Consider the following 42,234-nt stretch of genomic DNA (forward strand, 5'->3'; position numbering starts at 1 on the left):
CGGGCACCCGCCGCAAACGCAAATCACCGCTGATCGCGCCGTGTTCACTGAAGCGTATGCGCTGATCCCCAAAGGCGTGATGCGCGACATCGTCACCAGCAATCTTCCCTTTTGGGAAGGCACCCGGCTGTGGGTGCTGGCGCGGCCGCTGTCGGGGTTCGCCGAGACGTTCTCCCAGTACATTATGGAAGTCCAGCCCCAAGGGGGCAGCGATAAGCCTGAGCCAGACTCCCAGGCGGAAGGCGTACTGTTTATTGTGGAAGGTGAGTTAACGCTTACTTTGTCGGGTGAGCGCCACACCCTGCAGCCCGGCGGCTATGCGTTTATTCCCCCTGGCAGCTCGTGGCAGGTGCGCAACGAATCCAACGCGCCGGTACGTTTCCACTGGGTACGCAAGGCCTATGAGTTTGTGGAAGGGCTCGAGGTGCCAACGGCGTTTGTCACCAACGAGCAGGACATTGCGCCTATCGAAATGCCGGGCACCGAAGGACGCTGGGCCACCACACGCTTTGTCGGCCCTGCGGACGTTCGCCACGATATGCATGTGAATATCGTTACCTTTCAGCCCGGCGGCGTAATTCCTTTCGATGAAACCCATGTCATGGAACACGGCCTTTACGTGCTCGAAGGCAAAGCGGTTTATCACCTGAATCAAAACTGGGTAGAAGTGGAAGCGGGCGATTTCATGTGGTTACGCGCCTTCTGCCCCCAGGCTTGCTACGCCGCTGGCCCAGGGCCGTTCCGATATCTGCTGTATAAAGATGTTAATCGCCATCCTGCTCTTCGTCTGGGGGCTCGTTAAAACTGGTTGCTCCAGCTTTTCAAGCAGGCAGCTTTAAAGGGTCGCGAGCTAAAGCTGCCTCCCACTAGTGCATTTATCAGGCTGGAAGTAGCCATGCCACGCTGAGTAACAAAGAACTTTAGAAGGATACAACAATGCTAGAGCTAAAAGCCGAGCCGTTGACCGCAGAGGCCTTCGCCCCTTTTGGCGATGTGATTGATGCGCGCACCTCAGCGTCGTTTCCCATCAACGCCGGGCGCACGCAGCGCCACCATGATCTTGCCAAGGTGGAAACACTGGGTGAAAACGCTCACACGCTGATTAATATCTTCGTGAGCCAGCCGATTACACTGCCGTTGGAGCTAACGTTTTTAGAGCGTCACCCCCAGGGCAGTCAGGCGTTTATGCCGCTGCACCAGGAGCGCTTTATTGTGGTGGTAGCCCCACCGGGGGAACATATTAACCCTGCAGACGTGCGAGCTTTTGTCACCGATGGCCGCCAAGGGGTGAACTACCGAGCAGGCACTTGGCACGCCATTCAATCGGTGCTGGAGCGTGAAGGCGAGTTTTTGGTAGTGGATCGGGGCGGTGATGGCAATAACTGCGATGAGTTTCCTCTCACGATCACCGTGACGTTGACTTAAACCAACCTCCTGCGTTGCACTGCTGTCATATAGAGCGCGTTAAACTGGTAAGCTAGGCTTTGTCTGAAAAGTCGGCGAGCGAAGGCCAGACAAGGCAAAAATTGGCGAAAAGACGGAGTTTACGTGTTGTAAATGAGTACTTTGAGCCGATTTTTAACGCCGTATGGTCGAGCGCAGCCAGTTTTCAGACAGAGCCTAGGGTTACTGAGTAGAATTACTTAATAAAAGTCACTACACGCTAAATTGCATGGTTGGAACATTATGAACGCACTGCACTTCTCCTCGATCCGTCGTACCAAAATTGTCGCCACCCTTGGGCCTGCCAGCGACCGGGAAGGCGTATTGGAAGCCATGCTCAAGGCGGGTGTCGATGTGGTGCGTCTTAACTTCTCCCATGGCACAGCGGATGATCACCGCCGCCGACTAACCGAGGTACGTGAAATAGCCGCCAAGCTAGGCCGCAGCGTCGCGGTGTTGGGCGATCTACAGGGGCCCAAGATTCGTATTGCGCGGTTTAGAGATGGGGCCGTGGTGCTTAAAGAGGGCCAGCCGTTTATTCTTGATATGGCGCTGGATGGCGATGCGGGCGATGTGCATCAAGTCGGCTGCGACTATAAGACCTTGTCCCAAGACGTGACCGCCGGTGACCGCCTGCTGTTAGATGACGGACGTTTGGTGCTGGACGTGGCCCGTGTTGACGGCCAACAGGTGCATACCACCGTGGTAGTGGGTGGCAAGCTCTCTAACCATAAAGGCATCAACAAGCAGGGCGGCGGACTCTCCGCTCCGGCATTGACTGAAAAAGATAAAGAAGACCTTAAGACCGCCGTTGAGATTGGCGTCGATTACCTGGCCATTTCTTTCCCCCGCCATGCTGAAGATATGCTCGAAGCACGCCGCTTATTAGGTGAGGCGGGTAAAGAGATTGGCCTGGTGGCCAAAGTCGAACGTGCCGAAGCCGTAGCGGATGATGCCACCCTGGATGGCATTATCGAAGCTTCTGAGGCGGTCATGGTGGCGCGCGGTGATCTAGGCGTAGAAATTGGCGATGCCAAGTTGGTCGGCGTGCAAAAGCGCATGATCAAACGAGCACGTTCGCTAAATCGTGCGGTCATTACCGCCACGCAAATGATGGAGAGCATGATTTCAGCGCCACTTCCCACCCGCGCTGAGGTGTTTGACGTGGCCAACGCGGTGCTGGATGGCAGCGATGCGGTCATGCTCTCGGCGGAAACCGCGGCGGGCGACTACCCGCTGGAAACCGTAGAAGCCATGTCACGTGTTTGCCTGGGAGCTGAGCGGGAAAAAACCGCCCAGGAGTCCGGTCACCGTATTCATGAAGGCTTTTCCCGCCCTGACGAGACCATTGCGCTCTCCGCCATGTACGCGGCCAACCATATGACCGGCATTACCGCGATTGCCTGTATGACCTCATCGGGCTATACACCGCTGATCGCTTCGCGCATTCGTTCGGGCCTGCCGATTGTCGGCTTGGCGCATAATCCCATTGCCCAACGCCGCATGGCGCTCTACCGCGGTGTTGTTTCGCTACCGTTCGATACCTCCGAAATGAGCGCCACCGAGCTAAACGACCGGGCCCTCGAGATGCTTGTCAAGACCGGTATCTCCAAACCTGGCGACCATGTAATCCTAACTCGCGGCGACCATATGAACGCCCATGGCGGCACCAATACCATGAAGGTAATGGAGATTACTGACGAGCATGCTAAAAGCTAAATTAGCCCATGGGTTGCTGCTCGCCTGCTTGCTTCTGATAGGTTCCCCTGCGCAGGCGGAGGCGCCTATCGTGGCGGCGGCCTCTGATCTACAGTTTGCGCTGACAGAAGCCGCCGAGCAGTTTCAGCAGGAAACCGGCCACGCCCTACGGCTAAACTTTGGCTCGTCAGGCAACTTCCGGCGTCAAATTGCCCAGGGCGCGCCCTTTGAGCTCTATCTCTCTGCTGACGAGCGCTACGTTCAAGCGCTTTATGAGGAGGGCTACACTCAAGATGAGGGCGTGATTTACGCCATTGGTCGTTTAGTGTGGCTGCAGCGCGCAGGGCGTGGTGATTTACCTAACGAGGAGACGCCGCTTGAAGCGGTTAAAACCGCGTTAGAGGCGGGGACTACTGAGCGCATCGCCCTGGCCAACCCTGAACACGCCCCCTATGGCGTGGCGGCGCGGCAGGCGCTTGAGTACGCCGGGCTTTGGGAGCAAACAGAGCCGCTGCGGATACTGGGCGAAAACGTCTCCCAGGCGGCGCAGTTTGCGCTCTCCGACGATGCGCGCGGTGGGCTGGTGGCTTACTCCTTGGCGCTGGCTCCCACACTAGGTGAGCGAAGTGAGTACATACTCATTCCTGAGGCTTGGCATAGTCCATTACGCCAGCGCATGGTACTGACCAACCAGGCTGGGGAGATTGCCACGGCCTTCTATCAATGGTTGCAAGAGGACGAGGGACAATCCATTTTGCGTACCTATGGTTTTAACGCTGAATAAGGGTTTTAACGCCGAATAATGGCTTTAGCGTCGAATGATGAGCGCTTCTTAATGGATGACATTTAATGGATTGGTCGGCGCTTTCGGTCTCGTTACGTCTCGCGGCATTTACCTGTCTCATCTTACTGCCCATTGCCATTTGGCTAGGTCGCTCTCTGGCCTATGCGCGTTTCCGCGGCAAAGGGCTATGCGAAGCGCTGATCGCACTACCGCTGGTATTGCCGCCTACCGTACTGGGCTTTTATCTGCTGTTGAGCTTTGGCCGCGACGCGCCAGTGGGCTCGTTTTGGGCAGCAATGACCGGTAGCGGGCTGAATTTCACTTTCACTGGCATACTATTGGCCTCCCTGATCGCCAATTTGCCGTTTGCCGTGCAGCCCATTCAGCGTGCCTTTGAACATGTGCCCCACAACCTGCGTGAAGCGGCTTGGTGCAGTGGGCTAAGCCCTTGGCAGACGCTGCTGCGCATCGAGCTGCCCTTGATGTGGCCAGGCATTATGTCAGCGGCAGCGCTTACCTTTGCCCATACGCTGGGCGAATTTGGCGTCATCTTGATGGTGGGTGGCGCCATTGATGGTGAAACCCGCACTCTCGCCATTGCCATCTATGATCGCGTCCAGGCCTTCGATGAACAGGGCGCTGCACAGATGTCGGCGCTGTTGCTGTTGGTATCGTTTATTACCTTGGGGCTCGTCTATGGTCTGGCCGGGCGCAGGCGGTGGGTACGTGGCTGATTCGCGCATCACAGAGCCGGTCTCTGGGCCGATTGCAGGGTTGAGCGTGGCGGTCAATCAAACGGGGCCGATTCCACTGGCCGCCGAGTTTGTTTGCCAACCCGGTGAACTGCTTGCGCTGGTAGGGCCATCGGGCAGCGGCAAAACCACGCTGCTGCGCACCATTGCCGGGCTTTATCGCCCCCAGGGCGGGCGAGTGGAGTGCGCTGGAGAGGTTTGGTTTGACGCCGAGCGTAAGCATTCACTCTCGCCCCAGCGTAGACAGGTCGGCATAGTGTTTCAGGACTATGCGCTATTTCCGCACCTAACCGCCTCACGAAATATTCAGCTCCCTCTGCGCCACCTGCCCCAACCGCAACGCCGTGAACAGGCCGAGCAGTGGCTAGCCAAGGTGCGTTTAGACGGGCTGGGCAAGCGCTACCCCAACGCGCTTTCGGGGGGCCAGCGCCAGCGTGTGGCGCTGGCCCGTGCCTTGGCCCGCGACCCCAAAGTGCTGTTACTCGATGAGCCGTTTTCGGCGGTGGATCAAGTGACCCGGCGGCGGTTGCAGCGCGAGCTGGCGCTGCTGCGTCAGCAGATCGACATCCCTATTGTACTGGTGACCCACGACCTGGAAGAAGCCGCCGCGCTGGCCGACCAAATCTGCGTGTTGCATAACGGCGTCAGCCTGCAGCAAGATGCTCCTGATGTGCTTTTTCGTCGGCCGTTGTCGCCGCTGGTGGCGCGCTTGTTAGACCGCCATAATCTGTTTGAAGGGATAGTGGTGGATGAGGGCGGCAAGCGTCGGCTGCGGTGGGGCGAAAATTATCTAGAGGTAGCCGAGGGGCTAGATAATCTGACGCTGGGTGAAACAGTCACCTGGTACTTGCCGCCCTCCGATATTGTGCTTCACCGTCGCGGCCGTCCTTCACACGGCGAGCGGGAGAACCCGGTCGTTGCCACCGTTAGCGAACTGGTCGTACTGGGCGGCATCACTTCAGTTTCGCTAAGCGTCGATCACGGCGATATGTTACGTTTTGATATTGCCACCCATGCCGCCCGGCGTAATCAGTTAACCAGCGGCGCCGTGGTGAAGGTTTCGCTGCTGGCAGCAGGCATTTACCTTTTGCCAGGCCACCAAGTTCGCGCAGATGCGCATGACAAAAGGAAGTAAGCATGGATCCCACGCGTCGCACGCTGCTTAAGGCGTCTTTACTGTTACCGATGGCGGCGCTGTTGCCGATGTCGCTACTCAGCTCGTTTGCTTGGGGGCAGGCGTCTGCACAAGAGATGCAGACGCTGGCGCTGGCTATTCACAGCGAGGGCGGCCCACATCGTCTAGAGGTTGAAGTGGCGGAAACGGCTTCTCAGCGTCAGCGCGGGTTAATGGGGCGTGAGAGCTTGCCCGAAAAAAGTGGCATGCTGTTTCGCTTTGAGAACGAGCAGTCGGCCAACAATGCCTTTTGGATGTATCGCACGCTAATCCCTCTGGATATTGCCTTTATCGATAGCGATGGGCGGATTGTGGCGATTAATACCATGCAGCCCTGTGAATCCTCGTCGCCGAGCGACTGCCCCTCTTATCCTGCAGGTGCGGCTTATCATTCAGCGCTAGAGGTTAATGGCGGCTATTTTGCTGAGCGCGGTATCAAAGTAGGGGACTGTGTTTCTATTCCTGAAGAAGTCGGTTTCTGCCAGCCTGGAGATTAAACTGGGCGGCGGCGAAACCTGACCACGATCAGGGCTATACCCTCGACCACTAAGCCGCCGCCGACTCGTTTATGCACGCCTAGGCTGTCGTCCATTAACAGCGCGCCGGTACCTCTTCCGCCTGCTGCAAGCCAATTAACAGCAGAGCGAAGCTCAGAAGGTCATTGTATACGCTGCGCGATCTCTCGCCACAGCGCGGTGTAGGCGCGACTGCCCCGACTGCTGCGGGCGAAATGCCCGACCGGAGCGCGTTCGATACCCATACGCTCGACCTCACTGGCGTTGGGCACGGTCGTCGATAAGCGCCTCGGCCAGCGTTCGCTGAGACTCTCCATCACCTGGCGGTGCAGGGTCTTGCGACGGTCGGCGAGGGTCACGAATGGCCAGATCGGGCAGGCATGGTCGACCGCGTCGAGATGACCGTCCAGTTGCTCAAGAGTGCGCAACGACAGGGTGGTCGGTACCATCGGCACCAGCAGGGCATCGACGCTGGAAAAGATCTGCTCGGCGAGTGCCGACAGGCTCGGCGGGCAGTCGAGTATCACCAGGTCGTAACTGCCCATCACCGGCTTGAGGATCTTGCGCAGCCGACTGGGCTTGCGGGTTTCCATCGACGCTTCCAGGTCGCGCGAGCCCAGCGCCGCTGGCAGCAGGTCGAGCCCTTCGATGTCGGTCTCGCGGATCGCCCGGTCGAGATCGGCCTTGCCCTTGACCAGTTTGTCGACGCCACCACGCACTTTGGGTTTGCTGCGTAGATAGAAGGTGGTGGCGGCCTGCGGATCGAGATCCCACAGCAATACTCGCCTGCCGTCGCGTGCCGCTTCGGCGGCGAGGTTGACGGCGGAGGCGGTCTTGCCCACGCCCCCCTTGATACTGTAAAGCGCCAGCATCTGCATAGGGAACTCCCGGCTTGGTGACTGTTCAGTCTAACTGATTGGCCTGAGTGGATATGTGACGTTTCGATGACGGTGCTGCTGCCGATGTCGCTACGCTGATTTCCCTCGATATGACCTTTATCGGCGGCGGCGAAATCTGATCACAATCAGGGCTATACCCGCGACCACTAAGCCGCCGCCCACTAGTTTATGCACGCCTAGGCTGTCGCCCATTAACAGCGCGCCTAGGCCGACTGCCAATACCGGTACGAGTAGCGTCATGGGTACCACGCGATTAACCGGGTGACGGCGTAAAAGCGCATACCAAATCCCGTAAGCGACAATCGACGACATTACGGCGGTGTAAATCATCGCCCCCCAGCCTAACCAAGTTGCTTGCTGCATCGCCTGCCACTGACCGCTCTCAAATAGCCATGACCCCAACCCTACCTGAGGCACCGCGAACAGCGCCACCCAGCCTGCCAACGCCATCGGCGCAATGGGCGGGCCACGCTTGATCAACAGCTGCGACACCGCCCAGCCCATGGCACTGCACAACAGAATCGCCAGTGGTAAAGGAGAGGGCAGCGTTGGCCCACCGGCCAGTACGACTACCCCAGCAAAAGAGAGTAGCAGCCCGACAATCCGTTTGGGGCCTAGCTTCTCTTTTAGAAAGATGACCGCTAGCAATGTGGCAAAGGGCGTGCCCATCTGTACTAAAAGCGCGCCGGTACCTGCTTCTGCATGCTCCAAACCAATAAACAGAAGAGCGAAGTGGAGGCTGCCGAAGGTGATGGATAACAGTAGCAAAAACGGCAATTGCACTCGCGCCACCGGGTAGAAGGGCACCAGCAGAACTGCGACCAGCATAAAACGTAGGGTGGTCATCAATAGCGGCGGTAGCTCCGCTACACCGACCTTGATAACAATGATATTCAGCGCCCAAATGGCGATAACAAAGAGGCCGAGCAGCAGGTCGCGTAGTGGCACGTTGATGTCCGTTGGTGGATGGAAACGATAGCCATTGTATCAGCTTGGGAGACGGCAAAAATAATAGTGAAATGAGCCGTTGGTAAGCGCCGCTACTGCTTGATACCAAAGTATTAGTATTTTCTTTAATAGTCTATATGTTGTTGATAATAAATTGGTTATGAATTGACTTGTGTGAGTATTAAGTCCTTTTTGTCCCCTTAAAAGCGGTAAACAAAGCGGCTGACTTGCACATTTTACTGAGACGTTCTAAAAAAATGTAACCGATTACATTTTTGCGTCGGCGCTTTCACAATATATAACAATCCAACAACAATGAGGTGGATATGGATACCCCGCTACGCCCAAAGCGTTTGAGTTCACAGGCTCTGCTGGCTGCTAGTGCAGTGGCGCTGTCGGTGCTGAGTGTACCTGGCGTTGTTCAGGCTCAACAAAGTAGCACAGCAGAATTACCCATTGCTGTTCAAATGTATACGCTGCGTGATTTTGGCAATTTGGAGGAGCAGTTAGCCGCCGTAAATCGGGCGGGAATCTCTGCCATTGAGACGGTGGGCACCCAGGACGTGACAGCCGAAGAACTCAACGCTTTGTTAGAAGAGCACGCGCTTGAGGTGATCTCAAGCCATGTGCAACTAGATGACCTGCGCAATCGCTTGGACGAAACGGTGGCTTTCAATCAGGCGGTGAGTAACGACACCTTAACAATGCCTTATCTAGCCGAGGACGCACGCCCTAGCGATGCCGAAGGCTGGCAGGCGCTGGGTAAAGAGCTAGGTGATATTGCCGCTGAGCTAGATGCTGAAGGTGTCCGCTTGGCGTACCACAACCATGATTTCGAGATGGAAGTGTATGACGGTAAAACCGCGTTAGAGCATCTGTTTGATGCTGCTGGATCTGATCTGCTGGCGGAATTGGATATCGCCTGGGTGGCACGTGGCGGGTTTGACCCGGTTGAGTATGTCTCGCGTTTCGATGGCCAACTGTTTGCTGTTCACGCCAAAGATAATGCTCCAGAAGGCACCGCCGAAGAAGAGGGCGGTTTCGCCACACTCGGGGAAGGTGTACTGGATTGGGATGCAATCTTGCCTGCCATCGAGGCCGCTGGTGTTGAGTGGTACATCATCGAACACGATATGCCACTAGACGCAGAAGCGGTGATTACCGAGGGAAACAGCTTCTTACAGGAAAAACTGACAGCGCTTCGAGAAGAGTAATGCACGCCTAGGCCATCTCATTTAGATGACGAACGCGAGGATGTTTTATGAAGCGCTACCTTATTGATCGGCGTAGCCTGCTGCGCCACAGCGTTACCGGTGCTATTGGGCTGGCGGCGCTACCTCAGCTTGGATCTCAAGCCCTAGCTGACGATATGCCTTCTCAGCGAGCACTAAAAGGCAATATCCACCATTCAGTCGCTCGTTGGACATTCGATTTTCTGTCTCTGGAAGAGCTTTGCCAGCTTTCAACTGAGTTGGGTATTACGGCGATTGATCTGGTGGGGCCAGAAGAGTGGCCTGTGCTTCAGCGGTATGGGCTCGACTCTTCCATGTGTAATGGCGCTGAGTTGAGCCTTGAGGATGGCTGGGGCGATACCCGCTTTCACTCAGAGCTGATTGAGCGATACCTTCAGCATATCGATCTGGTCAGCCAGGCGGGCTACACCAATCTCATTTGTTTTAGCGGCAATGCCCGGGGTATGAGCCCTGAGCAGGGTTTGCAAAATGCCGAAACGGGACTGAAGCAGATTCTTACCCAGGCAGAGGCAAAAGGCGTGGTGCTACAGATGGAGCTGTTCAACAGCAAAATCGACCACCCCGATTACCTTTGTGACAACTCTGCATGGGGGATCGAGCTTAGTCGACGGCTTGATTCGCCCAACTTCAAGCTGCTCTATGACATCTATCACATGCAGATTAGTGAGGGCGATGTCATTCGCACTATCCGCGAAAATCATCACTTTTTCGGCCATTACCATACTGCCGGGGTGCCTGGGCGCCATGAAATAGACGACACCCAAGAGCTTAACTACCCCGCAATTTGCCGCGCTATTCGAGATACCGGCTTTCAGGGCTATATCGCCCAAGAATTTCTCCCTGACCGTACTAGCCAACAGGCAAAAATAGAATCACTCCAGGCAGCTATTCAGCGCTGCGATGTGTGATTCGACGCGAACAACAACACAATAAGGAAGATGACCATGCCAGATAATCACTACGATGCCATCGTGGTTGGCTCAGGCATTAGCGGCGGCTGGGCCGCTAAAGAACTTACAGAGAAAGGCTTGAAGGTTTTACTGCTTGAGCGTGGGCGCAACATTGAACACGTGAAGGATTACCACAATGCCCATAAAGAGGCGTGGGATTATCCCCACCGCAATGAGCCGACCCAGGAGATGATCGCTAAACACCCCGTGCTCAGGCGCGACTACCCCCTTAACGAAGCCACCATGGGCATGTGGGCGGATGAACAGGCCAATCCCTACGTGGAAGAGAAGCGCTTTGACTGGTTTCGCGGCTATCACGTAGGGGGGCGCTCACTGCTTTGGGGGCGGCAAAGCTATCGGCTCAGCCCTATGGACTTCGAGGCCAACCAGCGTGAAGGCATCGCCATTGATTGGCCGATTCGCTATGAAGATATCGCCCCGTGGTATGACTATGTGGAGCGCTTTGCCGGTATTGCAGGTACTCAGGAAGGGCTAGATATTCTTCCCGATGGCGAGTTTCTGCCGCCAATACCGCTTAACTGCGTGGAAAAAGATGCCGCCAAGCGTATTAAAGCGGCCTTTGGTGGGCAGCGCCATCTTATCCACAGCCGAGTCGCCAATATTACCCAGCCAAAGCCGGAACAAAATCGCGTCAACTGCCAATACCGCAATAAATGCTGGCTGGGTTGCCCTTATGGTGCCTATTTCAGCACCCAGTCCGCCACGCTTCCCGCGGCGGTGGCCACAGGTAATCTAACGTTACGGCCATTCTCGATTGTCAGCCAGGTGCTGTACGACAAAGACCGTCAGCGGGCGCGGGGCGTTGAGGTGATTGACGCTGAGACCCATGAAGTCCATGAGTACACCGCTGATGTCATCTTCCTCAATGCGTCTACGTTCAACACTACCTGGATTTTGATGAACTCCGCCACCGATGTCTGGGAAGGGGGCTTGGGCAGTAGCAGCGGCGAACTGGGTCACAACGTGATGGATCACCACTTCCGCTGCGGTGCCAGTGGCGAAGTGGAAGGCTATCTCGACAAATACTACTTCGGACGCCGTCCTGCGGGCTTTTACATTCCGCGCTTTCGCAACGTAGGCGATGAGCAGCGAAACTACGTGCGCGGGTTTGGTTATCAAGGCGCGGCGAGCCGCGAGGGCTGGGATCGCGAAATTGCAGAGCTCAATATCGGCACTGATTTAAAGCAAGCACTTAGCCAGCCAGGCGGTTGGACGATCGGTATGACGGGCTTCGGCGAAATGCTGCCCGATCACGATAACCGCATCTCCCTTGACCACAGCGTTCGCGATAAATGGGGGCTGCCGGTGCTGTCGATCGACGTTGAACTCAAGCAAAACGAGCGCGATATGCGTCGGGACATGGTTCAAGATGCGGTCGACTTACTTGAGGCCGCGGGCGTGAAGAACGTCACAGGTGACGTAGGCGATTACGCGCCAGGCATGGGGATCCATGAGATGGGCACCGCGCGTATGGGCCGTGACCCGAAAACCTCAGTGCTCAATAGCCACAACCAGGTGTGGGATGCGCCCAATGTGTTTGTTACGGATGGCGCCTGCATGACGTCATCCTCTTGTGTAAATCCTTCTCTAACCTATATGGCGCTTACCGCTCGGGCGGTGGACTATGCGGTGGAAGAGCTGAAGTGGGGGAACCTGTCATGAATCGTCGCGAATTACTCAAAATGATCGCCCTGACGACCGGTACAGCGATGATTGGAGGCAAATCCCTATTTGCCTTTAGCGATGCTGGCCAGTCAGACCACCCCTTTAGCAGCCGCGATGTAGAGCGACTGGACGAGCTTGCCGAAACCATTCTGCCGAGAACCGATACCCCAGGTGCTAAAGACGCTGGCGTCGGGGAGTTTATGGCCCTGTTCGTCAGCGACTGCTATACGCCCTCAGAAAGAGAGGTGTTCTATTTTGGTTTAGCGCAGCTTGAGGCGCGTAGCCGAGCGGCTTACGAACGTGATTTTATAGCGCTGAGTGGCGAGCAGCGGTTAGAGCTCATAACCGAGTTGGATCGCGAAGCGATGGCGCACGCCCAGCAACAGGCTCGTAGAGAGCAGCCAACCCCTGCTGAGGAACTGACCGCAGAGACCCAGACTGCGCAAAATCAAACGGCGGAAACCCAGTCATCCCAGGAGCACGCGGATAGCGAGGAAGCGCTTCCACACTACTTCACTATGATGAAGCAGCTAACGCTGTTCGGCTTCTTCACCTCAGAAGTTGGCGCGACTGAAGTCTTGCGCTACGAAGCGGTGCCAGGCCGCTACGAGGGCTGCGCGCCTTATAACGGCGAGCCTGCTTGGGCTACTTAATGGAGCGGAGAGCATTGATGAAAAATCAGCAAACCTACGATTTACAAAGTCGCGCCTATGCCCCAGCGCTTTGCTTACTGGTCTGCGGCAGTTTGTTGGCATTCGACAGCGCGGCACAAGAAGACGCCTCGAAAGAGGCGCTGACACCCGAGCAGCAATCTACCAAAACCGAAGTGTGGGAGCCTGTGCCTCCTTTGGTTTCAGTGCCTGAGACGGGCGTTCCCTCCGATGCCATCGTGCTATTCGATGGCGCCGATTTAGACGCATGGGAATCTGAAGAGGGCGGGCCAGCCGAGTGGCACGTGGAAGAGGACGTGATGACGGTGAATCGGGGCGCGGGAGGAATACGCACACGCCAGGATTTCTGCGACGTGCAGCTCTACCTGGAGTGGCGAGCACCGGCCGATATCGATGGCATGGAGGGTCAAGATCGTGGCAATAGCGGCGTCTTCCTGCAAGAGCGTTATGAAGTGCAAGTGCTGGACTCCTATGACAACCCGACCTATCCCAACGGCCAGGCGGCATCTATCTACAAACAGCATATTCCGTTAGTCAACGCATCCCGCCCGCCTGGTGAGTGGCAGAGCTATAACATCCTCTACACCGCGCCACGTTTTGATGATGAAGGCGCCCTTGAATCGCCTGCCTACATCACCGTTCTGCATAACGGTGTAGTGGTTCAGCACCATGCTGAAGTGCAAGGCACCACCGAGTGGATTGGCGAACCCAATTACGAAGAAGCCCACGGCTGCGCACCCATTTACCTGCAGGATCACGATGCGGACGTTAGCTTTCGAAACGTTTGGGTGAGAGAGTTATAGTCAGGCGCTTTTAAGCACCCTCAGCGAGCAAGCCCAGTCTTCTGATGCTAGATATATCGGGGACTGGGCTTTTTTGTATCGCCCTCATTGACTATGCTGTAATACATTGTAGTCGTTGGGGTGAGGATATAGATATGGGTGTCACTACAGTTCGTCTTCAGACAGACGTTGAACAGCATCTGGAAGCTATCGCGAGCAGGCTCCACCGGAGCAAAGGCTGGGTGATCAACCAGGCGTTGTCGGAATACATCGAGAAGCAACAGCTTGAGCAAGAGCGTTGGAGGCAAACGCTGGAGGCAATGGAGTCTGCCGCACAGGGGAAGGTGGTTGATAGCAGCGAGGTTCATCGTTGGCTCAATAGCTGGGGAACCGAAAATGAGCAGGATGCACCGAGGTCGGGTAGGTGAAACTGGTTTACACGGATGAAGCCATTGAAGATTTGCAGCGCCTTAGAGAGTTCATCGCCATCCATAATCCATCAGCAGCAGGCCGGATAGCAGCTGAGCTGGTCGGCAAAATCGACTTACTGCCAGACTTCCCTAAAATGGGAACGCCGGTTGAAATGGCACCGGATTCTGTTCGTGACATGGTCTTTGGTAAGTACGTTATCCGCTATTCAGTACATCCGAGCGTCATCATTATTCTGCGCGTATGGCACGAACTGGAAGGTGAGCGTTAGCCATTAAGCCAGCTGCGATTCCCGGCTATGGCAAAATAGAAGTGAAAAGAAAGCGGATTTGGTTATGTATTTACGTTTAACCGAAAGGGAGTTTTATGGACGGCTTTGTTGAAGAGATAGGCAGGGGGTTTTTTAGGGTAATAGGTTACATACTGGCAGAGATATTCTTCAGAACAGTTTGTTACTGGGTTGGCTGGCCAATCTGCAAGCTAGTTACTTTGGGAAAATATCCTTCGGCGTCTGAAGTGATATATCTCAATGAGCATAGGAGTCGAGCCGACGGCGTTTTGTGTGCAGTAGTGGGTTTGCTTGCGTTGATTGTGTTGGCTCTGTATCTGTTAGGACAGTTTTCGTACAAAGCTTAGTAAGCCGGGTGCCGCCAATACACCCGGCTGTTATTATGCTCTATCCCCTTACACGTTAGGCTTAACCGTTACGCTTTTGTCGTTTTTAAAGGTGAGGTAGAACAACACCAGCACCGCGATAGCAAATACCGCTGGGAACATCCAGATGCCTTGCCAGTCGTGCGCGCCGTTGGTGGAGAAATGGTCGGTAATCTGACCGGCTACCCAGAAGCCTATTAGCATGCCTACCCCGTAAGTGGCCAGCGTGATCATGCCCTGGGCAGAGCTTTTAAACTTCTCCCCTGCGCGGGCATCGGTGTAGATTTGGCCGGTCACGAAGAAGAAGTCGTAGCACACGCCATGCAGTGCAATACCAATCAAGAGCATAAACACCATCTCATCGGCGTTACCGAACGCAAACAGCGCATAGCGTAGCGCCCACGCCAGCATACCGATCAGCAAGGTTTTCTTGATACCAAAGCGATGAATAAAGACCGGTAGCAACAGCATAAACAGCACTTCCGATACCTGGCCCAGGGTCATTTTGCCGGTTGGATTGGTCACGCCGATCTCGGCGAGAAAAGGGTTGGCGTTTTGGTAATAAAATGCCAGCGGAATACAAATCAGAATAGAGGCGATAAAGAAGATGGCGTAGTTGCGGTCTTTCAGTAAAGCCAGTGCATCTAGCCCCAGCACCTCTTTTAAGCCCACCGGGCCATCTGCTTTAGGCGGCGTGGCGGGCAGGCTAAAGCTGTATAGGCCTAGGGCTAATGATGCGATAGCGCACATCAAAAAGGTGTTACGCAGCATGCCGTCGGCGATGCCTTGGGAAGAGTCCCAGGCGAATAAGTAGCTGATCCCCAGACCCGCGATAATCCAGCCAATGGTTCCCCATACGCGGATTTTGGCGAACTCCTGGCCTGGGTCGCTCATTTGGCGAAAAGAGACTGAGTTAACCAGCGCCAGTGTCGGCATATAGATAATCATATACATCAACACTAACGGGTAAAACGTACTGAAATCGCTGGCGACATACAGGCCGTACATTAACGCAGCGCCTGCTAAGTGGAGTACGGCGAGAATACGCTCGGCGTTGAAATAGCGGTCAGCGATCAAGCCAATAATGAAAGGGGCAATAATGGCACCCCAGGATTGGGTGGAGAACGCCATGCCAATCTGGCCACCGCTGGCGTTGAGGTTGTTGGCCAGGAAGGTGCCCAGAGTGACAAACCAGCCGCCCCAGATAAAGAACTGCAAAAACATCATGATGCTGAGTCGTGTGCGTATCATAGCCATGACGTGATCCTTTGTTGTGGTTGTGATTAAAAAAACAGTCAATTAACGGTGTGAAGGAAGACCAAGAATTCGACGGTTGCGCGAAACACTGGTAGTGACACCGGCAAAATCATCAAAAGCGCGATCGGCGGGTTGAATCAGATGGGCCTGGATGAAAGACGCGCCCTCTGCGGCGCCTTGGGCGGCGTCCTTAATACAGCACTCCCACTCAAGCACCGCCCAGCCATCAAATCCGTACTGCGTCAGGCGGCTAAAAATCCCGCTGAAATCAATCTGCCCATCCCCTAATGAGCGAAAGCGCCCGGGGCGTTCTACCCAGCCTTGGTAACCGCCATAAACGCCGCTGCGGCCGTTGGGGTTAAATTCAGCGTCTTTAACGTGGAACATGCCGATACGCTCGTGGTAGCGGTCGATAAACTCGAGATAATCCAACTGCTGCAGCAGTAAGTGGCTGGGGTCATAAAGAATTTTCGCCCGTGGATGGTTGTCCACCGCGGTTAGAAAGCGCTCAAAAGAAGCGCCGTCATGGAGATCTTCACCAGGGTGGATTTCAAAGCACAGGTCAACGCCAGCTTCTTCAAAGGCCTCCAGTATTGGCCGCCACCGCCGGGCCAGCTCGTTGAAGCCTTCTTCAACTAACCCTTCTGGGCGCTGGGGCCAGGGGTAAACAAAGGGCCAAAGCAGCGCGCCGGAAAACGTCGCGTGAGCCGTTAAACCAAGCCGTTGGCTGGCTTTGGCAGCCAGCTTTAGCTGCTCAATGGCCCACTCGGTACGCTCCTGCGGCTTGCCGTGTAGCTCAACAGGCGCAAAATCATCGAATAAGTCGTCGCAAGCGGGATGCACGGCGACCAGTTGGCCCTGTAAGTGGGTAGAGAGTTCACTGATCACAACGCCGGCTTTTTCACAGCGGGCGTTTAACTCATCACAGTAACTTTGGCTTTCAGCGGCCTTGTGCAGGTCGATAAAACGACTGTCTGCAGTGGCAGTGGGTAGCTGAATGGCTTGATAGCCGTGTTCGGCCGCCCAACGAGCGATACCGTCGAGGCTATCGAAAGGCGCTTCGTCGCCGATAAACTGGGCCAGGAAAATGGCGGGCCCGCGGATGCCTTGATGGGTGTTGGGCATGATTAGGCTCCCGTTAGTTGAGTGGCAGGCAGTGGCGTCCATTTCTGTTCGCTTTTGGCGCTGGTGGTGACGGCCTCGATAAACGCCATGCCACGTAGCCCGGAGGCCATACCGGGAACGCCCTCAACGTCGCCTTGCTTGCCTTGATGAATGGCGTGGGCAAAGTCGCGGTAAAGGTTGCCGAGTGCTTCCAGATACCCCTCTGGGTGGCCGCCGGGTAGGCGCAAGCGTTGCATCGCGCTGGGGAAAAGGTCGGGTTGGTCGATGCCCGCACGGAGGGTGCGCATCGGTGCTTGAAGCGGGCGGTAGAACAGGCTGTTGGGCTCCATTTGGTGCCACTCCAACGCCCCTTGGTCGCCGTAAATACGTATTTTAAGTGCGTTTTCTTCCCCGCTGCAGATCTGGCTGGCAATGAGGGTTCCGCTGGCACCTTGTTCAGTGCGCAGCAGTACATCGCCATCATCGTCTAATTGGCGGCCATCGGCGTGGCTGGCAAGCGAGGCGCAGAGAGCGCTAACACGATGTCCGGAAATAAACTCGGCGAGGCCGAAAGCATGGGTGCCAATGTCGGCCATGCAGCCGCTGATACCTGCGAGCGAAGGGTCGGTGCGCCACGCGGCTTGTTTATTACCCTGCTGTTCTAAACGCTCGCCTAGCCAGCCCTGAGGATACTCCACATGAATTTTGCGAATGCTACCTATTTGGCCCTCGCTCACCATTTCTCGGGCTTGCCATACCATGGGGTAGCCTAAGTAGGTATGCGCCAAGCCATACAGGCAGCCGCTGGCATGCCAGCTTGCTGCTAAGCGCTGAGCTTCTTGGAGTGATACTGCCGCCGGTTTTTCGCAGAACACATGAAAGCCTGCCTGCATGGCCGCTTCCGCGATCGGCACGTGAAGATGATTAGGCGTTACGATCACCAATAACTGCATGCGTTGTTCGGCGGGAAGTTGCTGCTCGCCTTCCAGTAATTGCTGCCAGTCAGCGTAAATACGCTCGTCGGGGAGGTGGCACGCTTCGCCAGTCAGTTGGTTGTTATCCGCCGAGCGGCTAAAGGCTCCACATACCAGCTCGCAGGTATCGTCGAGGCGAGCAGCTAAGCGGTGAACTTGGCCGATAAACGCCCCTTGTCCGCCGCCGATCATGCCTAAGCGGATGCGGGGTTGATTGGGTCGCGGCATAGAGAGGCTCCTGCTTTAATAAAGCGTTTGATTTTTCAGGTGGCGCTTGGTCAGGCTGTGCGAGTATAGTCGGCAATGTAACCGGTTACATTTGGCTTGAAATTAGGGCTTCACGCTATAAGCGTCAATGCGACAAAGGTCTATCGGTGCGCGCGAAGGGTTGGGAAATCGCGCGCTGAGTTTAACGCTGGGATACGTTAAGCTGAGATGAATAATGCCGCGCAACCATCTGCTTACGGCGATTACCTAGTGATAAGGGAGGCCATGACCAATATACGTAAGGTCGCCGAGTTGGCGGGGGTATCGGTAGCGACCGTATCACGCGCGTTAAAGTCGCCGGATATCGTCTCACCGGCCACCCGGGAAAAAGTGCTGAAGGCCGTTGATCAAGCGGGCTACAAGCCTAATTTGATGGCGGTTCAGTTTCGCTCTCAACGTACTTATAACTTAGTGGTATTGGTACCCACGATCGCAAACACCTTTTTTGCGCGGGTAATCAGCGGTATTCAGGAAGCTGCCCAAGAACGCGGCTACGGCGTTCTGCTGTGTAATACGCTTGGTAATGAGGCGATGGAAACCCAATACGCCAGTTTAGTCAGTACCCGCCAGGCGGATGGCGTAATTCAACTGCGTGCTTTTAACCCTTTTTCTGAAAAGGCGTTTCCTGCTGGGGCGGTATTGCCCATGATCAATGCCTGCGAGGTGCTGGACGATGCGCCCTGTCCCACCGTCAAACTCGATAACCGCGCGGCAGCCCGGGAGGCCACCGAGCACTTGATCTCCCTGGGGCATCGTCGAATTGGCATGATTAAAGGGCCTCGGCGCAGCCCCTTGACCCGTGATCGCCAACAAGGCTACCAGGATGCGTTGAGCGCAGCGGGCATTCCGTTAGATGAGTGCCTGCTTTGTCCTGGCGATTTCACGCCACGTTCTGGTTATCAGGCGGCTGAAACGCTTATGGCTTTAGCGGAGCGCCCCTCCGCCATTTTTTGTGAAAGCGATGAAATGGCCATAGGCGCTATAAGCCGTATCAAAGAAGCGGGCCTGCGGGTGCCGGAGGATATTTCGGTGGCAGGCTTTGATGATATTGCGTTTGCTTCTTACAGCGACCCGCCGTTGACGACGATTGCCCAACCGGCGGAAGCCTTCGGACGCGAAGCTGTTGCGATGTTGATCGAGGTGCTGGAAGGAAGGCAAGTAGACAATTTGGTGTTGCCATATACCCTGGTCTCAAGGGCCAGTACTGCAACATGCCGACCTTAGGCGACTTCCTTTCGCGCCCTAAGTGCATACAATAAGTGGGGCTTTCTCGAAAAGCTTCACAACTGCTGTCCACGCACACCACTAAACGCACATCATAAAAATAGCTAAAAAAGGATCTACCATGACGCTGACACGCCCAATGGCTCGTTTAACCGCTGGCTTGGCCGGTGCGGCTCTGCTGACCGCCTCCCTTTCTGCACAAGCACGCGAACTCTCGGTTTCTACGGTTTTGTCTGACGCTTTCCCCTGGGGGCAGGCGGCTGAGAAGTGGGCCGAACTAGTTGAGGAGCGTAGCGACGGCGAGTTAACGCTGCGCGTTTACCCCAACTCTCAACTGGTTTCCGGTGACCAAACCCGCGAATTCTCCGCAATGCGCTCCGGGTTGATTGATGCCGCTGTGGGCTCGACCATCAACTGGTCGCCCCAGGTGCCGGAACTTAATCTATTCTCTTTACCGTTCTTCATTCCCGATGAAGCCGCCGTTGATGCGGTTACCGGTGGTGAAGCAGGGGAGTTGGTTTTTGAAGCAATCGAATCTCGTGGCGTTATCCCGTTAGCCTGGGGTGAAAACGGTTTCCGCCAGGTTTCCAATTCTCGCGGGCCGATTAGCCAGCCAGACGACTTGGACGGCCTGAAAATCCGCGTTGTTGGCTCGCCGCTGTTCCAGGATACCTTCTCGGCATTGGGCGCCGACCCCACCCAAATGAGCTGGACAGACGCTCAGCCTGCGCTGACCACCGGCGCCGTTGATGGCCAGGAAAACCCACTCTCTGTGTTTGACGTCGCGCGCATTGATCAAGTCGGCCAGGAGCATTTGACACTCTGGAACTACATGAATGACCCACTGATTTTTGCGGTCAATCAGCAGGTATGGCAAACATTGAGCGAAGAGCAGCAAACCCTGCTGCGCGAAACCGCGGTAGAAGCGGGTGAGTGGGAAATCACCATGACCCGTGAAGAAGAGGGCGAGCGGCTTGCGGCGATTCAAGAGCGCGGCGTCACAGTAACCGAGCTTTCCGATGAGCAGTACCAGGCGTTTGTCGATGCCACCCAGTCCGTTTACGAAAAATGGGCGCCGCGGATTGGTGAAGAGGTGGTAGAGGCCGCACAAGCCGCTATCGACGCGCGTTAATTACTTTTGATGTTCAAACTCCCGGCCTTGAAGGCTGGGAGTTTTTTGCTGTGAGGCTGCCATGAAAGGCTTTCCTGATGCGCGCCCTGAACGTTGGCTGGGCGCGCTGGCATTAATCATTATCTCATTGATTAGTCTTGGTAATGTGATTACTCGCTACTTAACCGGCGGCTCTTTTTCATTTACCGAAGAGTTTTCTGTGTTTTTGTTGGTAGTCCTGACCTTTGCCGGTGCCTCGGTGGCGCTGCGGCGTAACCGCCATATTCGTATTGGCTTTTTGGAACGGGCATTGCCGCTCAAGTACCGTCGTGCACTGATCCTTTTTCAAGCGCTTGGCGGTGCCACCGTGCTGGGTTTGATCACTTGGTATGGCGGCAAGATGGCCTGGCAAGAGTATCAGTGGGAGTCGCTGTCACCAGGGCTTGGCTTGCCTCAGTGGTGGTATTTAGTCTGGCTGCCCGTGCTTTCTGCGGCCATGGTGTGGCGCTTATGCCAGCAAACCGCCGACCGTTTAACGGGGAGGCTCACCGATGAGCCCTGATGTGTGGATGATACTGGCGTTTGCGGGGCTGCTGATAGCGGGGGTGCCGGTAGCGTTTTCGCTGGCGCTCTCCGGGGCCGTTGGCATCGTGCTGGGTTTGTCGCCGGACATGCTCGCAACGATGGGTACCAATACCTATAACAGTATTGCCAAGTACCCTTTGATTGCGATTCCGCTGTTTATCTTAACCGGGCTTATTTTTGAACGTTCCGGTGTAGCGCTGCGTTTAGTGCGTTTTGCCCAGGCTTTGATTGGCCCGCGCCACGGTGGCTTAGCCTTGGTGGCGGTGCTGGTGTGTATGATTATGGGCGGAATGAGTGGCTCAGGCCCTGCTGATGCCGCGGCGGTTGCGATGGTGATGCTGCCGAGTATGACCAAAGCGGGCTACCCCAAGCCGTTTTCCGCCACGCTGATTGCCGCCTCTGCCTCGACGGCGATTCTCATTCCCCCTTCAGTGGCGCTGATTCTTTACTCGATCGTGGTGCCGGGCGTCGATTTACGCGCACTTTTCGCAGCAGGTTTATTTCCCGGTATTCTGGCGGGGCTGGCGCTACTGGTGCCCGCTATGCTCGTTTCCAAACGCTACGGTTGGGAGGGCGGCACACCCATAGAGGGGGCTGAAAGGCTAAGTGTGCGATCCACTTTTAAACAGGCGATACCGGCGCTGTTTGCCCCGGTGCTGATTTTGGGGGGGTTGCGTTCAGGGCTGTTTACACCCACCGAAGCGGCCGTGGTAGCCGTTGCTTATGGTGCGATTGTCGGTTTGTTTCTAACCCGCGAGCTGTCGCTGCGTGATTTATGGGAGCTATTGGGTGAGGCGGCGATTATTTCCGGCGTGGTGATGCTGATTATCGCTCTGGCGGGGATTTTTGCCTGGGCAGGCACCATGCTGGGCACCTTCCGCCACTTGGCGGAATGGATTATTAGCCTGACCGATAACGGCGTTTTGCTGCTAATCCTGGTGATGTTAGCAGTGTTGGTCGCTGGGATGCTGTTGGATGCGATCTCGATTTATTTGATCATGATGCCGATTTTGATCCCCGTGATGCAGCATTTTGAGTGGAACCCGGTGTGGTTTGGGATTCTGTTGGCGATGAATATTGCCATTGGCCAATTTACCCCGCCGGTGGCGGTGAATTTGATGGTGACCACCGAAGTGGCCAAAATTCGCTTGGAGCAGACCATCGGATGGGCGCTGCTGTTTGTCGTTGCAATGGGCTGTGCGCTAGCGCTAGTGGCAATCTTCCCCGCTATCGCGCTATGGCTGCCGCGCGTTTTGGGCTATAACGTTGACTAATTTTGCTTACCCTTTTGCGTACCTTATGCAAAGGCGGTATAGCAGTTAACGTTCCCTAAACGATGAAGACCGCTACACTGAGTATTAGACGACAGCGAAATTCATTATTTAGCGTATTACATTTCGCTAATTAGGTTTTTTTCGCTAAAGTAATGCTAGCAGGCAGCTTATGGGTCGCCTGTAACCGTTTGTCTAGAAAATAGAATGTCTTGAAAACGTTTTGGAACAAGGGCACCTGAGGGAACGGTTCATCAGGTGAGACCAAAGCGTGCGATGCTCGTAACATCAAATACGCTCACAACATCAATACAAAGAGGTGTGTTCATGAAACGCCATGTATTTTCCACTACTGCTTTCTCCGGTGCGCTACTTGCCGCCGCTGCTTTCGCCTCACCGGCAATGGCACAGGATGACGAGCAATTCATCACCATTGGCACCGGTGGCCAAACCGGCGTTTACTACGTCGTGGGTCAGTCGATCTGTCGTTTGGTTAATCGTCTCGAAGACGCCGATATTAAGTGTAATGCACCTTCCACCGGTGGTTCTGTCGCCAATATCAATGGCATCAAGTCCGGCGAATTGGACATGGGTGTCGCTCAATCCGATGTTCAGTATCAAGCCTACAACGGCACTGGGAATTTCGAAGGCGAGCCCTACGAAGAGCTGCGTGCGGTGTTCCGTGTCCACGGTGAGCCGTTGACGCTGCTTGCGCGGGCTGATTCTGGCATCGAGACGCTCGATGACTTGGAAGGCAAGCGTGTCAACATTGGTAATCCAGGTTCGGGCCAGCGCAACACCATGGAAGTGGTGATGGAAGCCAAGGGCTGGACTGAAGATACCTTCTCGCTGGCATCTCAGCTTGATGCTGCCGAGCAAGCGGCGGCACTCGCTGATAATAACGTCGATGCCATGGTATACGTGGTTGGCCATCCCAATGGCTCCATCCAGGAAGCCACCACCACCGTTGATGCTCGTCTGATTCCGTTGAACGACGAAGACATTCAAGGCATCGTCGATGAATATCCTTACTACGCCGCATCGGTAATTCCGGGTGGTCTGTATCGCGGCAATGACGAAGATGTCGAAACCTTCGGCGTGGCAGCGACCTTTGTCACCACCGCTGAGGCTGACGAAGAAGTGATCTATCAGACCGTCAAGGCGGTTTTTGACAACTTCGATCGTTTCAAGCGTCTGCATCCGGCCTTCGAAAATCTTGATCCAGAAGAGATGGTGAGTGAAGGGCTTTCCGCACCGTTGCACGATGGGGCAGCGCGTTACTACCGTGAACAAGGCTGGATTGAGTAATCCAGACGCCTAAGGTGATACTACCTTAGTAAGAAATGCGCGGTTACCTCAGGGTGCCGCGCATTTTGGTTTAGAATGTTGATAGGGCGTTTAAAATGTTGATAGGGCATTTCGATATGGCAATGATGCGTCAATCGACTCGGAGCGGGGCAGGCAGATGACAGACGATAAGAACAGGCCTTCGGGAGCCGGAGTAGACTTGGAGGATATGGTCGCCTCCAGCGACACAGGAGCCCGCAAGCCAGCCGGCATGCCCGGAAAGCTTTTGGTAAGCATTGCGGCAGTGTGGTCTCTTTTTCAATTGTGGATCGCTTCGCCAGTGCCCTTCGTCCTTGGGTTTGGTGTATTTAGTGCCACTGAGGCGCGTTCTATTCACTTGGCCTTTGCGCTTTTTTTGGCGTATATGGCTTATCCGGCACTCAAGCGCTCCCCGCGCGACCGTGTTCCGATTCAGGATTGGGTGCTTGCAGCGGCGGCGGCCTTCTGTGGCGCTTACATGTTTATGTTTTACGAGCAGTTATCCCAGCGCCCCGGCGCACCGATACTGCAGGACGTTATTATTGGCATCGCAGGGATACTGCTGCTGCTCGAGGCGACGCGTCGAGCGCTTGGCCCGCCGTTAATGATTGTAGCGTCGGTTTTTCTTCTCTATAGCCTGGCTGGCCCTTGGATGCCGGGTATTCTTTCCCATGGTGGGGTGAGCCTCTTTGGCTTGATTAATCACCAGTGGTTGACTACGCAGGGGGTCTTCGGTATCGCTCTGGGGGTATCAACCAGCTTCGTGTTTCTGTTTGTGTTATTCGGTGCCCTGCTCGATAAGGCCGGCGCTGGCAATTACTTTATCAAGGTGGCGTTCTCACTATTGGGCCACTATCGCGGCGGACCAGCGAAAGCTGCCGTGGTGGCCTCGGCCATGACCGGTCTGATTTCCGGCTCCTCGATTGCCAATGTGGTAACCACTGGTACTTTCACGGTGCCGATGATGAAACGTGTCGGATTTTCCGCGGAAAAGGCGGGCGCTGTTGAAGTGGCGTCATCGGTCAATGGACAGATTATGCCTCCGGTAATGGGGGCGGCCGCTTTCTTGATGGTCGAGTATGTGGGCATCTCTTATGTCGAGGTGATCAAGCATGCCTTCCTTCCCGCGCTGATCTCCTATATTGCGCTGGTCTACATCGTTCACCTTGAGGCCCTCAAGGCCAACATGAAGGGGCTGCAAAGCAGTAACCCACCTAAGCCGCTGGTCAATAAAGTGATTGGCTTTCTCGGTGGCTTGCTACTGATGATGGGCACCGCCCTGGCTGTTTATTACGGCCTTGGCTGGCTCAAGCCGGTACTGGGGGATGCGACCCCCTGGGTGGTAGCCGTTGGACTTACGGTCATTTATATCGCCCTGCTCAAACTGGCGGCCGGTTACCCAGAGCTCGAGCTCGATGACCCTAACCAACCGATCTTTACACTGCCCCAGACCAAACCGACGGTGCTGGTTGGCTTGCAGTACATCCTGCCGGTTATTGTGCTGGTGTGGTGTCTGATGGTGGAACGTTTATCGCCAGGACTGTCGGCTTTCTGGGCCACCGTTTTCATGATTTTCATTATTCTGACCCAGCGCCCCATTACGTCAATCTTTCGCGGACGCAGCGATATGAGGGCGGATCTGCGTGAAGGCGCGATGGATCTTTGGAATGGCCTGGTCACTGGTGCCCGCAACATGATCGGCATTGGCATTGCCACGGCCACCGCCGGTATCATCGTCGGTGCCGTCTCCCAGACCGGGGTGGGTCTGGTGCTAGCCGAAGTGGTGGAAACGCTGGCCATGGGCAACTTGATGCTAATCTTGCTGCTTACCGCTGTGCTTAGCTTGATCCTCGGCATGGGGCTGCCTACGACAGCAAACTACATCGTCGTATCGGCACTACTGGCACCGGTCATCGTCAACCTGGGCGCTCAAAATGGCTTGCTGGTACCATTGATTGCGGTACACCTGTTCGTGTTCTACTTCGGCATCATGGCCGACGTTACCCCACCGGTGGGGCTGGCCTCCTTTGCGGCGGCGGCAGTATCCGGTGGCGATCCCATTCGAACCGGTTTCCAGGCGTTCTATTACAGCCTTCGTACAGCGGCGCTGCCGTTTCTGTTTATCTTCAATACCGATCTGCTACTCATCGATGTGACCTTCCTTCAGGGGGTGTTGATCTTTGTGGTGTCGACCATCGCCATGTTGATCTTCGCTGCCGCGACCCAGGGCTTTATGATTACGCGCAACCGCTGGTATGAGTCTATCGTGCTGCTGCTGATTGCGTTCACGCTGTTCCGGCCTGGTTTCTGGATGGACATGATTCATGATCCCTACGAATCCATCCCACCCGCGCAATTCGTCGAAGCGCTGGGTGATGTGGATGAAGACTCCACTTTGCGTTTGCAGATTGCGGGTCTTGATGATTATGGCGATCCCATGACCACTTACATGACATTACCGGTACCTGAAGGCGAAACAGGTCAGGAGCGGCTCAATAACCTGGGCATGGAGCTATTTATTGAGGATGGCACGGCAACCGTTGATATGGTGACCTACGGCAGCCAAGCGGCAGAGCTCGGTTTCGACTTCGATCAAGAAATCATCGAAGTTCTGGCCCCCGTCGACCGCTGGACTAAGGAGCTAATGTGGATTCCTGCCTTCTTGGTCTTTGGGTTGATCGTATTGATGCAGCGTCGGCGTCGCGATAACACGCAAGCTGCCGCCACCGCATGAAGGAGAGTGCCATGTATAGCAAGATCATGTTGCCGGTGGATTTGAACGAGGAGTCTTCCTGGTCGAAGGCGCTGCCCACAGCCCTGACGCTATGTCGAACTTTTGGCGCCTCGCTTCATGTGGTGACGGTACTGCCGGACTATCGTATGCCCATGGTGGGCTCCTACTTCCCCAAGGACTTCTCCAAAAAAGCGCATACAGCGATCACCGATGCGCTCCATGACTTTATCAAGACGAATGTGCCCGACGACATTCAGGTACAAAGTGTCATTGTGGATGGCTCACCTTGGGAGGCCATTATTAAAGCCGGTAAGAAACTGGACGTCGATCTAATCGTCATGGCTTCCCACAATAAGCGTAAGTTTGTCGATTATGTGCTCGGCCCCAATGCAGAGCACGTTGTGCACCATGCCAAAATGTCGGTAATGATTGTGCGCTAGACATTCAGAGCGTCACGTACGGAAAACCCAAAACTCCGGGCAGTTGCTCGGAGTTTTTTATGGCCGTCCGTCGCGCGTCTTGACTATATCGGTTTTTACTAACGCAGCAATTTAATTGGCGGTTGACAGCTGTTTCGTGGATTTTTTGTACGCGCATCTCAAAGCGTCACCCCAAACAGCGTTGGTCAGCTACATTAAGAGGGTATTAACAAATAATGTTAAGCCATTAATTTAGTGTTAATACCGTCAACGGGTAATGAGTGTTGATGCCTTAGAGGTAAATCCTGAATCCAGGGTCTATATCAGGAACAACAGGAGTGATGCCATGAATGCGGCTACAACAAAAACAAACCACCATGCGGATCAACCCAGCGTTAAAATCACTATTAACAAGGTTGGATTGGATCGACCCAGGGCGTGGTTGGCTGCTGGCGTAGAGGATTTTCGCCGGGCAACGGTAGTGAGCCTCTCTTATGGCATGTTTTGGGTGGGGTTGAGTATTGCCATTACTCTTGGCGCCTTCACCATGGGCTACTGGTACTGGCTGCTGCCCATGATTGCCGGGTTTATGTTTATTGGCCCGCTGGTGGCAGTAGGCTCTTATGGTATTAGCCGAGCGTTGGAACGTGGACAAGTACCTAACCTAGGTGATGCGTTTGGAAGCTGGAAGCCCCATGCTGGTCAGCTGGCGATGATGGGCGTCATGATGATGATCTTCTTCCTCGCTTGGATTCGTTTGGCCACGCTGCTGTTCGCACTATTTTTCGGTTTTGAAGTGCCTAGTCCCGCGTCGCTCTATACTGCGCTGCTGACCACCTCAGAGGGCCTGGGCATGTTGGCAGTGGGCACAGTTGCAGGCGGGATTTTAGCCTTTGGCGCCTTCGCCATAAGCGTTGTAGCGATTCCTACCTTGATGGATCAAGACCTAACCTTTATGGAGGGGATAGAAGCTAGCGTACGCTGTGTCGCGCGTAACTTTCGCGTGATGCTGTTATGGGCGGTGATTCTTACCCTGTGCGTTCTGGTTGGCGTTATGACGTTTTACATTGGTCTTGCACTTATTTTGCCTGTGCTAGGACATGCCAGTTGGCACGCCTACGAAGATTTGGTGCGCTTTGAACCCTTCGAGAAAATCAAATCGTAACCCTAGTGTGAACAGTAAATAACGTTTCAGTGACGAAAAAAACAGTATTTGCCCTGACCTGCTTAAGGAGATGGCGTAACCTTTACGCTGTCTTCTTTTATTGTTCCTGGGAGCTATAACCAGCGGGCAACCTTGCGTGAGGTGTTTACTGTGAAAGCGTGGTTAATGGGGTGGGCCGTGCTGATGTTCAGCGCTCCCCCGGTGGGGCTTGCTGATTCAGTCGATGAACTAGACGTGCCTAACGGGCCCGTTATTTTGACCGTCAGTGGTAACATAGACCTTACCAATGTGGGGAGTGAAGCGCAGTTTGACCGGGCCATGTTAGCGGCTTTACCACAGTATGAATTTGATACCAGCACGCCGTGGACAGAGGGCCGCAGCCACTATAGTGGCCCTTTAATGCGTGATCTTTTGGCGCTATTAAGCTCCGACAGTGATGCGGTTCACGTTTCCGCGCTGAACGGTTACGAAGCCGAAATACCGGTCAGTGATTTTATTGAGCACGATGTCATCTTAGCCATCGAAAAAAACGGTGAGGCGATTCCGATTCGCGAATATGGCCCTTTGTGGGTGCTCTACCCCTTTGATCAAGATGAAGTGCTGTTAAGCGAAAAAATCCGCTTTAGAGCGGTATGGCAGGTTATGCATATTAATGTTCTCTAGCGCTCCTAGTGCGCAGGCTTCCAACCTACTGCGTTATCCTCGCCGTTTTAAGCTCGTTGCCATTGTCGCGGTGTTACTGTTCGCTGCGGCGTTGGTCGTCGCTACCTTGGCCGCTTGGCGGCAGGAAAATCTAACCCAAAGCCTGAGGGAAGATACCGCCTGGGTTGTTTATAAGCTGGATCGTGATGCGGTACAGCTACTTAATCATTTATTGGCGGCAACCCGCGAGCCGATAACTCCGACGGCTCACGAGGAGCTAAATCTTCGCTTTGAGCTACTTTATAGCCGTATAACGCTGCTTAACGACGGCGAAGTCAGCAACTTGTTGCAGCAGATCGATACCGCCCGTGAGCTACTGGAAGAAATTCAGCAGCAGCTTGATGTGCTGGATATCATATTCGAACCCTACGGCGTGTTTGATCAACTGCCGATAGCAGCGCTGGAAGATGAGCTACAGGTACTAACGCAACTGACTGAACGCCTGGTTATTGCTATTAACGGCTATTTAGCCGAATCGGCGACGGAGGAGCGTGCCCAGCTCAGCCTGCTTTACAAGTTGCTGATGAGCCTGATTATTGGCATGAGCTTAGCGGCGTTTCTGGTGATTGCTTTTTTGGTGCGTGAAATGCGTGAGAGTGCGGCGATAAGGCGGAGCCAGGAGCAGCTTGGTCGGCAGCTGGAAGTCACCGCCAAACAGGCTCAGGCGGCGAATCAGGCAAAGTCAGACTTTTTAGCCATGGTCAGCCATGAAATTCGCACGCCGCTGAACGGTGTTATCGGCATGAGTGAGCTGCTGCGTGAATCCGCCAGCCCCGCTCAGGTAGAAGATTACGCTCATACGATCCACGACAGCGCCAACCAATTGCTGGCGATGATCAATGAAATTCTCGATTTCTCAAAAATCGAAGCAGGGCACTTAACCCTTGAAACATCGCCTACGGAACTCAAGCCGCTGGTCGATAGTGTTGTCGTGCTATTTGCGCCCCGAGCAAAAATGAAAGGGTTAACGCTATCGGTCAATGTCGATGCACTGGTGCCTGCCTGGGTGCTTGTCGATGCAGGTCGGCTGAGGCAAATTTTGCTTAACCTAATTGCCAATGCGATTAAATTCACTGATCACGGTGATGTCAGCGTACGAGTCTCTTCGACGGTGGAGCAGTTACTGTTTGAGGTCAGTGATACGGGCTGTGGTCTAAGCGAACAGCAACAGCAGCGTCTATTTGAGCCTTTTCAGCAAGCGGATGAATCGGTGGCACGTCGATTTGGTGGTACCGGGCTAGGGCTGGCAATTTGCAAACGGTTAAGCGAAGCCATGCAGGGGCGATTAGGGGTAAAAAGCCAATTAGGCCAAGGTAGCACTTTCTGGTGTGAGTTGCCCTTGATCGCCGCTGACCCCGTATCCAGAACGCTGCCCCCATCCCCCACACGGGACTTTACCGGCACAACACTGCTGCTGGTAGAGGATAATGCCGTTAATCGCAAAGTCGCGATGGGCTTGTTGGCGCGCTTAGGTTGCGATGTCGTCTGGGCCGAGAATGGCCATGATGCCTTGGCCATGGCCGAATCCCAACAAGTGCATTTGATCTTTATGGATATTCAACTGCCCGATATGGATGGCCTGGCAGTCACCCAGCGTTTGCGGGAACAGGGTGGCTGGCTGGCCAGTGTGCCGATTGTTGCCATGACGGCCGGGGGGGCTGAAGATGACCGTAAACGCTGCCTGGCGGCGGGCATGGATGATTACATCACTAAGCCACTGTCGCTTGCGGCGCTAAGTAACGTGTTGGCATTACAACTTTTTGCAACCCCAGACGCAACGCCTTTACAGGCATTAGCGGTCTCTCCTCCGTTAACCAAGCAGCAATCACTCCTTAACAGCGATACCCTTGGCATGCTGAGAACGACGCTAGGGGAGGCGAGCGTTACACAACTGATCATGCTATATGATCAGCAAGTAAGCGATTACTCCGCTCAGTTGGCTGCGTGTTTAGCCGCTACTCCCCTAACGTCAGAGCAGACACAGCAGGTTGAGCGGCTTGCCCACCAACTGCGCGGCGAGTCATTGAGTATGGGCGCCGACCAGCTTGCCGAATTGGCGAAGCAGCTTGAAAAATTAGCTGAAACGCAACATGCGACATCCAAGCAGCTTGATGATGCGTTCTGCGCGTTAAGACTTGCAGCGGCGCATACATATGCCGCACTAGAGAGGTGGTGCCGTGACCACTTATCAGGTTGAGCAGGGTATTCTTACTGCGGCCAGTCAGCAGGCTAATGCTTGCCAGGCAGCGGCGGAGTTAGCCGACGCTTTACAGCACGAACACTTGGGGTTCGTGCTGTTCTTCTGCAGCGCGGAGTATGATTTAGCTGCCCTAGCAGACGCGCTGGAAAGTAGTTTTCCCACCACGCCGCTAAGTGGCTGTACGACGGCTGGGGAAATAACCCCTGGAGGCTATGACCGCGGTTCCATCGTGGCGATTGGGTTTGATCGCCGACTGTTTGCCATTGAAACGGCGCTGATCGACGACCTGGAGCATTTTGAACTAGCCAACGCTCAACCGCTGGTCGATACGCTGTTGGAGCAGTGCCGCCAACAAACCATCGCGCCGATTAACGAACACAGCTTTGCGCTGACGCTATTGGATGGCTTATCCAGCCGTGAAGAGCAGGTGCTCGCTACCTTAGATGCCGCCCTAGGCCGTATCCCCAGTTTTGGCGGCTCGGCGGGTGACGACAATCACCTTAGCCATACCCATGTGTATACCGCTGGGCGCTTTTATACCCGTGCAGCAGTGGTGGTGATGATCAACACCCGGTTGCCTTTTGAAGTATTTTCAACCCACCACTTAATACCATTGGCCCACAAACTCGTAGTGACCGAGGCTGACCGCGAACAGCGGCGGGTGATAGAACTCAACGGGTTGCCTGCCGCCCAGGTATATGCCGAACTGGTAGGTAGTGCGCCTGCGCAGCTCAACGCTGGCATTTTTGCCCGTCATCCATTAGCCGTACGCATCGGCGGCCAGCACTACGTGCGCTCTATTCAGCGTGTTAATAGCGACAGTAGTTTGAGCTTTTACTGCGCGGTGGAAAACGGCATTGTACTGACCGCCATGCAGCCTACGCCGCTACTGGATAATCTCAGCGTGATGCTTGCTGGAGTAGGTGCCCGCCTAGGCGCGCCGAGCATGATTATTGGCTGCGACTGTTTTCTACGCAGGATGGAGCTCGAGGCGTTACAACAGTTGGATCAGGCATCGCAGTTGCTGCGCCAGGCAGGCGTAGTGGGGTTCAATACGTACGGTGAACAGCATCATGGTATGCATGTGAATCAAACGTTTACGGGGGTGGCGTTTGGATCTCTTCCAACTAACCACAAACACTGACGCGGCGGATGTCGCGGCGCTGCGGGAAGAGAACCGTCGCTTGCGTAAAGTGTGCCAAGCGCTGATGGAGCGGGTGGAAACGGGAAGCGGTGCCGACCCCGCGCCCTATGCCGCGTTTGAACGCTCAGTGTTACTTGCCGAACAGGTGCGTGAGCGCACTGATGCGCTGCACCGCACCTTAGACGAACTGAGCCAGGTCAATACGCGCCTACTGGCCGCGAAGGCCGAAGCCGAAGCCGCTAACCTCTCCAAAACGAAATTTCTGGCGGCGGTCAGTCACGATTTGCTTCAGCCACTCAATGCCGCCCGGCTGTTTGCCAGTGCGTTAGAAACCCACTCGCTTCCTGATACCTCACAAGCTCTGGTCGGCCATATTGGCCGTTCGCTGAAAGATGTTGAAGGCTTGATAGGAACGCTAGTGGATATCTCGCGTTTGGACGCAGGCGTACTCCACGCCGATAAAGCGCCCTTCGCGGTGAGCACGCTGCTAGATGCGCTGGCAGAGGAGTATCGCCAAGTGGCCGGGGTGCGGGGGCTGACACTGCACTACGTGCCTTCCAGTGCGGTGGTCGAGTCGGATCTAGCGTTGCTGGCGCGAGTGATCCGCAACTTCTTAAGCAACGCGGTGCGCTATACCGAGCAGGGGCGCGTGCTGCTGGGCTGTCGGCGGAGACGAGATGGCCTGGAAATTATGGTGGGCGATACCGGCCCCGGGATCCCTGAGCAGCAGCGGGAAGCGATCTTTCTGGAGTTTCGCCGCGCTAATCAGCCCAATAGCTCCCACAGCCGCGGTTTGGGGTTGGGTCTAGCCATCGTTGACCGGATCAGCGCCATGCTGGGACAACCGATCTCGCTCGCCTCTAGCCCTGGCGCGGGTGCGCTATTTTCGATCACCGTACCCTACGCGACGGCCGCGCCGCCTGCAGTGGCGAGCACTCATTATACGCCGCTGCCTGACGTTGCAGAGGATCCGCTAAGCGGCTGTGTCATTTGGGTGATTGATGATGACCTGGCGATTATAGAAGGTATGCAGGCGCTGCTGGGCAGTTGGGGGTGCCGAGTGCGCGCCGCCGCCACGGTGAGTGCGTTGGAGGCTGCCAGCGACGGTGAGCGACCGTCAGTATTGCTGGTGGATTATCATTTGGGCGATCACCGCGAAACCGGCATTGAGTTGGCCGCGCGACTGCAGCGCCGTTATCCAGGCTTGGCAGCGGTGGTGATTACTGCCAATCACGAGGCGGAGATTAAGCGTGCAACCCGCGAAGCGGGCATGTACTGCCTGCTCAAACCGTTAAAGCCCCTGCGGCTGCGCATGCTGCTAGCCACACTGCTCAATAAAGCCTAACGCGTGCGGTTGGCCCGGTGAAAGCTTAGATCTTCCTCGCCTGCGATAACAATGGCGTGAACCCGACTCGTGGCATTCAGCTTGCGCAGAATCGCCGAGACATGGGTTTTGACGGTCGTTTCGGCAATCAACAACTCCCGGGCAATATGCTTGTTCGACATGCCTGTCGTCATGCACGCCAACACCTCTAACTGCTTATCGGTTAAACGCGCCAACCGCTCGCTGGTTGATGAAGCATTTGCAATGGGTGGCACCGCAGAAGTGCGCGGTGCTGGGCGACGCATGATATCGGGCGGCAGGTAGAGCTGGCCTTCAAGAATCTGCGTTAACGCCGCCAGCAGCGCTTCCCGGGGTGTGGATTTGGGAATATAGCCCACCGCGCCGAGGGTAATGGCATCGAGTACCAGCTGGCGCTCTTGATGTGCAGAAACAATCGCCACCGGCAACCAGGGAAATGCCTCTCGCAGTGCTGTCAGCCCCTCTAAGCCTTCCGCATCCGGAAGGCTTAAATCCAGCAGCAATAGATCTAGCTCTGTTTGCGCTTCAATCAGCGTTATTGCATCAGCAAGGCTCTCTGCTTCCAATAGCAGGCTGCCTGCCAAGCCCCCGCTAATCACGGTTTGTAGCGCGTCTCGGAATAGCGGATGGTCATCCGCCACCAACAGGGAATACATGGCGTCTCCTACCAAGGGATGAGGGCTAATCCTGCCATCGGGCTATATCGCCATTTGCTTTAGTGAACAACACTGTCAATGCACCTTTAATAATCATAATACTCAGGAGCAATACAATGATCTACGCCAACCCTGGTGATACCGGTTCTGTGGTGTCATTTGAAAAACGCTATGGCAACTATATCGGCGGCGAATTTGTTGACCCGGTGAAAGGCCAATACTTCGATAATATTAGCCCCGTCAATGGCCATGTCTTCTGCGAAGTCCCCCGCTCAACGGCAGAGGATATCGATAAAGCGCTGGATGCGGCCCACAAAGCGGCACCTGCCTGGGGGAAAACATCCGCCCAAGAGCGCAGTAATATCCTGCTGAAAATCGCCGATCGTATTGAGCAAAACCTTGAAGCCCTCGCGGTGGCTGAAACCTGGGATAACGGTAAAGCCGTACGCGAAACTCTCAATGCGGATATACCGCTGGCCGTTGACCACTTCCGCTACTTTGCGGGCTGTTTACGCTCCCAAGAGGGCACCGCGGCAGATATTGACGCCAATACTGTCTCCTACCATTTTCACGAGCCGCTGGGCGTGGTGGGGCAGATTATTCCTTGGAACTTCCCAATACTTATGGCTGCCTGGAAGCTGGCACCTGCACTGGCGGCGGGTAACTGCGTGGTCTTGAAGCCTGCAGAGCAAACGCCTGCCTCGATTCTGAAGGTGATGGAAGTGATCGGTGATCTGCTGCCGCCTGGCGTGCTCAATATCGTCAACGGCTTTGGCGCTGAGGCAGGGCAGGCGTTGGCAAGCAGCAAGCGCATTGCCAAGATCGCCTTTACCGGCTCTACCCCTGTTGGCTCGCATATCTTGAAATGCGCGGCGGAAAACATCATTCCCTCTACCGTGGAGCTAGGCGGCAAATCCCCCAACATCTACTTTGCCGACATCATGAACGCCGAACCGACCTTTATTGATAAAGCAGTCGAAGGCTTGGTGCTGGCGTTCTTTAACCAGGGTGAAGTGTGTACTTGCCCGTCACGTGCGCTGATCCAAGAGAGCATGTACGAGGAGTTCATGGCCAAGGTCATCGAGCGTACCAAAACCATCAAACGCGGCAATCCTCTGGATACCGACGTGCAGGTGGGGGCTCAGGCCTCTCAAGAGCAGTTCGATAAAATCATGTCCTATATGGATATCGCCCGAGATGAAGGCGCGGAATTCCTCACCGGCGGTAATAAAGAGACCATGGACGACAGCATCAACGATGGTTACTACATCCAGCCCACGCTGCTGAAGGGTAACAATCAGATGCGCGTCTTCCAGGAAGAAATCTTTGGCCCGGTGGTGGCAGTCACTACCTTCAAGGATGAAGAAGAAGCGTTGGCGATTGCCAACGACACCGAGTTTGGTTTGGGCGCAGGCGTGTGGAGCCGCGATATCAACGTCGCCTTCCGCATGGGCCGAGGCATTCAAGCCGGACGTGTATGGACCAACTGCTACCACCAGTATCCCGCCCACGCAGCTTTTGGTGGCTACAAGAAATCTGGCGTTGGCCGCGAAACTCACAAAGTCGCCCTCGAACATTACCAGCAAACCAAAAACCTGCTGGTCAGCTACGACATCAATCCGCTGGGCTTCTTCTAACCCGCCACGTTTTTCTATGTATAGCTAGCCCACACCGCCCGGCATCAGCCGGGCGGTAATTGTCAGTCCCCTGACGCTGACTCTACCGATAAGAGCAGTGCTTAAACTGCCGTATCGAAAACTATTAGGAGTTGCATCATGGATAGCACAATGCGCGCGGCGGTCGTTCGTGAGTTTGGCCAGCCGTTGGTCATAGAAGAAGTTGACGTACCTCGCCCCAAGCAGGGCGAAGTGTTGATGAAAGTGGCGGCCTCTGGGGTTTGCCATACCGATTTACACGCCGCCCACGGCGATTGGCCGGTAAAACCCTCGCCGCCGTTTATTCCAGGGCACGAAGGCGTTGGACATATTGTGGCGGTGGGTGAAGGTGTTTCCCACGTCAAAGAGGGTGATCGTATTGGTGTGCCCTGGCTCTACTCGGCCTGCGGCTACTGTGAGCACTGTTTAGGCGGTTGGGAGACGCTGTGCGAGTCCCAGCAGAATACCGGCTACAGCGTTAACGGCGGGTTCGCGGACTACACCTTAGCGGATGCAGGCTATGTAGGGCGATTACCGGATGCCGTTGATTTTATTGAAATAGCCCCGGTGTTGTGTGCAGGGGTAACGGTTTATAAAGGCTTGAAAATGACCGATACCCGCCCCGGTCAGTGGGTGGTGATTTCGGGGATAGGTGGGCTTGGCCATATGGCGGTGCAGTACGCCAAAGCGATGGGGCTGAACGTGGCGGCTGTTGATATCGATGACGGTAAGCTAGCCCTGGCTGAGCGTTTAGGCGCCACGGTAACCGTTAACGCCATGAAAACCGACCCAGCGGCCTACCTGAAGAAAACCACTGGTGGTGCTCACGGGGCCTTGGTGACAGCGGTGTCGCCGAAGGCGTTTGATCAAGCGCAGAATATGCTACGCCGCGGCGGAACACTGGTGCTCAATGGCCTACCACCCGGCGACTTCCCGCTGCCAATCTTTAGCACAGTGCTCAATGGCATTACCATACGTGGCTCTATCGTTGGTACGCGCAGCGATCTGCAGGAAGCGCTGGATTTCGCTGCCGAAGGCAAGGTTAAGGCCACGGTCGCAACCGATACGCTGGACAATATCAACGATGTCTTCCAGCGCATGATCGACGGCAAAATCGAGGGTCGTATCGTGTTGGATATGGCGAGCTGACATCGTTCTAGTGTCGTATCTCAGGGGGAGGCAACTCCCCTTTTTAACTTCGGCAGTGTCACTGCTCAGGCACGATTTAATCCCCGCCGTTCCCCTGTTGGCCCAACCAACGGCGCGCCATTCGCTCTGCGTGGGCAAGGTTACTGACAACCGCTAACTGACCTGCTTCGCGCTTAATGCCCGCGCGTTTGAGTTTCAGCGCTATGCGCGGTGACAACCCTACAAATATTACCCCCACCCCATGCTCGCCCAGCTCGCGTCGCAGCGTATCCAGCGCCACCATGGCGGTGGTATCCAGGCTGGGTACATCGCGCATATCCAGAACGACGATTTTTACGCTGTGGTCAATCACTCTGAGTGTGGCAATGGCCTTTTCTGCTGCGCCAAAAAACAGCGGTCCGCTTATCTTATAAAGGGCTACTTCCGGCGGGAAGTGTTCGCTGGTGTTGGGTGCCGCCAAGCGTTGGGTATGAGTCAGCTGTGCCATTCGGCGAATAAACAGCGCGGCGGCTAGGCCAATACCCACGGCCACGGCAACCACCATGTCAAAAACAACCGTGAGTACGAAACAGATCACCAACACCCAAACATCGCTGGCGGGGGCGCTTTTCAGCGTATGCATAAAGTGGTGCGCCTCGCTCATGTTCCAGGCGATGATGAAGAGCAGGGCAGCCAGAGCGGCCATGGGTACATATCCCAGTACTCCCGCGAGCACGACCACGGCAAGTAGCACTACGACTGAGTGCACCACTGCAGCGATAGGTGAAAAGGCACCGCTTTTGATATTGGTCGCGGTGCGGGCAAGGGCCGCCGTGGCGGTAATGCCGCCGAAGAAGGGCACCACCATATTGCCCAGCCCCTGGCCAATTAGCTCGGCATTAGGATCATGGCGGGTGCGAGTTAAGCCATCTGCTACCACGGCACACAGTAGCGACTCAATGGCCGCCAGCAGTGCAATCGCCAGTGCCGGGCCAAGCAGAGCCTGAATCAGCGCAAAGTCGATCTCAAGCGGCGTGCCATCGGCACCAGGGAAATGCCACGGTGCGATAAAGCCAGGCGCGAAGGGAGGAATGCCACTGCCGCTTTCGCCCTGATACTCCCAGCTAAAGCGCGAGGCGATAGTATCGACCTCGACACCACCCACCAGCAGCAGGGCGGCAACCAGGGTACCCACCGCCAAGCCAACCAGCGGGGCAGGAACTGGCGTATTCAGGCGGGGCCAGATTAACAGCGTTGCCAAGGTCACAAGCCCGACGCTGATTTCAGCCAGTGACAGAGTGGGCAGTGCTCGACCAATCAGCATGAGGTTACGCAGAGTACTATCGCCGAGCTCGACCCCGGCCAAACCGAGAAAATCGGGCAGTTGCAGCAGCGCAATGACGACGCCAATGCCCGCTGTGAAGCCAAGAATGACCGGGTAGGGGACGTACTGAATCAGACTGCCCAGCCGCGACAGCCCCAGCGCGACCAAAATGGCGCCTGCCATAAAGGTAGCAATCAGCAGCCCGCCCAAACCATGATTGGCCACAATGGGGAATAGGATCACCACAAAGGCGGCGGTAGGGCCAGAGATATTAAACCGCGAACCGCCGGTCAAGGCGATCACCGCGCCTGCCACGATGGCAGTGTATAGCCCGTGCTGAGGTGGCACGCCAGTAGCGATGGCCAGCGCCATGGAGAGCGGTACCGCCACCACACCAATCGTCAGACCCGCCATTACATCCCGCTTGAATTTGGCCAGCGTATACCCTTCACGCCAGGCGTTTACTAACGCGCGGCCAGGCATCGGGAAAACGTATCCCGAAGATTGATGGACACGGGACATAGAGTCAGACTCCTAAAAATAGGGAAAACAAGCCATTACGCTACGCCTGCGGTGAAACTTGCACAACAAGTCGTTAGTCGCGGAGTCGTTCGCGCACAAAAAATCCCAGCCGCTTGGCTGGGATTTTTTTAGGCTAAGCGCAGATGCTTACTTATATCTGCGAGTCTTCAGGCGGTTCGCCGATGGTGCCAGGCATTGCCTGAACATGACCCATCTGCTCACCGGCCAAGGTGAGGAAGTGTAAGTGGCGCTCATACTCAGCCACCAAATCACCAATCACCTGACCACGGGTATAACCGTTAAGGTCTTTATCTTGTCCACCTTCCGCCAGGTAGACATCCAGACGTACATAGAAGTCATCATCGGCAGGGATGAAGCTTGGTGTGCGCATACGGTGCGGACACACTTGGTAGACAAAGCTGGTGGCGTCACCGAAGTCGACCTGGAGCGTCAGGTTCGGTAGCGACTCGCCCTCGACATGCTCTTCGGTCACATTGGCGGTTTGACCACGGCTTTCAAGCTCCTGAGCAAACTGGGTCATCGCTGGGCGAATGGAGTGCTCGATCGTCGCAGCGGCACCCGCACGATTAGAGGTATCCAGGGCGCGATCCAGGCGCTCTCGCCAGTCACCACCGGGGGCACCACCAGCAATCATGCGGCGTGCATCGGCTTTGCTACCTTCAAGTTTCAGCGCTTTATACATGCCCACCATTACCGCGAAAATCACCACTGAGAAGGGCAGTGCGGTTATAACGACGGCACTCTGTAGTGCGTTCAAGCCTCCGGCCATCAGCAGAGCAATGGTGATCAACCCTATCGTCGCAGACCAGAAAATACGCAGTTTCACCGGCGCATCGTGGTTCACGTCGCTCAAAATAGAGGTGAAGTTGGCCAGTACCAGTGCACCGGAGTCCGCTGAGGTAATAAAGAACACGATACCCAGCACGGTGACAACCGCCGCAGTTAGGCCGACATAGGGGTAGTACTCAAGCAGCGTGTAGAGCGTTGTTTGTGGGGTGTTAAGAGCCTGTTCACCCAGTTCGACAACGCCCTGGTTGGCCACCAGCTCAATGCCGCTGTTACCAAATACCGACATCCACACCATCATAAAGGCCAGCGGAATAAACAAGGCGCCTGCGACAAATTCACGAATGGTGCGGCCGCGGGAGATACGTGCCAGGAACAGACCCACAAACGGTGTCCAGGCAATCCACCAGCCCCAGAAGAAGATCGTCCACCACATCTTCCACTCTTGGGCGCCTTCATCGGCAAAGGCGTAGGTGTCAAAGCTTGCACCGACAAAACCGGATAGATAATCACCGGCGTTATTGACCACCTTATCCAGCAGTACCAGGGTGTCGCCTGAAAAGAGCACAAACAGCATCAGCGCCAATGCCAACAGCATGTTGAACTCAGAGAGGCGACGAATGCCTTTCTCAACGCCGGTTACCACGGAAATCGTCGCCAGTACGACCACCAAGACAATCAAAATCACCTGCACGGTGAGCGTTTCCGGTACGCCGAACATATAGGTGAGGCCGTAGTTGAGCTGCATCACCCCGATACCCAGGCTGGTAGCAATGCCGAACACGGTAGAAATAACCGCGGTAATGTCCACCGCGTTACCAATGGGGCCGTGGATACGCTTCCCTAGAATTGGGTAGAGCGCGCTGCGGATCGCTAGCGGCAGGCGATGGCGGTAGCTAAAGTAGGCCAGCGCCATACCCATCAACACGTACAGCCCCCAGCCGGAGAGCCCCCAGTGCAGATAGGTTTGGACGACGGCGTTACGCATTGCGGCCTGGCTCTCCGGGGTTAAATCCGGCGGTGCCAAATAGTGGGCCACTGGCTCGGCAACGCTGAAAAACAGCAGGTCGATACCGATACCCGCGGCAAACAGCATGGCTGACCAGGAGAGTAGCGAAAACTCGGGTCGGGAGTGGTCGGGCCCTAGGCGAATACTGCCAAAGCGTGACATGCCAATAGCAACCACAAAGACCAGGTAGGCAACAATCGCCAGCATGTAGTACCAGCCAAAGGTTTTGCTGACCCAGGCAAGCCCGGCATCAAAAAAAGCACCGGCTTGCTCGGTGAACAGCATGGTGAGTACTAAAAAGATAACGATACCCGCCACACTGCCGTGGAAAACCACGGGATTGAGGCGGTCGCGGGAGGGGAGGATGGGGTTGTCTTTCGCCATGCAGGCGGACTCCTGTTGTTGAAAGATGAATTTTTATTTTGAATGAACGTTCAAATAAAATACGCGATTAAGTGTCCCCCTTCAAGTTAACCTTCCTATTTGGGTTGAATTAGCGTGGAGTTATCAGCGTGCTGATGAAAGCGCAGACACAAAAACGCCCGGAAAACCGGGCGTTGGATCAAGGTTTGAGGCTTGGCCTGCGTTTATTCGCTGTCGGCGTTTTCGTCACTATTACCATCGTGATGGCCACGTTTGCCGTGCTTGCCACGATACTCTTCATGGGCTTCTTGCATGGCGTTGCGCAGTGCTTGCTGCTCTTCTTCTGTGAGAATTTCAGCTACCCGTTCGTGATGCTCTTCACGCAGTGCCTGCATGGCTTCGCGATGTTCAGCGTGTGCTTCGTTAAGCTCTGCCTGTTTCTCTGCTGAGATATCTGCACGCTCGTACACTTCCTGGCGACGCTCCTCCATGCGCTCTTCCATGCGTTCGCGATCAGGGCCTTGCCCTTCATGGTCACCGTGGCTATTTGCTTGAGCGGTAAACGCTAATGGAGCAATGGCGATAGCCAGCAGGGCGGGGGCTAACAGTTGGCGAATTGACATTTTCCTAGCACTTGAAACGTTCATAAGTACTCTCCTGATGAGTTGACGATGACAGTATCGCTAGGCGACGTGCAAACCGTTTGCAGATAGTGTGCAACAATCATGATCTTATTGGCTTGTTGCAGGTCGTAGTCGCTAGGTGAGGGGTCACCTACTTTTCAAGGAGAAGCATCATGTCGCGAACCGAGCAACTTCGCGTATGGCAGCAGCGTTGCGCGTTTACCTCTCTCCGCCGCGTGACTGGCCTGGGGGCCATTGCCTTAATGCTGAGTGCTTGTAGCGCTGCCCAACACGTTAGCCAGGGTGAGCCTGCGATTGAGAGCAATGCGCTGCGCGAACCCCAGCCTTTTACGCGCTTGTCACCTGCCACTTATACGCCCGAAGAGTGGCCCCAGGCGTTAACAGCTGATGTTTATCTACCCGACGACTCGCTCGGTAGGTTGCGACCTGCTGCCTTAGTTGTGCATGGAGGCGGCTGGCGTAATCGCACACCGGAAGATATGCAGAGCATCGCTGAGAGCTTAGCAGGGCAAGGCTATGTGGCGGTTAATATTGAACACCGCTTTGCGCCGGAGTATCGCTTCCCCAGCCAACTGCACGACTTGCAACAGGCGATGGCCTGGATTCACGCCAATGCCGATAGGTGGCAGGTGGATACGAGCC

38 protein-coding genes are annotated in these 42,234 nt (G+C 55.3%); 29 read left to right on the forward strand and 9 right to left on the reverse strand.

All coding sequences use genetic code 11. The features are described 5' to 3' along the window. From HALA3H3_RS14220 to HALA3H3_RS14250, 7 genes are all read left to right on the forward strand, one after another. Positions 1–802, forward strand: an 802-nt coding sequence (locus HALA3H3_RS14220; RefSeq protein ID WP_053856997.1) for a bifunctional allantoicase/(S)-ureidoglycine aminohydrolase, incomplete at its 5' end; no start/stop codon positions are given. Positions 803–936: 134 nt separating this feature from the next. Next, positions 937–1,425 carry an ureidoglycolate lyase gene (locus HALA3H3_RS14225; protein ID WP_022522264.1) on the forward strand — a complete coding sequence of 163 codons (489 nt, stop codon included), beginning with the start codon at positions 937–939 and terminating at the stop codon, positions 1,423–1,425. Positions 1,426–1,686: 261 nt separating this feature from the next. Continuing rightward, entirely contained in the window at positions 1,687–3,162 is a 1,476-nt protein-coding gene (gene pyk, locus HALA3H3_RS14230; RefSeq protein WP_022522265.1) for a pyruvate kinase, read from the forward strand. After that, the gene (gene modA, locus HALA3H3_RS14235) at positions 3,149–3,925 is read left to right on the forward strand and encodes a molybdate ABC transporter substrate-binding protein (protein ID WP_022522266.1); all 777 of its coding nucleotides are present in this window, start codon (positions 3,149–3,151) and stop codon (positions 3,923–3,925) included. The genes pyk and modA overlap by 14 nt, the downstream gene beginning before the upstream one ends. A gap of 65 nt (positions 3,926–3,990) precedes the next feature. Continuing rightward, the gene (gene modB / locus HALA3H3_RS14240) at positions 3,991–4,659 is read left to right on the forward strand and encodes a molybdate ABC transporter permease subunit (RefSeq protein ID WP_022522267.1); all 669 of its coding nucleotides are present in this window, start codon (positions 3,991–3,993) and stop codon (positions 4,657–4,659) included. Continuing rightward, complete coding sequence (locus tag HALA3H3_RS14245) at positions 4,652–5,812, forward strand: ABC transporter ATP-binding protein (protein WP_236557347.1); 1,161 nt, start codon at positions 4,652–4,654, stop codon at positions 5,810–5,812. The genes modB and HALA3H3_RS14245 overlap by 8 nt, the downstream gene beginning before the upstream one ends. A gap of 2 nt (positions 5,813–5,814) precedes the next feature. Next, positions 5,815–6,348 carry a DUF192 domain-containing protein gene (locus HALA3H3_RS14250; RefSeq protein ID WP_022522269.1) on the forward strand — a complete coding sequence of 178 codons (534 nt, stop codon included), beginning with the start codon at positions 5,815–5,817 and terminating at the stop codon, positions 6,346–6,348. Positions 6,349–6,509: 161 nt separating this feature from the next. On the opposite strand, the gene HALA3H3_RS14255 is transcribed toward HALA3H3_RS14250, so the two are convergent. Next, positions 6,510–7,244 (reverse strand): ParA family protein, encoded by a 735-nt coding sequence (locus tag HALA3H3_RS14255; RefSeq protein WP_022522270.1) that lies wholly within the window; start codon positions 7,242–7,244, stop codon positions 6,510–6,512. 117 nt (positions 7,245–7,361) lie between these two features. Then, positions 7,362–8,213, reverse strand: a complete 852-nt coding sequence (locus HALA3H3_RS14260) for a DMT family transporter (RefSeq protein WP_022522271.1) — start codon at positions 8,211–8,213, stop codon at positions 7,362–7,364. A 326-nt stretch (positions 8,214–8,539) separates the two neighbouring features. Here HALA3H3_RS14260 and HALA3H3_RS14265 point away from each other — a divergent pair, with 326 nt between their 5' ends. From HALA3H3_RS14265 to HALA3H3_RS14295, 7 genes are all read left to right on the forward strand, one after another. Further along, the gene (locus HALA3H3_RS14265; RefSeq protein WP_022522272.1) at positions 8,540–9,427 is read left to right on the forward strand and encodes a sugar phosphate isomerase/epimerase family protein; all 888 of its coding nucleotides are present in this window, start codon (positions 8,540–8,542) and stop codon (positions 9,425–9,427) included. Positions 9,428–9,474: 47 nt separating this feature from the next. Continuing rightward, positions 9,475–10,374 carry a hydroxypyruvate isomerase family protein gene (locus HALA3H3_RS14270; RefSeq protein WP_022522273.1) on the forward strand — a complete coding sequence of 300 codons (900 nt, stop codon included), beginning with the start codon at positions 9,475–9,477 and terminating at the stop codon, positions 10,372–10,374. 36 nt (positions 10,375–10,410) lie between these two features. After that, positions 10,411–12,099 (forward strand): GMC oxidoreductase, encoded by a 1,689-nt coding sequence (locus HALA3H3_RS14275; RefSeq protein ID WP_022522274.1) that lies wholly within the window; start codon positions 10,411–10,413, stop codon positions 12,097–12,099. Then, positions 12,096–12,755 (forward strand): gluconate 2-dehydrogenase subunit 3 family protein, encoded by a 660-nt coding sequence (locus tag HALA3H3_RS14280; RefSeq protein ID WP_022522275.1) that lies wholly within the window; start codon positions 12,096–12,098, stop codon positions 12,753–12,755. Before HALA3H3_RS14275 ends, HALA3H3_RS14280 begins: the two co-directional genes overlap by 4 nt. Positions 12,756–12,772: 17 nt before the next feature. Then, on the forward strand, positions 12,773–13,576 hold the full coding sequence (locus tag HALA3H3_RS14285; RefSeq protein WP_053856998.1) for a 3-keto-disaccharide hydrolase: 804 nt from the start codon (positions 12,773–12,775) through the stop codon (positions 13,574–13,576). Positions 13,577–13,710: 134 nt separating this feature from the next. After that, complete coding sequence (locus HALA3H3_RS14290) at positions 13,711–13,983, forward strand: CopG family ribbon-helix-helix protein (RefSeq protein WP_022522277.1); 273 nt, start codon at positions 13,711–13,713, stop codon at positions 13,981–13,983. After that, positions 13,980–14,255 (forward strand): type II toxin-antitoxin system RelE/ParE family toxin, encoded by a 276-nt coding sequence (locus tag HALA3H3_RS14295; RefSeq protein WP_022522278.1) that lies wholly within the window; start codon positions 13,980–13,982, stop codon positions 14,253–14,255. Before HALA3H3_RS14290 ends, HALA3H3_RS14295 begins: the two co-directional genes overlap by 4 nt. Before the next feature lie 413 nt (positions 14,256–14,668). On the opposite strand, the gene HALA3H3_RS14305 is transcribed toward HALA3H3_RS14295, so the two are convergent. From HALA3H3_RS14305 to HALA3H3_RS14315, 3 genes are read right to left on the reverse strand one after another with little or no spacing between them, the layout of a single operon-like run. Beyond that, entirely contained in the window at positions 14,669–15,895 is a 1,227-nt protein-coding gene (locus tag HALA3H3_RS14305; protein WP_022522279.1) for a nucleoside permease, read from the reverse strand. Between the two features lie 42 nt (positions 15,896–15,937). Further along, positions 15,938–17,020 (reverse strand): sugar phosphate isomerase/epimerase family protein, encoded by a 1,083-nt coding sequence (locus tag HALA3H3_RS14310; RefSeq protein WP_022522280.1) that lies wholly within the window; start codon positions 17,018–17,020, stop codon positions 15,938–15,940. 2 nt (positions 17,021–17,022) lie between these two features. Next, positions 17,023–18,201, reverse strand: coding sequence for a Gfo/Idh/MocA family protein (locus tag HALA3H3_RS14315; protein WP_022522281.1), 1,179 nt, complete (start codon positions 18,199–18,201; stop codon positions 17,023–17,025). Between the two features lie 264 nt (positions 18,202–18,465). Here HALA3H3_RS14315 and HALA3H3_RS14320 point away from each other — a divergent pair, with 264 nt between their 5' ends. The 12 genes from HALA3H3_RS14320 to HALA3H3_RS14375 all read left to right on the forward strand — a co-directional run bounded on the left by HALA3H3_RS14320 (position 18,466) and on the right by HALA3H3_RS14375 (position 33,466). After that, positions 18,466–19,464 (forward strand): LacI family DNA-binding transcriptional regulator, encoded by a 999-nt coding sequence (locus HALA3H3_RS14320; protein WP_053857000.1) that lies wholly within the window; start codon positions 18,466–18,468, stop codon positions 19,462–19,464. Between the two features lie 121 nt (positions 19,465–19,585). After that, on the forward strand, positions 19,586–20,596 hold the full coding sequence (locus HALA3H3_RS14325) for a DctP family TRAP transporter solute-binding subunit (protein ID WP_022522283.1): 1,011 nt from the start codon (positions 19,586–19,588) through the stop codon (positions 20,594–20,596). A gap of 61 nt (positions 20,597–20,657) precedes the next feature. Further along, positions 20,658–21,137 (forward strand): TRAP transporter small permease, encoded by a 480-nt coding sequence (locus tag HALA3H3_RS14330; protein ID WP_022522284.1) that lies wholly within the window; start codon positions 20,658–20,660, stop codon positions 21,135–21,137. Continuing rightward, the gene (locus tag HALA3H3_RS14335; protein WP_009287381.1) at positions 21,127–22,434 is read left to right on the forward strand and encodes a TRAP transporter large permease; all 1,308 of its coding nucleotides are present in this window, start codon (positions 21,127–21,129) and stop codon (positions 22,432–22,434) included. Before HALA3H3_RS14330 ends, HALA3H3_RS14335 begins: the two co-directional genes overlap by 11 nt. Before the next feature lie 324 nt (positions 22,435–22,758). Next, positions 22,759–23,739, forward strand: a complete 981-nt coding sequence (locus HALA3H3_RS14340) for a TAXI family TRAP transporter solute-binding subunit (protein WP_022522286.1) — start codon at positions 22,759–22,761, stop codon at positions 23,737–23,739. Positions 23,740–23,896: 157 nt separating this feature from the next. Continuing rightward, positions 23,897–26,491 (forward strand): TRAP transporter permease, encoded by a 2,595-nt coding sequence (locus HALA3H3_RS14345; protein ID WP_022522287.1) that lies wholly within the window; start codon positions 23,897–23,899, stop codon positions 26,489–26,491. 11 nt (positions 26,492–26,502) lie between these two features. Further along, positions 26,503–26,931, forward strand: a complete 429-nt coding sequence (locus HALA3H3_RS14350) for a universal stress protein (RefSeq protein WP_027958076.1) — start codon at positions 26,503–26,505, stop codon at positions 26,929–26,931. 325 nt (positions 26,932–27,256) lie between these two features. Then, positions 27,257–28,075 (forward strand): DUF2189 domain-containing protein, encoded by an 819-nt coding sequence (locus HALA3H3_RS14355; protein WP_022522289.1) that lies wholly within the window; start codon positions 27,257–27,259, stop codon positions 28,073–28,075. Between the two features lie 165 nt (positions 28,076–28,240). Continuing rightward, complete coding sequence (locus tag HALA3H3_RS14360) at positions 28,241–28,738, forward strand: putative pterin-binding protein (RefSeq protein WP_053857001.1); 498 nt, start codon at positions 28,241–28,243, stop codon at positions 28,736–28,738. Continuing rightward, the gene (locus HALA3H3_RS14365) at positions 28,728–30,974 is read left to right on the forward strand and encodes a hybrid sensor histidine kinase/response regulator (protein ID WP_022522291.1); all 2,247 of its coding nucleotides are present in this window, start codon (positions 28,728–28,730) and stop codon (positions 30,972–30,974) included. Before HALA3H3_RS14360 ends, HALA3H3_RS14365 begins: the two co-directional genes overlap by 11 nt. After that, a complete protein-coding gene (gene nosP / locus HALA3H3_RS14370; RefSeq protein WP_022522292.1) occupies positions 30,955–32,121 on the forward strand; it encodes a nitric oxide-sensing protein NosP in 1,167 nt (388 codons plus the stop codon). The genes HALA3H3_RS14365 and nosP overlap by 20 nt, the downstream gene beginning before the upstream one ends. Continuing rightward, positions 32,090–33,466 (forward strand): hybrid sensor histidine kinase/response regulator, encoded by a 1,377-nt coding sequence (locus tag HALA3H3_RS14375; RefSeq protein ID WP_022522293.1) that lies wholly within the window; start codon positions 32,090–32,092, stop codon positions 33,464–33,466. Before nosP ends, HALA3H3_RS14375 begins: the two co-directional genes overlap by 32 nt. On the opposite strand, the gene HALA3H3_RS14380 is transcribed toward HALA3H3_RS14375, so the two are convergent. Next, the gene (locus HALA3H3_RS14380; protein WP_022522294.1) at positions 33,463–34,140 is read right to left on the reverse strand and encodes a response regulator; all 678 of its coding nucleotides are present in this window, start codon (positions 34,138–34,140) and stop codon (positions 33,463–33,465) included. The genes HALA3H3_RS14375 and HALA3H3_RS14380 overlap by 4 nt on opposite strands. A 116-nt stretch (positions 34,141–34,256) precedes the next feature. Between HALA3H3_RS14380 and exaC the strand changes: the two genes are divergently transcribed. Beyond that, complete coding sequence (gene exaC, locus HALA3H3_RS14385; RefSeq protein WP_022522295.1) at positions 34,257–35,777, forward strand: acetaldehyde dehydrogenase ExaC; 1,521 nt, start codon at positions 34,257–34,259, stop codon at positions 35,775–35,777. A 138-nt stretch (positions 35,778–35,915) separates the two neighbouring features. After that, positions 35,916–36,944: an alcohol dehydrogenase AdhP gene (adhP, locus tag HALA3H3_RS14390; protein ID WP_022522296.1), complete on the forward strand. Its 1,029-nt coding sequence runs from the start codon at positions 35,916–35,918 to the stop codon at positions 36,942–36,944. Positions 36,945–37,020: 76 nt separating this feature from the next. On the opposite strand, the gene dauA is transcribed toward adhP, so the two are convergent. The 3 genes from dauA to HALA3H3_RS14405 all read right to left on the reverse strand — a co-directional run bounded on the left by dauA (position 37,021) and on the right by HALA3H3_RS14405 (position 41,595). Further along, on the reverse strand, positions 37,021–38,769 hold the full coding sequence (gene dauA / locus HALA3H3_RS14395) for a C4-dicarboxylic acid transporter DauA (protein ID WP_022522297.1): 1,749 nt from the start codon (positions 38,767–38,769) through the stop codon (positions 37,021–37,023). Positions 38,770–38,920: 151 nt separating this feature from the next. Then, a complete protein-coding gene (gene betT / locus HALA3H3_RS14400; RefSeq protein ID WP_022522298.1) occupies positions 38,921–40,969 on the reverse strand; it encodes a choline BCCT transporter BetT in 2,049 nt (682 codons plus the stop codon). Between the two features lie 203 nt (positions 40,970–41,172). Continuing rightward, entirely contained in the window at positions 41,173–41,595 is a 423-nt protein-coding gene (locus HALA3H3_RS14405; RefSeq protein WP_022522299.1) for a hypothetical protein, read from the reverse strand. A 149-nt stretch (positions 41,596–41,744) separates the two neighbouring features. Between HALA3H3_RS14405 and HALA3H3_RS26185 the strand changes: the two genes are divergently transcribed. Then, positions 41,745–42,234: alpha/beta hydrolase (locus HALA3H3_RS26185; RefSeq protein ID WP_144410457.1), on the forward strand; the 490-nt coding region annotated here is incomplete at its 3' end.

It is taken from the genome of Halomonas sp. A3H3, assembly GCF_000982975.1.
Lineage (GTDB): Bacteria > Pseudomonadota > Gammaproteobacteria > Pseudomonadales > Halomonadaceae > Vreelandella > Vreelandella titanicae.

Coding starts and splice junctions, on each gene's coding strand:
- HALA3H3_RS14285 (WP_053856998.1), top strand. CDS start 12,773: ATGAAAAATCAGCAAACCTACGATTTACAAAGTCGCGCCTATGCCCCA.
- HALA3H3_RS14320 (WP_053857000.1), top strand. CDS start 18,466: ATGACCAATATACGTAAGGTCGCCGAGTTGGCGGGGGTATCGGTAGCG.
- HALA3H3_RS14350 (WP_027958076.1), top strand. CDS start 26,503: ATGTATAGCAAGATCATGTTGCCGGTGGATTTGAACGAGGAGTCTTCC.
- modA (WP_022522266.1), top strand. CDS start 3,149: ATGCTAAAAGCTAAATTAGCCCATGGGTTGCTGCTCGCCTGCTTGCTT.
- HALA3H3_RS14270 (WP_022522273.1), top strand. CDS start 9,475: ATGAAGCGCTACCTTATTGATCGGCGTAGCCTGCTGCGCCACAGCGTT.
- HALA3H3_RS14335 (WP_009287381.1), top strand. CDS start 21,127: ATGAGCCCTGATGTGTGGATGATACTGGCGTTTGCGGGGCTGCTGATA.
- HALA3H3_RS14345 (WP_022522287.1), top strand. CDS start 23,897: ATGACAGACGATAAGAACAGGCCTTCGGGAGCCGGAGTAGACTTGGAG.
- HALA3H3_RS14380 (WP_022522294.1), bottom strand. CDS start 34,140: ATGTATTCCCTGTTGGTGGCGGATGACCATCCGCTATTCCGAGACGCG.
- HALA3H3_RS14340 (WP_022522286.1), top strand. CDS start 22,759: ATGAAACGCCATGTATTTTCCACTACTGCTTTCTCCGGTGCGCTACTT.
- exaC (WP_022522295.1), top strand. CDS start 34,257: ATGATCTACGCCAACCCTGGTGATACCGGTTCTGTGGTGTCATTTGAA.
- HALA3H3_RS14325 (WP_022522283.1), top strand. CDS start 19,586: ATGACGCTGACACGCCCAATGGCTCGTTTAACCGCTGGCTTGGCCGGT.
- HALA3H3_RS14255 (WP_022522270.1), bottom strand. CDS start 7,244: ATGCAGATGCTGGCGCTTTACAGTATCAAGGGGGGCGTGGGCAAGACC.
- dauA (WP_022522297.1), bottom strand. CDS start 38,769: ATGTCCCGTGTCCATCAATCTTCGGGATACGTTTTCCCGATGCCTGGC.
- HALA3H3_RS14290 (WP_022522277.1), top strand. CDS start 13,711: ATGGGTGTCACTACAGTTCGTCTTCAGACAGACGTTGAACAGCATCTG.
- HALA3H3_RS14265 (WP_022522272.1), top strand. CDS start 8,540: ATGGATACCCCGCTACGCCCAAAGCGTTTGAGTTCACAGGCTCTGCTG.
- HALA3H3_RS14280 (WP_022522275.1), top strand. CDS start 12,096: ATGAATCGTCGCGAATTACTCAAAATGATCGCCCTGACGACCGGTACA.
- HALA3H3_RS14405 (WP_022522299.1), bottom strand. CDS start 41,595: ATGAACGTTTCAAGTGCTAGGAAAATGTCAATTCGCCAACTGTTAGCC.
- HALA3H3_RS14310 (WP_022522280.1), bottom strand. CDS start 17,020: ATGCCCAACACCCATCAAGGCATCCGCGGGCCCGCCATTTTCCTGGCC.
- HALA3H3_RS14275 (WP_022522274.1), top strand. CDS start 10,411: ATGCCAGATAATCACTACGATGCCATCGTGGTTGGCTCAGGCATTAGC.
- HALA3H3_RS14315 (WP_022522281.1), bottom strand. CDS start 18,201: ATGCCGCGACCCAATCAACCCCGCATCCGCTTAGGCATGATCGGCGGC.
- HALA3H3_RS14305 (WP_022522279.1), bottom strand. CDS start 15,895: ATGGCTATGATACGCACACGACTCAGCATCATGATGTTTTTGCAGTTC.
- HALA3H3_RS14365 (WP_022522291.1), top strand. CDS start 28,728: ATGTTCTCTAGCGCTCCTAGTGCGCAGGCTTCCAACCTACTGCGTTAT.
- HALA3H3_RS14355 (WP_022522289.1), top strand. CDS start 27,257: ATGAATGCGGCTACAACAAAAACAAACCACCATGCGGATCAACCCAGC.
- modB (WP_022522267.1), top strand. CDS start 3,991: ATGGATTGGTCGGCGCTTTCGGTCTCGTTACGTCTCGCGGCATTTACC.
- HALA3H3_RS14330 (WP_022522284.1), top strand. CDS start 20,658: ATGAAAGGCTTTCCTGATGCGCGCCCTGAACGTTGGCTGGGCGCGCTG.
- pyk (WP_022522265.1), top strand. CDS start 1,687: ATGAACGCACTGCACTTCTCCTCGATCCGTCGTACCAAAATTGTCGCC.
- HALA3H3_RS14250 (WP_022522269.1), top strand. CDS start 5,815: ATGGATCCCACGCGTCGCACGCTGCTTAAGGCGTCTTTACTGTTACCG.
- betT (WP_022522298.1), bottom strand. CDS start 40,969: ATGGCGAAAGACAACCCCATCCTCCCCTCCCGCGACCGCCTCAATCCC.
- HALA3H3_RS14225 (WP_022522264.1), top strand. CDS start 937: ATGCTAGAGCTAAAAGCCGAGCCGTTGACCGCAGAGGCCTTCGCCCCT.
- HALA3H3_RS14360 (WP_053857001.1), top strand. CDS start 28,241: ATGGGGTGGGCCGTGCTGATGTTCAGCGCTCCCCCGGTGGGGCTTGCT.
- adhP (WP_022522296.1), top strand. CDS start 35,916: ATGGATAGCACAATGCGCGCGGCGGTCGTTCGTGAGTTTGGCCAGCCG.